Here is a 56,915-nt window from a genome sequence, read left to right as displayed (position 1 = left end):
AAGGCGCCTTAGATCATTTCTTCGCCGCCCTTCCCGCCGAGAACGATTTCTCCGGCTTCGGCCATACGGCGGGCAATGGTGAGGATTTCTTTCTGCGCGGTTTCCACGTCGCTGACGCGCACCGGGCCTTTGGCCTCCAGGTCGTCGCGCAACAGTTCCGAGGCACGCTTGGACATGTTCTTGAAGATCTTCTCTTTGACGTTTTCGTCCGAGCCCTTGAGGGCCAGCACCAGCACGTCCGAGGACACTTCGCGCAGCAACGCCTGGATGCCACGGTCGTCGACATCGGAGAGGTTGTTGAACACGAACATGAGGTCTTCGATCTGGCCGGACAGGGTGTCGTCGATCTCGCGGATCGAGTCCATCAACTGGCCTTCGACCGAGCTGTCGAGGAAGTTCATGATGTCGGCCGCGCGCTTGATACCGCCCAGGGTGGTACGCGAGGCATTCGAGTTGCCAGAGAACTGCTTCTCCAGGATCGTGTTGAGTTCTTTAAGCGCCGCCGGTTGCACGGTGTTCAGCGACGACACGCGCAGGATGATATCCAGGCGCACTTTATGGTCGAAGTGGCCGAGCACTTCACCGGCCTGGTCCGGGTCAAGGTAGGCCACCACGATCGCCTGGATCTGCGGGTGTTCGTAGCGGATCACGTCGGCAACGGCACGCGGCTCCATCCATTTCAGGCTGTCGAGGCCGCTGGTGTTGCCACCGAGCAGGATGCGGTCGATCAGGCCGTTGGCTTTGTCTTCGCCCAGGGCCGAGGTGAGCATCTTGCGGATGTAGCTGTCGGAGCCGACGCCCAGGCTGGTCTGGTCGCCGACGATCTCGACGAACTCGCTCATCACCTGCTCGACTTGCTCGCGGTGCACATTGCGCATCTGCGCCATGGCCACGCCCACCCGTTGAACCTCTTTGGGGCCCATGTGGCGCAGCACTTGGGCGGCGTCGGTTTCACCCAGGGACAGCAGCAGGACTGCGGCTTTGTCGACCTTGGTGAGCTTGGCAACAGCGGCTCGATTATCACTCATCTGCGTTGATCCACTCTTTCACGACCTGGGCCACACGGCCCGGGTCTTCTGCCACCAGACTCTTGATTGCATTCAGCTGAGCGTCATAGCCTTCGCTCGGGCTTGGCAACAGGATACTTTGCGGGCCACCGAGGCTGACGCGGTCGTTGGCCAGTTCGCCGTCCAGGCCGCCCATGCCACCCAACTCGACGTCGCCGCCTGCCAGGGCAAGCTGTTTCTTGCCGTTGCCGGTGATGTTGTTGAGCACCGGGCGCAGCACGCCGAACACCAGTACCAGGATAAACAACACACCCAGTACTTGCTTGACGATGTCCCAGAACCACGGCTGCGAGTAGAACGCCGGCTCGGCGATCACTTCGCCACGCTCGGCGGAGAACGGCATATTGATCACGCTGACACTGTCACCACGGCTCGCGTCGAAACCGACGGCGTCCTGCACCAGGCGCGTGAAGCGCGCCAATTCGTCGGCGCTCCAAGGAGCACGGGTGACGGCGCCATCCGCGGCATTGACCTTGACCTGGTCATCCACCACCACCGACACCGACAGGCGATTGACGCGGCCTTGTTGCTGCTTGGTGTGGCTGATGGAACGGTCGAGCTCGAAGTTCTTGGTGGACTGGTTACGCTTGTCCGCCGGGTACGGGGCGAGCATCGGCTGGCCGGTGGCCGGGTCCATGATCTGCTGGCCGTTGGCATCCAGCAGTGGCTGGCCTGGCTGAATCGCGCCAGCGCTGGCGGTAGCGCCACCGGTGGTCTGCGGCGCAGAGGCCGGGGCCGGTGGCTGATTGCTCAATGCGCCTGGCACACCTTGCGGCGGGCCATTGGCGGCGGTGCGTTGTTCGCTGGTGGACTGCTCGCTGCGCAAGGCAGGCTGGTCTGGGTTGAATTGCTCGGAGGTCGACTCTACGGCACTGAAGTCCACGTCTGCGGACACTTCCGCCTTGTAGCGGTCGTTGCCGAGCACCGGTTGCAGAATGTTGTGTACACGCTGGGTAAGCATGCTTTCGACGCGGCGGCTGTAGTCGAACTGCTTGCCGGCCTGGGTCAACGCGGAATTTTCCGCCTGGTCGGACAGCAGGTTGCCCTTCTGGTCCACCACGGTGATCTGCGATTTGCTCAGTTCAGGCACGCTGGTGGCGACCAGGTTGACGATCGCCAGGACCTGGCCAGGCTCCAGGGAGCGGCCCGCAAACAGTTCTACCAAGACCGAGGCACTTGGCTTGCGCTCGTCGCGCACAAACACCGAGCTTTTCGGAATGGCCAGGTGCACGCGGGCACCCTTGACGTTGTTCAGGCTGGAGATGGTGCGTGCCAGTTCGCCTTCCAGGCCACGACGGTAGCGGGTGGCTTCCATGAACTGGCTGGTACCCAGGCCCTGGTCCTTGTCGAGGATCTCAAAACCGATGTTGCTGTCGGACGGGGTTACGCCGGCGGCGGCGAGTTTCATGCGCGCACGGGCCACATCGTCGGCCTTGACCAGCAGCGCCCCGGAGTTGGGCTCTACGGTGTAGGCGATGTCGGCGGCGGCCAGGGTTTCCATGATCTGCTTGGAATCCATGCCCGCCAGGCTGCCATACAGCGGCCGGTAATCGGGTTGCTGCGACCACAGCACCACGGCAAAACCAATCGCCACGCTGGCAGCCAGGCCGACCATCAGGCCCACCTGACGCAACATGGTCATTTCGGAGAGGTTTTCCAGGAACGACAGGCCAAACAGCGGCGGTTTGCCGTCTGCCTTGGCGGGTACGTTGTCCACGACTGCTTCTGCCATGACTTAAATCTCGTCCTTAAACCGGCATCTGCATGATGTCTTGGTAAGCCTGAACCAGCTTGTTACGCACCTGGGTCAACGCCTGGAACGAAACGCTGGCCTTTTGCGAGGCGACCATCACGTCGGTGAGGTCCACGCCGCTCTTGCCGATCTCGAACGCGTTGGCCAACTGGCTGGAAGCTTGCTGGGTGTCACTGACTTTGTTGATGGCCTGGCCGAGCATGTCGGCGAAGCTGCTTTGGCCCAATTCCGGCGCTGGCGCGACGGATTTCGGTTGAGCCATGGCATCCATTTGCATGGAGCGCATATCCAACATCAACCGATTGAACTCAATACCCTGGCTCATGAACTTCTCTCTCCGACAACCCGCATTTTTTTTGACGCTACGCCGCACTTACTAGGGGAGGTAGCAACAAGGGTGCCAGCTCTGGTTCAACTCGTAAGAAAAGGCGACAAACCTTGTCGGCCTCGATACTAATCAGGTGGCGAACAGATACGCCTCGACATCCATCCCCGCGTCACGCATCTGCGCCAGCTTGTAGCGCAAGGTGCGCGGGCTGATGCCCAGGCGCTCGGCGGCCTCTTTGCGACGGCCACGCTCGGCGCGCAGGGTGTCGATGATCATCTGGAATTCGCGGCGACGCAGGTCGTCGCCCAGCGCACCGGCGGTTTCGGTGTCTGCCACCACGGGCGCCGGCGCCAAGGTTGGCAGCGGCGCGGCCCCGCTGCCCATGGCCAGGCAGAAATCCTGGGGCTGGATCAGGCCGCCCTGCTGCAGGATCAGCGCACGCTGGATGGCGTTGTCGAGCTCCCGCACATTACCCGGCCACGGGTAGGCGATCAGGCAGGCCTGGGCCTCAGCCGACAGCCGCGCCTGGGCGTGCTTCATTTTTTTGACGTGGTTGTTCAGCAGGCGCTCGGCCAGCGGGATGATGTCCGCCGGGCGTTCGCGCAACGGGCGCCAGGCCAGGGGGAATACCGACAGACGGTAGAACAGGTCTTCGCGAAAACGCCCCGCCGCCACTTCGCCCGCCAAGTCACGGTTAGTCGTAGCAACCACACGAATATCCAGCTGGATCGGCTTGCGGGCGCCGACGCGCTCCACTTCACGCTCCTGCAGCACCCGCAGCAACTTGGCTTGCAGGCCCAGGGGCATTTCCGAAATTTCATCGAGCAGAATGGTGCCGCCGTCAGCCTGCTCGAACTTGCCCGCCTGGGCCGCGATGGCGCCGGTAAAGGAGCCTTTTTCGTGACCGAACAGCGTGGCTTCGAGCATGTTGTCGGGGATCGCCGCGCAGTTGATGGCGATAAACGGCTGCTTGGCGCGGGTCGATTGCTGATGGATGTAGCGCGCCAGCACTTCCTTACCGGTGCCGGACTCGCCGGAAATCAACACAGTGGAATCGCTGCGCGCCACGCGGGCCGCCAGCTCCAGCAATTGCGCACTGGCCGGTTCGAAGGCAATCGGACCCTCGCCGTCAGTGGCCGGGATTACACCCAGGGCATGCCGTGCAACCAGCTCGATCAAGGCTTTGGGTTCGAAGGGTTTTACCAGGTAATCCGCCGCACCCTGGCGCATGGCATCGACCGCACGCTCGACGGCACCATGGGCAGTCATCAGCAATACCGGCAACTGCGGCTGACGCGCACGCAGCAGGCCGAGCAACTGGTGCCCGTCCATGCCGGGCATGTTCACATCGCTGACCACCAGGCTGAAGGACTCCTGCTCCACCGCCTCCAAGGCGTCTTCGGCAGAACCGACCGCCCGGTAGTCATGGCCCGCCAACAGCAGCGTGTCAGCCAATGCTTCACGCAGGGCGCGATCGTCTTCCACCAACAGAACCTTGATTGCCATAGCCTTCCTACTCCGCGCTTGCCGCGCATGAAAACAGCGGCAAGGTCATCAATGCACAGGTGCCCCGCCCAACCCGGGAGTGCAATTGCAATTCTCCCTGATGAGCACGTGCCACTGCCTTGACCACGGTCAGGCCCAGGCCGGTGCCGTTGGTCTTGGTGGTGAAAAAAGGTTCGCCCAGACGCTGCAACACGGCGGGCTCGATACCGCTGCCGCTGTCGCTGATGCACAGGCGCAGGTTTTGCTCGCGGTTGTACAGGTGCACCTTGAGCCGCGCCCCTGGGCCGCTGGCCTGGGTGGCGTTTTCGATCAGGTTGAGCAGCGAGCCGACGAGGGTGTCACGGTTGCACAGCAGTTCACCAAGGTGGCTGTCGCACTGCCAACGCACGTGCACGTCTTGAATATGGGTGGCGGCCGCCGCTTGCAGGGCCTGCATCAACTCGGCCGGCGTGATGCGGTCGGTCAGCGGCAATTCGCCACGGGCAAACACCAGCATGTCGCGCACCTGATGCTCCAACTCGTGCAGGCGCTCCTTGAGCCGCCCGGCAAACCGCTGGTGGGTGGCGGCAGGCAATTGTTCGTCAGTCAAATGACTGGCGTAGATCAGCGCCGCCGACAGCGGCGTGCGGATCTGATGCGCCAGAGAAGCGACCATGCGCCCCAGCGACGACAGACGCTCGTGCCGCGCCAACTGGTCTTGCAGGTGACGGGTTTCAGTCAGGTCATTGAGCAACACCAACTGGCCCGGCTCCGCGTCCAGGGAACGGGTGGCGATGGACAAACGGCGGCCGTCTTTCAGGGAAATTTCGTGACCGTCGTCTTCACGCGGCGCAAAGCAGCGGGTGATGACATGCCGCCACAGTTCGCCTTCCAGCGGCAGGCCCAGCATGTCGCAGGCCGCCGGGTTGGCTTCGCGCACGCGGCCTTCTTCGTCGATGACAATCACGCCACCGGGCAGCAGCGACAGCAGGTTTTGCAGACGGTTGGCCAGGCGTTCCTTCTCGGCCAACTCTTCCATGCGCTGGGCACTGACCACGGCCAACTCGCCTTTAAGCTCGGACACACGGGCTTCGAGCAGGCTGTAGGAGTCGGTCAATTGACTGGACATCTGGTTGAACAGCGAAAAAGCCTGTTCCAGGCCTTGGCGGCTTTGCTGTTCTACAGAGGGAACCAGCCCTGCAATGGCAGGACTGGAAGCGTGTTGGGCGGCGTGGGGCATCATGCTCTCTCGCTGGCTGACCGTCAGTTAAACGGAACGTTGCGAGGGCTGTAGCAATACCCGTGCCGAAAAAAAACCACTGAAGTTTCAGTGATTTAAAAAACAGGCGTCAATCATCCGCCTGTTCGTCACCTTCTTTGCGGCTCATGCCGTACTTGCGCATCTTCTCCACCAGGGTGGTTCGACGAATGCGCAGGCGCTCGGCGGCACGGGCGACGATGCCGTTGGCGTCGTCCAGGGCTTGTTGGATCAGACCCTGTTCGAGGTTGCCGAGGTAGTCCTTCAGGTCCAGGCCTTCGGGCGGCAGCATGGCGGTCGAACCGAAGTCCGGGGTATGGCCGTTGATGGCCACCCGCTCTTCCATGTCGCTGCGCAGGCTGTCGACCAGTTGCTCGTCTTCGTCGTCGACGTAGCGGAATTTCTTCGGCAGCTCGACCACGCCGATCACACCGTAGGGGTGCATGATCGCCATGCGCTCCACCAGGTTGGCCAGCTCGCGCACGTTGCCCGGCCAGCCGTGGCGGCACAAGGACATGATCGCGGCGGAATTGAAGCGGATCGAACCGCGCTTTTCGTGCTCCATGCGCGAGATCAGCTCGTTCATCAGCAACGGGATGTCTTCCACGCGCTCACGCAGCGGGGCCATCTCGATCGGGAATACGTTGAGGCGGTAGTACAGGTCTTCGCGGAAGCTGCCGACCTCGATCATGCTCTCGAGGTTCTTGTGGGTCGCCGCGATGATGCGCACGTCGACGCTCTGGGTCTTGTTACTGCCCACGCGCTCGAACGTACGCTCCTGCAACACGCGCAGCAGCTTGACCTGCATCGGCAGCGGCATGTCGCCGATCTCGTCGAGGAACAGGGTGCCGCCGTTGGCCAGCTCAAAACGCCCGGCACGGCTGGTGATCGCCCCGGTAAAGGCGCCCTTCTCGTGGCCGAACAATTCGCTTTCAAGCAGCTCTGCCGGAATCGCCCCGCAGTTGACCGGCACAAAGGGCCCGTCGCGGCGCTTGGAGTGATAGTGCAGGTTGCGCGCGACCACTTCCTTGCCAGTGCCGGACTCACCGAGGATCAGCACACTGGCGTCGGTATCGGCCACTTGCTGCATCATCTGGCGCACGTGCTGGATGGCACGACTGGTACCGACCAGGCTGCGGAACAGGTTGGGCTCGCGGTGACGACCGCGCTCGCGGGCCTGGTCATACATCTCGCGATAGACCTGGGCACGGTGCAGGGAATCAAGCAATTTGCTGTAGCTGGGGGGCATTTCCAGGGTGGAAAGCACTCGGCGGCGCTGGTCTTCCGGCAGGTCGACAGAAGAAATATCGCCCATTAGCAACACGGGAAGGAACTCATCCCAGGTGGACAGTGTCTTTAACAAGCCCAAAACAGCACCAGGAGCGTTCACCGTCCCGATCAGCACACAAATGACTTCACGGCTCGATGACAATGAGCTGACCGCCTGCTGCCAGTCATGGCTGCCGCAGGGCAAATTTTCTTCGCCAAGAAAATTCAAAATCACCGCTAAATCGCGGCGGCGGACGCTATCGTCATCAATCAGCAGAATTTTGGTTTCACGCCACATGCAATAGCAACTTCCCTAGTAAAACTTCCTGCCCCGATGTGAGGGCAATCGAGACGCCTGTAAGACTTTGTACCTTACTAGACGTCTGAAATCTGAAAACAGCACTAGTTAAGTCAAAAATGCTGGCACAGTCAAATATATGACGCGCCGTTCGGACTAACTGAGCCCATTCAGCCGAACAGATGGTAAACCTTTGACGCGTTTTTAGCTTGGTTGATCTGCGACATCTCTTCGAAAATCGCCTGGCGCTCGCCAGTCGTCACCTCAAGCAATTGCTGGTACACCGCCAGCAGGCTCTCAAGCTTTTCACGCAACGCATCCTCATCGACCGGCGCTTCACTGAGCACCTCGTCGATGACATGACGACAGCCCAGGTCCAGTTCGCCAATGGCGTCCCAGTTACGGTCCGCCAGCGCGCCGATCAGCGCCTCACGGGTTTCATCAATGCGTTGCAATGCTTGGCTCATGACGTGTTCCTCAAGGCCGATGGCCTTATTGTGCGGCGGTCTGTGGCGCGCCGATGGCATCCCAGCCTTCTTTCACGGTGATCAGCAAACGCGCGACTTCGTCGATCATGTCGGCGTCGTTGTGCAAATTGGCTTCCATCAAACGGTTGGTCATGTACGCGTACAGACTTTCCAGTTGCTGGACATAGGCTGGGTTTTCGCTTTTTTCGGCATCCAGTCCGTCGCGCAAGCCAATAATAATGTCCACAGCTTTGCCAAGCATCAGGCCCTTCTGCGCAACATCTCCACGAGCCAATGCACCTTTAGCCTGCGCCATGCGGTCAAGGCCGCCTTCCATCAGCATTTGCACCAGGCGATGCGGACTAGCCTCAGAGATCTGGGCATGGGAATTGACCTTCTGGTATTGGCGAAGGGCTCTCATGGGATTCATGTATCTACCTCGTGACAGGCATATCGAAAAAGTTTTCTGTTACCAATATGTCGTCCGGAGCATAAAAAGCTTTAGGTGGCTCTCTAAGCGATGCTAATGACTCCGGAGCAATATCAATTGTTCTTCTGGTTGTTCAAAGCGTTGAGCGTCCCAAGGATGTTGTTACTTTGCTGGCGAATTTGCGCAACCAGGGTGTCCATGGCGTTGTACTTGTCTTGCAAACTCTTTTGCAAAGCAGTCATCCGCTCATCCAAAGCCGACTGCTGGGTCACCAAGTCTTTCAGACTGTCGGACAAGCTCGTCGAACGAGTAGCAAGAATACCCGTTGCAGGCTTGGCGTAATCATCGGTTGCCGTCTTCAGGCGAGCGAGCAGGCCGGTCTTGCCAGTGAAGATACTGTTGATATCGGCTGCGTTATTGACCATGGCAGCGTCCCACTTTTTGTCATCCATCACCAACTGGCCAGTGGTCGAGTTGGTACTGATGCCAAATTGAGCCAGGGATTTCAACGCCCCAGTCCCTCCCAGCGAATTGAATTCATTGCGCAGCGCTGTCTGCAGGGTACGCATCGTCGAATCGCCGGTGAGTGTTGACGCCGTGGTTGTGCCATCCGGGTTTTTCGTAACTTTAGTCTCTGCCGTCATCGCCGTCAGCAAGGCATTGTAGGTGTCGACAAACCCTTTGACCCCAGACTTGAGTGTCGCAGTGTTAGTACTCACCGTGATCAGCGTAGCAATAGGTTTGCTTGTATCACCGGTTGTCGGGAACGGAGACGGCGAGAGCAATTTGATGCTTACACCACTTAACGCATCGGAGATGTCGTTGGTCTTGGACGTCGCTGGAATACCGTCGATGCTGTATTTGGCGTCTTTTGGCGTATCAACCACCGTGGAGCCGACGTCCAGGCCGGAATTACCGGACAATGTCAGGTCCGACCCAACCCCCATGGTGGTGGACGTCAAGATCAGACGCGAGCCACTGGAGTCAGTCAGGACGTTGGCACTCAAGCCTGCCGTCGCGAATTGAGTGTTGATGGAATCACGCACTTGTTGCAGGGTCGCTCCTGGCGGCACACTCACATCGAACTTCTTGCCCGACTGCGTGATCGTCAGCGTTGTCGCCTGATCACTTGCATTGACGACCGATTGAGGGCCCGCTGCAAACGTCTTGCTTGACAACTTGGAAGCCACTGCCAGGTTATCGACTACCAGCCTGAAACTACCGTTGGAGGCAGTATTACTCGCCTTCATGGTGGCGACCTTTTCATCCGAAGATGAGCCGGTAAGACCAGTAAAGCTGGCACTATTGGTCATTGTGTCTAGAGCGCCGCGGAAAGCATCCAGAGCAGCCTGAATTTTGCCGATCGAAGACAGCGTGGTGGTCGCTTTCTGCGTTTGGGTATTGATCTGAGTCTGCTTGGGTGCTCTCTCGGAGTCCACCAAGGACTTCACAATCGCTTGCGTATCGATATTCGAACCAATACCGCTAACCGTTGAACCCGCCATCATCTTTCTCCTAATCGGTGGCTGCCGTTTTCTTGACTAACAACACTTCAAGCCTCGACAGCAACAAGTTTCATGCCAGCTCAGGCTTTGTCATCAAACAACACATGGCTTGCACTGGACAAGCTCTGAGCCAGTTTCAATGCTGTTTCCGAGGGTATCTGGCGGATCACTTCACCGCTTTCAGTGGCAATGACCTTGACCACAACCCGATGGGTGGAATCATCAATGGTAAAATCCAGTTTACGCTGGGCCGCTTGTACGAATTCGCGTATGTCGGTCACCGCTTTTTCCAGATCGGCTCGCTCAGGCTCGCCTCCAGATGGTGCTACCGCCCCTACTTTTGCCTTCTCTTTGTCAGCCGCAATGACATGTGCCACTGCACTCTGAGGTGCAACCGGTGGATAAGACTGGTTCAACTTCACACTCATGTCCATGTCCAATCTCCTCTACAACTGAAAAGACGAAAGGGCACGTAAACGCGCCCTTCCGTCAGTTACCAAGCGCGCTGATTACTGAAGCAGTTTCAGTACAGCGGATGGCAGTTGGTTAGCCTGCGACAGGATCGCAGTGGAAGCCGACTGCAGAGTTTGTTGCTTAGTCAGTTCGGCGGTTTCAGCAGCGAAGTCGACGTCCTGAACAGTGGAACGTGCAGCGGTGGAGTTCTTCTGAATGTTCTGCAGGTTATCTACAGTAGTGGTCAGACGGTTCTGGGTAGCACCCAGACCGGAACGCACGCCGTCGATGGTGCCGATGGCTTTGTCGATAACAGCCAGGGCATTCTGAGCGTTGGTAGAGCTGGTGACGTCAGTCTGAGCAACGCTGGTTTTGGTCGATGCGGTAACGGCACCGAACACACCGGCGGCGCTTGTGCCGGTCAGCGAATAGCCGCTGGCCGAATCCAGGTTGACAGCACCAGTAGCGATCACGGCGTTGGCAACCGCCACGTCGGCACCGAACTTGCCCGAACCATCTTTGGTAGCGACAGTCACCGAAGCACCAGCAGTCACAGCGCTGAACGCGATGTTCTCACCCGAGTCGGATTTTACAGTCAGTACATCTTTGGACTGATCGTAGCTAACGCTGATGCCAAGCTTGGCAGCGTTGGACTTCAGTTGGTCAGCCAGGTTGGCGTTGCTGGTAACACCGATGAAGTCGACCTTCTGGCCACCCACATCCATGGTGAAAGTAGCAGGAGCAGCAGTAGCGGCAGTCTTGTCGACCTTGAACTGAGCTTCAGTGCTGGCAGTAGCGGTCAGGCCACCGATCGCGCCGTTCATGCCTTTGGCGATGTCTTTAGCCGAAGCGTTGGCAGCAACGTCAACGTCTGCGGTTTGACCGTTACCGGTCACGGTGATTTTGCCAGCTACAGCCAGGATGGTGCCGGACTTGATTTGCTGCGAACCGATGTTGTTCGCTGCAACGTTGTCCAGGCTCAGGTTGATGGTTTCGTTAGCGTTGGCGCCAACCTGAATAGCTTTGGTACCGTACGAACCGTCCAGCAGCTTCTGGCCACCGAAAGTAGTGGTCTGGGCGATACGGGTCAGTTCCGAAGTCAGGGCCTGGTATTCGTCGTTGTTCGACTTACGGTCGTCAGGGCTCAGGGAGCCGGTTGCCGAGGACAGAGCCAGGGTACGCATTTTTTGCAGAATGTCGGTCGAAGCCTGCATTGCGCCTTCAGCGGTCTGCGCGATGGAGATACCATCGTTGGCGTTTTTAACTGCTTGACCCAGACCGTTGATTTGGCTGGTCAGGCGGTTGGAGATCTGCAGGCCGGCAGCATCATCTTTGGCGCTGTTGATACGCAGACCGGAAGACAGGCGCTGCATGGAAGTGGCCAGGGAGCCGCCAGCTTTGTTCAGGTTGCCCTGAGTAGTGATCGAAGCAATGTTGGTGTTTACTGTTAAAGCCATGACGAAATCCTCGTTGGATGGATACTGCGGCTTCCGGCCCTGGCAACCGCCGGGTGTGGCCTGAGAACCTACGTAATAGTTATCGTCGTGGTAGCCGGTTGCTTGAGGATTTTTTTTGTTTTTTTTGCTGGCGTCGTGCCACCCCTTGCAATTCAAGGGTTTACGCGAGCTCCAAAGCCCGATTTCATTGGGTTTTTTGGCGCCAAATAAAAAACGCCGATGATCTTTCGATCATCGGCGTTTTTTGTGGACGCTATCAAGGCATCAAGGGCGATAGAGAATTGCCGAGCCCCACGACAGGCCCACACCAAAACCGCTGATAGCCACCCGCTTCCAGGTGGCGTCCATCACGTGCTTTTCCAGCAGCAACGGAATGCTCGACGACACGGTGTTGCCGGTCTCGACCATGTCCTTGATGAACTTGTCCACCGGCGCATCTTCAAAACGTCGCGCCACGGCATCGACAATCGCCGCACTGCCCTGGTGAATGCAGAAGGCATCGATCTCGTCCGCCTTGAGCTGCGACTCATCGAGCAACTCGTGCAAGTGCGCCGGCACCTTGAGCAAGGCGAAGTTGAAGACCTGGCGACCGTTCATGAAGAACACGCCGTCGCTGACCTTCAGGTGCGGCGCACCGGAACCGTCGGTGCCAAATTTGGATTTGCCCAGCAACCAAGACGCGTCTTCGCCCATCCAGGTGGCGGTGGCGGCATCGCCGAACAGCATGGTGGTGTTGCGATCTTCCGGGTCGACGATCTTCGAATACGGGTCGGCAGTGATCAGCAGGCCGTTTTTCAGGCCGGCAGCTTCCATGAAGCCCTTCATTGCGTAGATCCCGTAGACGTAGCCGGAGCAGCCCAGGGAAATATCAAAGGCCGCGACGTGGGTCGGCAAGCCGAGCTTGTCCTGGACGATGGCGGCCGTGTGCGGCAGCCCTTCTTCATCACCGTTCTGGGTGACGACGATCAGCGCATCGATGGACTCGCGCTTCAAATCCGGGTTATTGGCAAACAAAGCGTTGACCGCCTCGACACACAGATCGGAGGTTTCCTGCGCGGCATCCTTGCGCGGCAGGAACGCCGAGCCGATCTTGCCAATGATGAATTCTTCATCCTTGGCGAATTTGGCACCCTGGGCGTAGTTATCGATCCCGTCTGCCGGCACGTAACTGGCGATGCTTTTTATGCCAATCATTGTGGCTTCCCAATACTAAATAGCTGGAGAACACCCCTGGGCCACGCCCGGAGTGCTGACAATAAAGGGGATAACCCCATAAAAATCTCGCTGAAAGCCGCCTCGCAAGGACCCTGTGACGACTTATCCTTTTCACACGATACAGTGAAGATGCGCTTTATGACTCACAGGTCACTCAATTTTGTGTGCTTTATGCAAAACCTTCAAACAATTAAATCCCAGAAACGACAACGGCCCGCCCTGTTTCCAGGGCGGGCCGCTTGATGTAGTGCCACTTACATCTTGTTGAAGAGGCTCAACTGGGCGATTTTCACAAAAGCCAGCTGAGAGGCTTGGAGCATGGTTTGCTGCAATGCCAGGTTGATCGCTGCTTCGCCCATGTCGATGTTGGCCAGGTCGCTCATGGTGCTCTTGTTGGCCGTGCCAATACTGGTGTTTTCCGCAGATTGGATATCCAGTGCGTTCATGCGCGCACCGATGGAGCCGCGCACGTTATCCAATTGTGTGCGGGAGTTGGCAAGGTTGCTCAAAGAAGCATCCAGAGTGTCCTTGAGCTTGACTTGTGCAGCCGGGTTACCGTCCGCCGGCTCTTCCAGGGCCTGGCGCAATTGGCTGAGGGTATCCAAGGCACTCTGTGTTTTTTTGGTGCTGGCCCCCACAGCGAACTGATCGCCGGCAGACGGCGTTCCTAGAGGAGTGCCGCCACTTATATCAAACGTGATGCCGGCTGCAGTAACGGTGGTCGCCCCTCCGGTGTCACCGCTGGCAATCGCCTTGCTGTTGGTTGTGTAGGGCTGGGCATACACTTCATAGGCGGTGGAACTGGTGAATTTGATCACCGCACCGCTATTAGGGAAAGTGCTGGCATAGTCTGCCTGACTACTGACTCGGGCACCTGTCAACTGGACGGTTGAGAGGTTGCTCGGGGTTCGTGAAACACTGAAGGTATCCGGCTTGGTCTCCAGGGTAAAGGCACGATCCTTGACCAACGCATCAGATTCCGCACCAGGCGTGACACCTTTGAGGTTCAAGGAGATTTCAAACTTCACACCACGCAGCGCAACAGTGGAACTGCCCTCTTTGGTGGAGTCGAATGTGCCGTTGCCGGGAATTTCAGATGTGACATCGTTGCCATCTTTGTCCGACACCTTGTACTGGGTACTGCTGGTAAAGGTCAGCTTGTAGGGTTGGCCATCAGCAAATTTGCGGGTGTAGTCAGTGCCCGAGGTGACCAACCCAGCGGACAGCGAAACCTTGTTGTCATTGACCGCTGGCGGAGCCGGCGGGACAGTAGCCGGCTGAATCCACTTGGCTTGCGTACGCCCAGAGTTGACCGCACCTTCCAGGACATTTTTACCGGTGTCACCTGCAGCGACGTTCAGGGTGTCAGACACTTGCAGGCTCAAGGGCGTTTCGTCGCCTTGATAACTGTAAGTACCATCGCTGTTACGAGAATACGGCGGTGTCTGAGTCGTTGACCCGGAAAATATATAGTTGCCAGACGAGTCCTTGCTGTTGAGCAGACCTAATACCTGATCCTCGATGGCACCGACTTCACTGGCAATGGACTTGCGATCGGCGTCACTGACTGAACCGCCCGCACGGAGCGCCAACTCACTGGCGCGCTGCATGGCGTCGTTGATTGCATCAAGCACACTTTGCTCGTTTGTCAGCGAGTTTTTCAAGCTGGTGATGTTGCCATTGAACTGACCCAGCATGTCCTTCTGCTGCTGCAACATCAGCAGGCGCGCCGCTGCAACCGGATCATCCGCAGCAGTTTGCACGCGTACGCCGGAACTCGCCTGATCCTGAGCCTTAACCACACCGGAGTAGTTCTCCGTGTACTTGGCGGAGCTGGTTTCAAAATACTGCTGTGTAGAAATACGCATCGTCCCAGACTCCTTTAAAGGGCATTGATCAGTGTGCTGAAGGTTTCTTGCGCAGCTTTGATAATCTGCGACGACGCGGTGTAGTACTGCTGAAACTTGATCATGTCGCCCGCCTCTTCATCCAGGTTGACCTGGGAGACCGAGTTGCGCGCATTCTTGTTGGCGGTCAGCAGCGCCCCGGTGGCCGTGCTGTCGGTACCGGCCGAAGCGGCCTTGGCGCCGACCGTCGAGACCAACTTGCTGTTGGCCCCCACCAGGCTGGTGCCGCCGCTGCCATCGGCCGCCGTGCCTACAGTCGCCTTGGTCTGCAGGTTGATCAGTTGCTGAGCGTTGCGATTGTCGGACTTGCCGGAGGCATTGAACGAGAACGTCGTGCTGTCGCCGTTGGCCGGCGAACCGCCCACCGTGGTGTCGAAACTGAAGCTCTTGGCCGGCACCACCAGGGCACCGTTGGCATCGCGCATCGGCACGTTGATCGTGACCTTGTTGCCCTGCCCCGGAACAATGCTGCCGGTGCCGATCGGGTTGCCCTGGGCATCATTGAGTGTGTACGGCTGGGTGCCGTCGGCTGCCGGCTTGCCGAATACCATCTTCACCGGCATCGAATGTTCAATCCCCGTGCGCAACTGGGCAGTGGCGGCGCCGCCCTGGATATCCAAAGGCACCGTCAGGGTCGGCGGGGTAAACGTGCCGGTACCTTCGTTGGTCTTACTGGCCTGCCCGGATAGTGGCGCGGCAAAAGCGATCTTGTTCGGATCCGTCATCACGGTGCCAATGTCCTTGGCACCATTGGCGGTCGGGCTGACCTTGAAGCTGTCCCCGGTAGCCATCGGCCCCTTGCCGTCGAGCGCCAACGTGAAACCATCGATCACGGCCGGTGGCGTGGCGGTGACGTCAAACGTCCCCATGGCCTTGCCATCGGAACGCACCACGGTGACGTTGTTCGGGTTGGCGCTGTCGTTGAAGGTGACCTTGTAATCGAAATTGGTCAGCTTGCTGCTGTCCTTGATCGACACGTTCAGGTTGCCGGAACCCGCGCTGTTGCCACCCGAAGCCTGGCTGCGCTGGGCAATGGCCGCGGCGCTGTTGATGTCCTTGAACAGCGAGCTGCCGAACTGGCCGTTGAGGTCCAGGCCCTGGCCCAACTGGTTGTTGATGGTGTCTGCGGTGGCGATGGCGATGCGCCCCAGGTCATTGATGGCAGGCATCAGGACATCGCTGCGATAACGCAACAGACCACCGATGCTACCGCCGCTGAGCACGTTGCCCAGATCGAGCGACTCACCGCCGCCCACGTTGAGCTGGATGGTGAACTGGCTGGTGTCGTTCTTGCTCGGTACGGCGGAGATGGTGTTGAACTGGTCACCCAATACCAGCGACTGGCCGGAACCGGTGCTGACGCTGAAGATGCCATTCTTCTCGGTGGCGGTCACGCCGACCAATTCGTTCAGCGAACGCACGGCTTCGGCACGCGCGTCCAGCAGGTTGGCCGGGGCCGTGTTCGACGAACCCTGCACCTGGGCGATCTGCTTGTTGAGCGAGGCAATGGACGACGTCAGCTTGTTGACCTGGTCACTCATCGACGACAGCTGGCTGTTGATGGTTTCTTTCTGCTGGCCCAACTGTGTAGAGATCGAGTTGAAGCGATTGCTCAGCGCCTGCGCCTTGGTGATCAACACCTGGCGGGCCGAGACATCGCTCGGGTTGGCCGAGGCAGTCTGCACGGCCGAGAAGAACTCACTGAGCACAGCCGACATACCGGTGGTCTTGTCCGACAGGGTCTTGTCGACAGCGCTGACCTGGTCGAGGTAAGCCTTGGCATCGCTGTTGAGCGAGGTGCTGTTCTGGTAGGCCGCGTCGAGGAACTCGTTATACACCCGGCGCACATCGGCCAGGGTGGTACCGCTGCCGATGTACACACCACCGTACTGGTTGGCCGCACTGGCGTTCTGGGTGGTCTGCTGACGCGAATAACCCGGAGTATTGGCGTTGGCAATGTTATTACTCAAGACCGACAGCGATCCTTGAGAGGCATTGAGCCCTGACATCCCGATACTGAGCAAACTCATGGTTCAGACCTTATAAATGTGTGGTTGCGCCAGCGGCAGCGTAATTCTGGTAACTGTCCATCGTTTTGGCGATCTGCGAAATCTTGCTGGCATAGGCCGGGTCGGTGGCGTAACCGGCTTTCTGCAACTCGCGTACAAACTGTTCCGGGTTGTCGGCCGATTTGATGACTTCTTTATAGCGATCATTGCTTTGCAGCAAGGTCACCAGGTCGTGGAAGCTGTCCTGGTATGAGGCGTAGGAACGGAACTGCGCCGTTTCCTTGACCATCGCCCCATCCCGGAACTCGCTGGTGATCGCACGTGCCTGGCCGCCCTGCCAACTCTGGCCGGCCTTGATGCCGAACAGGTTGTGGCTGCTGCTGCCGTCTTCGGCGCGCATCACCGATTTACCCCAACCGGTTTCCAGGGCGGCCTGGGCCACCAGGTACTTCGGATCGACACCGATGCGCGCGGCGGCCGCCTTGGCCATCGGCAACATGGTGGCGACAAATTCATCCTGTGAGCTGAAGGCCTTCTTCGCCGGCGCCAAGGGTGGCTGGGCCACGGCGCGACCGTAGACCTGCATGCGCCCGCTCGGCACGGCGAAGGTGCGCGCGCTGCTGTTGATCACGTTGTCATCGGCCACGCTGTTACGCAGCGGCGCGCTTTTGGCATCGATAGCAACGGGCGCGTTCGGCACGATGCCGGCCAGCAGGCGATCGGTCAGCTTGCTCGGCAAGGCGATGCGACGCTGGTTCATCAGCTCCATGTCGTTGCTGTGGGACGCCGCGGCGCCGGCCTGCGGCTCAGCCACTCGGTACGCCCACAACGGACGCTGGCCATTGGAGCGGCCCAGCGGCCCTTCGGCCTGGGTGCCGGCCGCAATCTCGGTCGGCACATCGACTTTCTTCTCAGGCGTGGTACCTGCCGGGCCCTGCAAGGTGGCGGCCTGGGCCTCCACCGGCTTGTTCTTCTGCATCTGGCGCATCAGCACGTCGGCCAGGCCGATACCACCGCCCTCGCGGGACATCGAGACGGCCAGCTGCTGGTCGTACATTTCCTGGTATTGCTTGGCGGCCGGCGTGTTCATCGGGTTGTCTTTACCCAGCGCCTCGGTAGCCGAACGCATGGACTTGAGCATCTCGCTCAAGAACAGCGATTCGAACTCCTGCGCGACCTTGCGCATGTTGCCTTCGCTGTTCTTGTCGGCACCGACCTTGAGCTGGTTAAGCCGGTTCAGGTCGGAGTAAGACCCCGAATCCGCCGTGCTGCTGATCCCGCTCTTGCGCATATCCATGACCATGGCCTCAGATCACGATCAGGTCGGCTTGCAAGGCGCCGGCCTGTTTCAATGCTTCGAGGATCGCCATCAAGTCGCCAGGCGCTGCGCCCACCTGGTTCACCGCGCGGACAATCTCGTCCAGGGTAGTGCCAGGGCCGAACTTGAACATCGGCTTGGCTTCTTGCTGGGCATTCACCCGCGAACGCGGCACCACCGCCGTCTGGCCGTTGGACAACGGGCCAGGCTGGCTGACGATCGGGTCTTCGGTGATGGTCACGGTCAGGCTGCCGTGGGTCACGGCCGCAGGCGAGACCTTGACGTTCTGGCCGATCACGATGGTGCCGGTGCGCGAGTTGATGATGACTTTGGCCACGGCCTGGCCAGGGTCGACTTCAAGGTTTTCCAGGATCGACAGGTAATCGACGCGCTGGCTCGGGTCCAGCGGCGCCGTCACACGGATCGAGCCGCCGTCGATGGCCTGGGCCACGCCCGGGCCGAGCATGTCGTTGATCTTGTCGACCACGCGCTTGGCGGTGGTGAAGTCGGAGCGGTTGAGGTTCAGGGTCAGGCTGTTGCCCTGGTTGAAACCACTTGGCACGGTACGTTCAACCGTGGCGCCGCCCGGGATACGCCCGGCCGACGGCACGTTGACGGTGATCTTCGAACCGTCGCGACCTTCGGCGTCGAACCCGCCGACCACCAGGTTGCCCTGGGCGATGGCGTAGACGTTGCCGTCGATACCCTTGAGCGGCGTCATCAGCAAGGTGCCGCCGCGCAGGCTTTTCGAGTTACCAATGGACGACACGGTGATGTCCACCATCTGACCCGGTTTGGAGAACGCCGGCAGGTCGGCGCTGATCGACACTGCCGCGACGTTTTTCAGCTGCACGTTGCCCGACCCCGCCGGCACCTTGATGCCGAACTGCGAGAGCATGTTGTTGAAGGTCTGCAGGGTGAACGGGGTCTGGGTGGTCTGGTCACCCGTACCGTTGAGCCCCACCACCAGGCCATAGCCGATCAACTGGTTGGAACGCACGCCGGAAATGCTGGCGATGTCCTTCAGGCGTTCGGCCTGGGCGACAGCGCTCAAGGAAAGCAGGAGTGCGGCCGCCATCAGCTGTTTGAAGTTCAAAGTGGCCACCTAGAAAGGGAACAGCGGGCTAAGGAAGAAACGGTCGAACCAGCCCGGCTGACTCGCATCAGCAAACGAACCCGTACCCGAGTAGGTAATGCGCGCATCGGCAATCCGTGTGGACGGCACGGTGTTGTCGGTGGAGATGTCATCGGCGCGGACCATGCCGGCAATGCGCACCAGCTCATCGCCGGTGTTAAGGGTCATCCACTTTTCACCGCGCACGGCGATGATGCCGTTGGGCAATACGTCGGCCACGGTCACCGTGATCGAACCGGTCAGGCTGTTGCCCTGCCCTGCCGCGCTCTTGCCGTTGGTGGCACGATCGCCGCTGTAGCCGGCGCTGAGGCTGAGGTCGCCGTCACCCAATGGATTATTGGTGTTGGGCACCGCGCCGAACAACGAGGTCAGGCCGAGGTTGGCCTTGCTGGTCTTGCCGATCTGCGAGTTAGCGTTCTTGCTGGCCTGGGTGCGCTCGTTCAGGGTGATGGTGATGATGTCACCGACCCGGAACGCCTTACGGTCGCTGTACAGGTTCTGTTCGAAACCGGCCTGGTAGATCGAGCCATTATTGGCAGCCGCCGGCAACGGCGTGCGTGGCAACACCGGCGCGTAGTACGGGTCATTGGGTTTTGGCGTCGGGGCGACACAGCCCGCGAGCACGGCAATCCCACTCAATGCCAGAACAGAAACATAGCGATTCATGACCCTTACCTCACGGTGTTGCAGGCGCCCTCAAGAGCGCCTCATAGACTTGATTACAGATTCTGCGTTACGAACGAAAGCATCTGGTCGGCGGTGGAAATCACCTTGGAGTTCATCTCGTAGGCGCGCTGGGTGGTGATCATGTTGACCATCTCCTCAACGGTGCTCACGTTGGAAGTTTCCAGGGTGCTTTGCAGCGTGGTGCCGAAACCATTCAGGCCAGGGGTGCCGATCTGCGGCGCGCCGCTGGAGGCGGTTTCCAGGAACAGGTTGTTGCCCATCGCCTGCAGGCCGGCCGGGTTGATGAAGTCGGCGGTTTGCAGGTTGCCGATCACTTGCGACGCCGGGCTGCCGGCCACGGTGATGGACACGGTGCCGTCGTTGCCGACGGTGAAGGTCTTGGCGTCGGCGGGGACGACCACGGCCGGTTCCAGGGCAAACCCGTTGGCGGTGACGATCTGGCCATTGGAGTCCAAGTGGAACGTACCGTCACGGGTGTAGGAAGTGGTGCCATCCGGTTGCAGGATCTGGAAGAAGCCACGGCCGTTGATGGCCATGTCCAGCGGCTGGCCGGTCTGCTGCAGGTTACCGGCGCTGAAGTTCTTCTGGGTGCCGACGATCTGCACACCGGTACCCAATTGCAGGCCCGACGGCAGTTCGCTGTCCTGGGTCGACTGGGCGCCCGGCTGCTTCTTGATCTGATAGAGCAAGTCCTGGAACTCGGCACGGTCACGTTTGAAGCCCGTGGTCGACACGTTGGCCAAGTTGTTGGAAATGGTGGTCAGGTTGGTGTCCTGGGCGGACAGGCCTGTTTTGGCAACCCATAGAGCCGGAAGCATGCTGTTCTCCTTCGTGCGCCTGTTTGTTGGCGCTGCGCTGCAAAATTAGTAGTGGGTCAGTGACGCGGCGATCAGCTCATCTGCATGACGCGCGTCATGGCCTGGTCGTCTTCCTTGGCGCTGTTCATCATCTTGATGTGCAGCTCGAACTGCTTGGAAAGCGCCAGCACCGCGGTCATTTCTTCCACGGCATTGACGTTGCTCGCCTGCAGGAAACCCGAGGTCAGCGTAACGTTCGCGTCAGCCTGGGCTGGCTGGCCATCCTTGGTGTGGATGGTGCCGTCCAAGCCTTTGTTCATGTTCTTCAGGTCCGGCTGGACCAGCTTGATGCGGTCCACTTCAGCCATCACCCGCGGGCCTTCGCCCATGGCGCGGATGCTGATGGTGCCGTCGGAACCCACTTCGATTTTCTGCTGTGGCGGCACGGCAATCGGACCACCGTTGCCCATGATCGGCATGCCGTTGCCGGCACGCAGCACGCCCAATGCGTCGACGTTCATGCTCGCGCTGCGCACGTAGGCTTCGCTGCCATCCGGGGTCTGCACGGCCATCCAGCCATTGCCGTTGATGGCCACGTCCAGGTCCCGACCGGTTTCGATCATGGCGCCAGGGGTGAAGTCGGTGGCTGGGCGCTCGGTCATGGCAAACGCCCGCGCCGGAAAGCTGTCACCGAACACCGGCATCGAACGCGCCTGTTCCAGGTCACGTTGAAAACCGTTGGTGGAAATGTTCGCCAGGTTGTTGGCATGGGCCTTCTGCGCCAGAGCATTCTGGCTGGCGCCGGTCATTGCCACATAAAGGTACTTGTCCACGCTCTTTCCTCTTTCTGACGGACGCTTGCCGCCCACCGCTGTACTGATGAGGCTTAAGCAATTTGCGAACCAACTTTTGAAAAGAACGAGAAGTGCAGGCGGGGCGGGGGTTTGCGGCGAGGCGTGAGGAATGCCGGGTTGAGCGCGAGTCGAAAAAACGGCGGACTACTGCCGCCTGCGGCAAACGCCGTCCTTGAAAACGACAAAGATCAAATGTGGGAGGGGGCTTGCCCCCTCCCACCTTGGGTTATTTATCGCTCTTCAGGATTTCGTAATCGCGCAGTTTATTGGCGATGGTGGTGTGGGATACCCCCAGTCGCTTACCCAACTGCCGGCTGCTGGAATGCTCGGCGTACAAGGCTTCCAACACCGCTTTCTCAAACCGCCCGACGATGTCTTCCAGGCCACCTTCCAGGGAGAAGTCGCCAAGCGGCTGACGCACGCCATAATCGGGCAAGCGGATATGCTCAACCTTGACCATACCGCCGTCGCACAACGACACCGCCTGGAACAGCACGTTTTCCAGCTGCCGCACGTTGCCTGGCCAGTGGTAGTGACTCAGGCGATCCATCGCGGCGGGAGCCAGCTTCGGCAGCGGGCAGCCGATTTGCCGGCTGGCCTGGTCGAGAAAGTGCTCGACCAAAGGCCCCAGGCCGTCAAGGCATTCGCGCAGCGGCGGGATATGCAGGGACAACACATTGAGGCGGTGGTAGAGGTCCTGGCGGAATTCGCCACGGGCACACAGCTCGGACAAGTCCACCTGGGTCGCGCAGATCACGCGCACGTCCAGGTACACCTCTTCATCACTGCCTACACGTCGGAAGCATCCATCCTGCAAAAAACGCAGCAACTTCACCTGTAGCCGCGCGCTCATCTCCCCGACACCATCGAGAAACAGCGTACCGCCCGCCGTCAGTTCCAATAGCCCCAACTTGCCTTCGGCCCGTGCGCCTTCGAACGCGCCGGGACCGTAGCCGAACAGCTCGGTCTCGGCCATCGACTCTGGCAAGCCCGCGCAATTAAGCGCCATCAACGGCGATTGCCCACGCGGGCTGGCCAAGTGACAGGCGCGCGCCAGCAGTTCCTTGCCGGTGCCGGTTTCGCCTTCTATTAATAGAGGCGCATCCAGCGGCGCCATGCGCCGGGCTTCGCGCACCACGGCGGCCATGACTTTGGAGCTTTGGAAGATGCTGTCAAAGCCACGCAACTCCTGCTTACGCACGTTGTAGATGCGCTCACCCACGCGGTCGGCGCGGTGCAGGGTCAACACGGCGCCGGCCATGGCCTCGCTGTCATCATGCTCGGACGATTGCAGCGGCGCGATGTCCGCCAGGAACACGTCGCCCTTGACCTTGACCCGCAGCCCGTTGATCCGCGATTTACTGGCGCGCACCAGCTCCGGCAAGTCGAAGTCCTCGGCGTAGCGCGACAACGGAATCCCCGGCACCTCATCCACCCGCACCCCGAGCAACTGCGCCGCCGCGCGGTTGGCGGCGACGATAGAGCCGCCCATATCGATGGACAGTACCGGGAACTCCAGCGCGCCGAGCAGTGCATTGAGCTCCATATGCCGACGCTCACTGGGCATCAGCCCTACCCTTTTGACCCCGAACACCCCGGCAATCGCCTCGAACTGCGGGCGCAGCGCCTGGAACTGCATGTTCACCAGATTCGGGCAAAACAGGTAGATGGCATTGCCATGCTCACCGCCGACCTCGCCCTTGGCGACGTTGACGCCGTATTCCACCAACAGGTTGAGGATGTCCCGCAGGATGCCGATGCGGTTCTGGCAGTGCACTTTGATACGCATGAAGAGGCCCGAAAATTGGGGAGGCGCCGCGTCTTTTTTTCGCTGGGCGCAGATAGTCGTCAAGATTATGTGACAGCTTTCAGGCTTTTCCCAGCCCAATGCAGCGGCCAGCCTCACAAGCGTAACGAATACTTTACGGAAAATGGTAAATTTTCCTACGCAACACCGTTTTAAACGGGTGGAATCCGGCCGCGCACGGGTTATCAATAAGCTCATCGCAGGACATAACAAGAACGAATGCCTAGCAGGAGAGCCGTATGAAGCAGACGCAGTACGTGGCCCGCGAGCCCGACGCGCAAGGTTTTATCCACTACCCGCCAGAAGAACACGCGGTGTGGAATACCCTGATTACTCGCCAGTTGAAAGTGATCGAGGGTCGCGCCTGCCAGGAATACCTGGACGGCATCGATAAGCTCGGCCTGCCCATGGACCGGATTCCGCAACTGGGCGAAATCAACAAAGTGCTGGCCGAGACCACGGGATGGCAAGTCGCCCGCGTGCCAGCACTGATCCCCTTCCAGACCTTCTTCGAATTGCTCGCCAACAAGCAATTTCCGGTGGCAACGTTTATCCGTACCCGCGAAGAATTGGACTACCTGCAAGAGCCGGACATTTTCCACGAGATCTTTGGCCACTGCCCGCTGCTGACCAACCCATGGTTCGCCGAATTTACCCACACCTACGGCAAGCTCGGCCTGGCGGCCAGCAAGGAGCAGCGGGTGTACCTGGCGCGCCTGTATTGGATGACCATCGAGTTCGGCCTGGTGGACACCCCCGAAGGTCGGCGCATCTACGGTGGCGGCATTTTGTCGTCGCCCAAGGAGACGGTGTACAGCCTGTCGTCCGAGCCTGAACATCAGCTGTTCGACCCGCTGGAGGCGATGCGCACGCCCTATCGCATCGACATTCTGCAACCTTTGTACTTCGTGCTGCCCAACCTCAAGCGGCTGTTCGAAGTGGCCCAGGAAGACATCATGGGCATGGTCGAGCGCGGCATGCAGCTGGGTCTTCACGCTCCAAAGTTTCCACCCAAACCCAAAGCGGCTTGAACCTTACATCTTGAGGCCAGGTGAGTCTGTTCCCTGGCCCCGCGTTGCTTTAGGGTGACGCTACTGACCTTCAACATTCGAATTCAGGACACCCCCATGACCACCTTGAACCAAGCCCACTGCGAAGCCTGCCGTGCCGATGCCCCTCAAGTCAGCGACGAAGAACTGCCGGTACTGCTCAAGCAGATCCCCGACTGGAACATCGAAGTCCGTGACGGTGTGATGCAATTGGAAAAGGTCTTCCTGTTCAAGAACTTCAAATTTGCCCTGGCCTTCACCAACGCCATGGGTGAAATCTCCGAGGCCGAAGGCCATCACCCAGGCCTGCTCACCGAGTGGGGCAAAGTCACCGTGACCTGGTGGAGCCACTCCATCAAGGGCCTGCACCGCAACGACTTCATCATGGCCGCGCGCACCGACGAAGTGGCCAAGGACGCCGAGGGCCGCAAGTAATGCATTTCGATGCCATTGGCCGCGTACCCGGCGACCCGATCCTCGGGCTGATGGACCTGTATGCCCAGGACACCAACCCGAACAAATTCGATCTGGGTGTTGGCGTCTACAAGGATGACCAAGGCCTGACGCCCATTCCGCACTCGGTCAAGCTGGCCGAGCAGCGCCTGGTCGATACCCAGGCCACCAAGACCTACATCGGCGGCCACGGCAACGCCGCGTTCGGCAAGCTGATCAGCGAGCTGGTACTCGGCGCGGACTCCGCGCTGATCCGCGAACGCCGTGCCGGCGCCACCCAGACCCCAGGCGGCACCGGCGCCCTGCGCCTGAGCGCCGACTTCATCGCGCAAAACCTGCCTGGTCGCGGCGTATGGCTGAGCAACCCGACCTGGCCGATCCACGAAACCATCTTCGCCAAGGCCGGCATTCCGGTCAGCCATTATCCTTACGTGGGCGCTGATAACCGCCTGGACGTGGCGGCGATGCTCGCCACCCTGTCCACTGTGCCCAAGGGCGACGTCGTGCTATTGCACGCCTGCTGCCACAACCCGACCGGTTTCGACCTGTCACAGGATGACTGGCGCCAAGTGCTGCAGATCGTGCGCGAACGCCAGTTGCTGCCGCTGATCGACTTTGCCTACCAGGGCTTTGGCGACGGCCTGGAGCAGGACGCCTGGGCGGTGCGGCTGTTTGCGGCCGAGTTGCCGGAAGTGCTGGTCACCAGTTCCTGCTCGAAGAACTTCGGCCTGTACAGCGACCGTGTCGGCGCATTGATCGTGTGCGCGGCGGATGCCGAGAAACTGACGGATGTGCGCAGCCAGTTGGCTAACACGGCGCGTAACCTGTGGTCGACGCCACCGGATCATGGCGCCGCAGTGGTGGCGACCATCCTGGGCGACGCCGAGCTGAAAACGCTATGGAGCGACGAGGTCGAAGCCATGCGCTCGCGCATTGCACACCTGCGCTCCGGACTGGTGGAAGCGTTGGCACCCCATGGCCTGTCGGAGCGATTTGCACACATCGGGGCGCAGCGTGGGATGTTCTCCTACACCGGCTTGAGTGCCGAGCAGGTTAAGCAACTGCGGGAGAAGCACAGCGTGTACATGGTGAGTTCGGGGCGGGCCAACGTGGCGGGGATAGATGCGACGCGATTGGCGTTGCTGGCTCAAGCCATCGCCGACGTCTCCAACTGAAGAAACCGAGTCAAAACTGTGGGAGCTGGCTTGCCTGCTCCCACAGTTTGACCTTGTGAATCCTTTAACCTGCGACCATTTCTGCTTTCAGCAGAGCCTCTTTGGCCTGCGCATCCGCCAACCGATACAACTCGATACTCCCATCCCAGTGCTCGATCAATGCCGTGCACGACTCCACCCAATCCCCGCAGTTGAGGTAATCCACCTCGCCCACCTTGCGAATCTCCGCATGGTGGATATGCCCGCACACCACGCCGTGCAACTCGCGCTTGGTCACTTCGTGGGCGATGGCTTCTTCGAAATCACTGATGAAGTTCACCGCTGTCTTGACCTTGTGCTTGAGGTACGCCGACAGCGACCAATAGCCATAGCCATAGCGCGCACGCCAATGGTTCAGCCAACGGTTCAGCGTGAGGGTGAACTCGTAGGCTGAGTCGCCAAGGAACGCCAGCCAGCGGTGGTAGCGGGTGATCACATCAAACTGATCGCCGTGGATCACCAACAAATGCCGGCCATCGGCAGTCACGTGCACGGCCTCGTCCACCAACTGGATATTGCCCAGGATCAGCTTGGAATAGCGGCGCAGGAACTCGTCGTGGTTGCCGGTGACGTAGATCACCTCGGTGCCGCGCTTGGCCATGGTCAGCAGGCGACGGATCACGTTGGTGTGGGCTTGGGGCCAATACATCCCGCCGCGCAGCTTCCAGCCATCAATGATGTCGCCGACCAGGTAGACCTTGTCCGCGTGGTATCCCTTGAGGAACTGCGACAAATGTTCGGCCTGGCAATCCCGGGTGCCCAGGTGCACATCGGAAATCCACAGGGTACGAACCCGTTGCTTGCGGCTGGGCTTGGTGAATTCGGCACTGGTCATGGGCGTCCCTCGACGGTGTTTTCGCGAGCTTGCGCCCTGGCGATTAATAGCCCATGACAGAAGTGCGTCAGTCTGATGACAGCGCCCGCAGACCGCGAAGCGTTGTAGACTGGCGCCAGCACCCAAGGAGACCGCGATGAGCCCCACTCTCACGCTGCGCCACTACACCGAAGCGCCGCTCGCCCACAGCCATGACCATGCGCAGTTGGTGTTCGGCCTGTCCGGGCATTTGGACCTGGAAGTCGATGGGCGTGGCAGCCAAGTGCGCGAAAGCAGCGTGATGGTGCTGCCCTTCTCCGCCCACCATGCGTGCGGCAGTCGCGATGGCAGCCGCTGCCTGGTGCTGGACGTGCCCACCGAGCACTGGGTGCTGCAATCCTTGGGCGAACATGCCGAGGCCAGTCGCCGCCTGCTCGACCAACCCACGCGGTTGGCCCTGGACACGCGGCAAAGCCAGTTGGTGCACTGGCTGGCGCAGAGCCCGGTGGATGACCCGCTGATCGTCCAGCAGGGCGCGGTGCTGTTACTGGCCAGCCTCAATCATCCGCTGGCTCAACCACTGCCGGGGCGACGCCTGCCGTATGCGGCGTTCAATGCGCACATCGAGCGTCATGTTGCGCACCCGTTGCAGGTGGCAGACCTGGCGCGTATCGCCGACCTGTCGGTGGCGCGTTTACACGCACGCTTCGTGACCGAATGCGGGCAAACGCCCATGGACTATATCCGCAGTCGCCGCCTGCAAATGGCCCTGGACCTGCTGCGCAAAACCCCTTTGCCCATTGGTGAAATCGCCGACCGCGTCGGCTACACCTCGCAAAGTGCCTTTGCTGCCGCGATGCTGCGTGAGTTTGGCGCCTCGCCAGGCGCATTGCGGCGCAACGCGCAGTAAGAGCCTTGCGATAAAAATCGCGAGCCGGACGACAGACGCCTGCACGACGGAGCCACTAGACTGCGCTTCTGTCACCCGCCTGACTCAAGGACCGCAATGACTCCCCGCTCAGCCCTCGGCGCCCTGCATATCGGCGCATTGATGTTTGGCCTCACCGGCGTGTTCGGCAAACTGGCGGCCGCCTCGCCAGCCATCATCGTGTTTGGTCGCGCGGTGTTTGCCGTGGTGGCCCTGGCTGTCTTTGCCCGGTTCGCCAGCAACACGGCGTGGAAAAAGCTGGAACTGCGCGACTGGCGCCGGCTGCTGCTCAGCGGTGTCTTGCTGGCGGCACACTGGGTCACCTTCTTTATTGCGGTAAAAGTTGCCGGCGTGGCCGTCGCAACCCTGGGCTTTACCGCATTCCCGGCCTTTACCGTGATCCTCGAAGGGCTGATATTCCGCGAGCGCATCCGCGCCAACGAAGTGCTGCTGGTGGTGCTGGTCAGCATCGGCCTGGTGTTGGTGACCCCGGACTTCAACCTCGCCAGCGAAGCCACCGGTGGGTTGCTCTGGGGGATCGCCTCGGGGCTGCTGTTTTCGCTGTTGTCGCTGAACAACCGTGCCAGTTCCGGACGCATCCCGGCGGTGCAAGCGGCGTTGTGCCAGAACGTGGTGGTCGCCTTGTGCCTGCTGCCCGTGGCGGCACCAGGGCTGACCGAGGTGCGCGCAATCGACTGGCTGTGGATCGGCTTGCTCGGTGTGTTCTGCACCGGCCTGGCCCACAGCCTGTTTGTCGCCAGCCTCGCGGTGATCAAGGCGCGCACCGCCTCGGTGGTGTTTGCCATGGAGCCGGTCTACGGCATCACCGCGGCCTGGCTGCTGTTCGCCGAAACCCCGACACTGCGCATGCTGTTGGGCGGCGTGCTGATCATCGTCGCAATCGTGCTTTCCGGGTTGATGGGCGGTGCCAGCCAGGCCAAACAACCCGCTGCAACGGCTTGATCTACACTTTGAACATCCGCAACAGTTTGTCGTCGTTCAACGGATACAGACTCCTCGACGACAGCCATGCCAGTTGAAGTTGCTGCAAGCGAGTGGTCACTCCATTAACGCATGCAGGGGTTTCACTATGGAAATGCTCATAAACTTGTTGGTGCAGATCATCAGCGGTGCCGTCGGCGGCAATCTGGCCGGCATGACCAAACAAAGCCTGGGTACCGGTCTCAATACGTTTATCGGTGGTATTGGCGGGCTGATCCTGGGCCAAATCCTGGCGCTATTCACTGGCACCTCCGGTGGTGAAGCGCTGGATGTGGCGGCGGTCGGCAGCAACATTGTCGGCGGTGGTGTCGGCGGGCTGGTACTGACTTGGCTGGTTGGTTTCATCAAGCAAAAGATGGCCGCCAAATAATTCCACCCTGCAGGGTCACCGCCCTCACACGGCGGTGACGCCTACTGCGTACGGTCGTTGTGTCCCAGGTCACGCTGCGGGTCGATCTGGTCACGTACGCGCTGCTTGAGCACCTTGGCTTCCGGGAAGCCACCGTCGGCCTTGCGCTCCCAAATCTGCACGCCATCACAAGTGATACGAAACGTGCCACCGGTGGCCGGCGCCAGCGACACCTTGCCCAGGTCATCGGCAAACGTACTCAGCAGTTCCTGCGCCAGCCACGCCGCGCGCAGCAGCCACTGGCACTGGGTGCAATAGGTGATGACGATCTCGGGTTTAATCGACGACATAATTAGAGAGGCTCCTGGCATAACGGGCTCGGTGGATCGAGTGGCTATAATACCGGCCTTTATCGCCCAGCCTCGAGATTCATGATGCGCCGTCTGCTGTCCTGCCTGTTTCTGTGCCTACTTCCTTTTGTTGCCGACGCCGTCGAACCGCCACGCCCGAAAGTCGGCCTGGTGCTGTCCGGCGGCGCCGCCCGTGGGCTGGCCCATATCGGCGTGCTCAAGGCGCTGGAAGAGCAAGGCATCCAGATCGATGCGATTGCCGGCACCAGCATGGGCGCGGTGATCGGTGGGCTGTACGCGTCGGGGTACAAGATCGACGAGCTGGAAAAACTGGCGCTCAATATTGATTGGCAACAGGCCCTGTCCGACGCGCCGCCTCGGGAAGATGTGCCGTTCCGGCGCAAGCAGGATGACCGGGATTTCCTGGTCAAACAGAAACTCAGCTTCCGCGACGACGGCAGCCTGGGCCTGCCACTGGGGGTGATCCAGGGTCAGAACCTGGCGCTGCTGCTGGAAAGCATGTTCGCCCACAGCAGCGACACGCGTAACTTCGACAAGCTGCCTATCCCCTTCCGCGCGGTGGCAACCGACATCACCACCGGCGAGAAGGTGGTGTTCCGCAAGGGCCACCTGCCCCAGGTAATCCGCGCCAGCATGTCGATCCCGGCGGTATTTGCCCCGGTAGAACTGGATGGCCGGCTGCTGGTGGACGGCGGCATGACCGACAACATCCCGCTGGATGTGGCGCGGGAAATGGGCGTGGATATCGCCATCGTCGTCGACATCGGCACCCCACTGCGCTCGCGCAAGCAACTGGCGACGGTGGTGGACGTGCTCAACCAGTCCATCACCTTGATGACCCGGCGCAACTCCGAGGAACAGCTCAAGGATCTGCACCCCAAGGACGTGCTGATCCAGCCGCCCCTCGCCGCCTATGGCGTGACCGACTTCGGCCGCGCCAAGGACATGATCGACGCCGGCTACCGCGCCACCCGCGCCCTTGATGCACGCCTGGCCCACCTGCGCCCCACCGAACCGATCGACCCGCAACTGGTGGCGGCCCGCACTCCGGGCGAGCGCACGCCAGTGATCACCGCCATCAACGTGGAAAACGATTCGAAAGTCAGCGACGACGTGATTCGCTACCACATCCGCCAACCCCTGGGCGAGCCGTTGAACCTGGGCCGCCTGCAGTCAGACATGGGCACCTTGTACGGCCTGGACTACTTCGAGCAGGTGCAGTACCGCGTGGTCAAGAAAGGCCAGGACAACACCCTGGTGATCAGCGCGCGCGGCAAACGCAGCGGCACCGATTACCTGCGCCTGGGCCTGAACCTGTCGGATGACATGCGCGGCGACAGCGCCTTCAACCTCGGCGCCAGCTACCGCATGAACGGCATCAACCGCCTGGGCGCCGAATGGCTGACGCGGGTGCAGATCGGTGATCGGCAAGAGCTGTACAGCGAGTTCTACCAGCCGATGGACACCGGCTCGCGCTACTTTGTCGCCCCCTACATCAGTGCCCAGGCACAGAACGTCGAGCTGATCCTGGACAACGACCCCATCTCCGAATACCGCCTGGAACGCTACGGTTTCGGCTTGAACGTCGGCCGCCAGATTGGCAACAGCGGCGAGATCCGCTTTGGCGTCGGTGAAGCCTGGGGCAAGGCGGATGTGCGCATCGGCGACCGCGACCTGCCCAGCGTGAGTTTCAGCGAAGGCTTCTACGAACTGAAGTACTCCTTCGATTCTCTGGACAACGTGTACTTCCCCCATACCGGCGAAGACATCGGCCTGGCCTACCGCGAATTCGAACCGGGGCTGGGCTCGGACCAACGCTACCGCCAATGGGAGTTCAAGCTGGACAAGGCCATGAGCCATGGCCCGGACACCCTGGTGCTGGGTGGACGCTACGGGCGCACCCTGGATGATTCGGACGTGGTGATTTCCAGCTTCCTGCTGGGCGGTGCGCGGCAGCTGTCGGGCTTTCGCCAGGATGCAATCTCGGGCCAGAACATCAGCCTGATGCGGGCCGTGTACTACCGCCGGCTCACACCACGTTCGTACCTGCCGCTGGACTTCCCGCTGTACCTGGGTGCGTCACTGGAACGCGGCCGGGCGTGGAACAACGACAATGAATTCGACAGCGGCTACATCAACGCGGCGAGTATTTTCCTGGGCTTTGATACACCGTTGGGGCCGCTGAATTTCAGTTATGGGTTCAACGATGACAATCAGAAGGCGGTGTACCTGAACCTGGGGCAGACGTTCTAAAAAGGGCGTTCGCAAAACTAATGTGGGAGCTGGCTTGCCTGCGATGCAGGCACCTCGATTTTTTCAGTTGCTTCGAGGTGATGCTATCGCAGGCAAGCCAGTTCCCACATTTTCGACCTGCGGCATATGCAAGGTCAGGATTTTTCCAAGTTAGCCAGGATGTGCCCATGCACGCGCATGCACACGCTCAAGTCGGCTTCGTCCACGCCTACGAACAGCTCATGGCGCAGGGCGGTGGCGATGGTTTCGATTTGTTCGATCAGCGGCCGGGCGGTATCGCACAGCAGGATGCGCTTGGCACGGCGGTCTTCCACCACGGCTTGGCGTTGCACCAGGCCCTGGCCTTCAAGGCTGTCCAGCAGACGGGCCAGGGTTGGCCCTTCGACGCCGACGCTTTGCGCCAGCTCACGCTGGGTGGGTGCTTCTTCAAAACGAGCGAGGTGCAGCAGCACCAGCCAGCGCGCCTGGGACAGGCCTAGCCCGGCCAGGCGACGGTCCAGTTCGGCACGCCAACCTCGGGACATTTGCGCCAGTTGCATGCCAAATCGGTGTTGATCGGTTAACGGCATAAAAAACTCATGTTTTAGACTGAAAATAAAGTGTGGCTAATTATTAGTCAGCTAAGCATGAGCTTTGCCCATAGGCAAGAGTTGCTATGTACTGATTCGTTACATTGTCCTAATTGACGCACTAAATTTCGAATTCGGACTGCAAAGCCGCCCTTACGCAGTACAAAACACCCTCCGGAACGCGACCCGTAAACAGCGGCGCAATCTCCGCCACCGGTGGCAATTCGCCTTCTCCGTCGAGGAACGCGTCCTGGATTTCGCCGAGTAAATCCTCCGGCAAATCAAGCGCCTGCTCCAACGAGAGTTGCTGCTTGCCGATGGATTCGGCGAGCAAGGTGTAGACGTTTTTCTCCGAGCATTGCAGTTGACCCGCGATCTGGATCGGGGTCATGCCGGCACGTGCCAGGCTGATCAGTTCGTGGCGGATATCGGCGACTTCCTTCGGCGCTTCGGCCTGGCCGCCGAGCACTTCGAGGAAGGCCTGGCCGTAACGCTCCAGCTTGCGCGCACCCACACCGCTGACGCGCGCCATCTCGGCCATGGTGGTGGGTTGCTCGCGCAGCATTTCCAGCAGGGTGGAGTCGGGGAAAATAACGTACGGCGGCACGCTGTGTTCCTGCGCCAGTTTGCGTCGCAGGGTGCGCAAGGCTTCCCACTGCTCGCGCTCTTCGCCACGCACCAGTTGGCTGGCTTGGCTGGTGCTGCTCTTGGCGGTGGTCTGCGGCTTGAGGTCGCGGCGCAGTTCCAGGCTGACTTCGCCCTTGAGCAACGGCCGGCAACTGTCATTCAAGCGCAACCCGCCGTAGCCCTCGATGTCGATGTCCACCAGGCCGCGCGCAACCATCTGCCGGAACAGCGAGCGCCACTCGCCTTCAGCGCGGGCCTTGCCGACGCCGTAGACCGAGAGTTTCTCGTGGCCGAAGCTGCGGACTTTCTCGTTGTCCTTGCCCAGCAGTACATCCACCAGGTGACCGACACCATAGCGCTGGCCGGTGCGGTAGATGGCGGACAAGCCCTGACGCGCCGGCTCGGTGGCATCCCAGGTCTGCACACCGTCGACGCAGTTATCGCAATGACCACAAGGTTCAGGCATGTCTTCGTCGAAGTAGGCCAGCAAGGTCTGGCGGCGGCAACGGGTTTCCTCGCACAGCGAGAGCATCGCGTCGAGCTTGTGCTGCTCAAGGCGCTTGTGACGCTCGTCGCCTTCGGAGTTCTGCAACATCTGCTTGAGCATCACTACATCCTGCAGGCCGTAGACCATCCAGGCATCCGCAGGCAGGCCATCCCGGCCGGCGCGACCGGTTTCCTGGTAGTACGCCTCCAGGGATTTGGGCAAATCCATGTGCGCCACGAAACGCACGTTGGATTTGTCGATGCCCATGCCGAACGCGATGGTGGCCACCATGATCAGGCCTTCCTCGTTGAGGAAGCGCTTCTGGTGAGCCGACCGCGTTTCGTTGGGCAGGCCGGCGTGGTACGGCAGCGCCGGGTAGCCCTGCTCGCAGAGGAACGCAGCCACTTCATCGACCTTCTTGCGCGACAGGCAATAGACAATGCCCGCATCGCTGCGCCGCTCGGAGAGGAACGCCAGCAATTGCTTGCGCGGCTGCTCCTTGGGCACGATGCGGTAGAAGATATTTGGCCGGTCAAAACTCGACAGGAAGCGCTCGGCGTTCTGCAGATGCAGGCGCTCGACGATTTCTTCGCGGGTGCGCTTGTCGGCGGTGGCGGTCAGGGCAATGCGCGGCACATCGGGAAACAGCTCCGCCAGTTGGCCGAGCTGCAGGTATTCGCGGCGAAAATCGTGTCCCCATTGCGACACGCAGTGGGCTTCGTCGATGGCGAACAGGGCAATTTCCAGGCTCTGCAAAAAGGCCAGCATGCGCGGCTGCACCAAGCGCTCGGGGGCCAGGTAGAGCATCTTCACTTCACCGCGCTTGATCCGCGCGGCCAGGTCGCGTTGCTGCTCGGCGCTGAGGGTGGAGTTCAAGGACGCCGCGGCAACGCCCAGCTCTTCGAGGGTGGCGACCTGATCGTCCATCAGCGCGATCAGCGGCGACACCACCACAGCCAAGCCATTGCGCAACAGCGCCGGCACCTGGAAGCACAACGACTTGCCGCCACCGGTAGGCATCAGTACCAGTGCGTCACCGCCACTGGCCACGCGCTCAATGATCGCACCCTGGCGGCCACGAAAACTGTCGTAGCCGAAGATGTCCTTGAGGACGCGTTGTGCCTGCTCGAGCATGTAAAACTCCAAAATAGTGCCGAAATCCCTCTGTACAGGCTGGCCGAAAAAATGCGCGTTCACGGGAAATAATCCGTAAGCGAAGTTTTCTCGGACTGGCGCTTGGCCTGCAAGGGCATCACAAAACGCGGCAGTATACCCGAGCGATACGCGGCAAAGGGCGCCACTGACGAACAGCGAACGCTATCTAAAACCTGGCAAATATGCAGTGTGGCTGGCCTGGGCGCTCAAGAAGGCCTAGAATTCAGCATCGTTTATTCCCAAGGTAGTCCTTCAATGTCCTTCGCTGAGCAACTAACCCGCCTGCAAGCCTTCCTCGACGCCGATGAGCTGCATGACGAGGCGCTGGACTACGTGGCCGCCCACGGCTACCTGACCGCCCTGTCGATCTGCTCCGAGGTCGTGCCCGACCGTGAATGGATCGACGCACTGTTCGCCGAGGAGCCGCACTACGCCGACGCCGCCCAACGCGAAGAAATCGAATCCACCCTGCTGGCCCTCAAGGCCCACATCGGTCGCCAACTGGCCTCCGACGAAGAATTCGAGCTGCCATGCGAGCTGGACCTGGGTGAAGAGCCGGATGACTCCGACCTGCGCGGCTGGTGCATCGGCTTCATGGAAGGCGTGTTCCTGCGCGAAGCCGCCTGGTTCGAAACCGCCGAGGAAGAAGTCAGCGAAATGCTGCTGCCGATCATGGTCGGTTCGGGCCTGTTCGACGACCAGCCGGAGTTCTCCGACATCGCCGCCGACGCCAACCTGATGGACGACATGATCGTACAGATCCCGGAAGCCCTCACCGCCCTGTACCTGCTGTGCAACGCCCCTGACGAAAAACCGGCGATCCTCAAGCCACGTCACCACTGAGTCGCTTGCCCGTGACACCCATGGGCAATCGTTCGCTGCTCCTGCGCTACGTGCTGCTGGCCATCGGCTGGTTGAGCGTAGCGCTGGGGGTGATCGGCATTTTCCTACCGGTATTGCCGACCACGCCCTTCCTGCTGCTCGCCGCCGCCTGCTTCGCTCGAAGCTCCCCGCGCTTCTACCACTGGCTGGTGCAACACCCGCGCCTGGGCCCGTGGATCCGCGATTACCTGGACGGCAACGGTATCCCCCTCAAAGGCAAGGTCTACGCCATCGGTTTAATGTGGCTGAGCATCAGCGTGTCCTGCTATCTAGTACCGCTGCCCTGGGCGCGCGGCTTCATGCTGACCAGTGCCGTGCTGGTGACGATCTACATCCTGCGCCAGAAAACCCTGCCACCGCGCTGAACGCCCCTGCGACATTCGATCCCACACGACCTTGGTCGACACTGACTAACCCCAGGCATCATGCGAGACTGTCCAACCGGGCCTGGAATGCCCGGGTGTTCCCATGCTCGGAGTTACCATGACGCTGTCCAGCGGGCTGATCGCCGCCGTTGCCCTGGCCTATATGGCCATTATGTTTGCCATCGCCTTCTACGGTGACCGTCGCCGAGCGCCGTTGCCGCCGCGCGTGCGTGCCTGGGTGTATAGCCTGTCGCTGGCGGTTTATTGCACCAGCTGGACCTTCTTCGGCGCCGTGGGCCAAGCCGCTGAACAGCTGTGGGCATTTTTACCGATCTACCTAGGCCCCGTGCTGCTGCTGGTGCTGGCACCCTGGGTGCTGCAGAAGATGATTCTGATCAGCAAGCAGGAAAACATAACCTCCATCGCCGACTTTATCGCGGCGCGCTACGGCAAATCCCAGTCCCTGGCCGTGGTGGTCGCGCTGATCTGCCTGGTCGGCGTGCTCCCCTATATCGCCCTGCAACTCAAAGGCATCGTGCTGGGGGTCAACCTGCTGATCGGCGCAGGCGCCGACACCACCGGTACCCGCGCCCAGGACACCGCGCTGATCGTGTCGCTGGTGCTGGCGCTGTTCACCATTGTGTTCGGTACGCGCAACCTCGACGCCACGGAACACCACCGTGGCATGGTGCTGGCGATTGCGTTCGAATCCCTGGTCAAGCTGTTCGCGTTTCTGGCTGTCGGCGCATTCGTGACCTTCGGCCTGTACGACGGTTTCGGCGACCTGTTCAGCCAAGCCATGCTGGCGCCAAGGTTGGAGGAGTACTGGAAGGAGACCGTCAACTGGCCGTCGATGGTGGTGCAGACCGGCGTGGCCATGATGGCGATTATCTGCCTGCCTCGGCAGTTCCATGTCACGGTGGTCGAGAACATCGACCCGCAGGACCTGCGCCTGGCCAAATGGGTGTTTCCCGCTTACCTGATTCTTGCCGCACTGTTTGTCGTCCCGATCGCCCTGGGCGGCAAGATGATGCTGCCTGGCTCGGTACTGCCGGACTCCTACGTGATCAGCCTGCCCATGGCTGAAGCCCACCCGGCGCTGGCCGTACTGGCGTTTATCGGCGGTGCTTCAGCGGCCACCGGCATGGTGATCGTGGCAAGCATCGCGCTGTCGACCATGGTCTCCAACGACATGCTGCTGCCGTGGTTGTTGCGTCGTTCCAGTGCCGAGCGGCCGTTCGAAGTGTTCCGCCACTGGATGCTGTCGGTACGCCGGGTCAGCATCGTGATTATCCTGCTGCTGGCCTACGTCAGTTACCGCCTGCTGGGCTCGTCTGCGAGCCTGGCGACCATTGGCCAGATCGCCTTTGCCGCCGTGACCCAATTGGCACCGGCGATGCTGGGTGCGCTGTATTGGAAACAGGCAAACCGACGCGGCGTATTTGCCGGGCTGGCGGCGGGTACCTTCCTGTGGTTCTACACCTTGGTCTTACCGGTGACGGCGAAAAGCCTGGGTTGGTCGCTCAGCCTTTTCCCAGGGCTGACGTGGATGCATTCCCACCCACTGGGGCTGTCCGTCACCTCGTTGACCTTGGGCACCGTGGTCTCACTGGCGGGTAACTTCACATTGTTTGTGTGGGTGTCGATGCTCTCGCGCACGCGGGTGTCCGAGCACTGGCAAGCCGGGCGCTTTATCGGCCAGGAAATCAGCCAGCGCGCCAGTGCCCGCTCGATGTTGTCGGTGCAGATCAGCGACTTGCTCAGCCTGGCTGCGCGCTTTGTGGGCGAGGAACGGGCCCAGCAAAGCTTTATCCGCTTCGCCTATCGCCAAGGCAAGGGCTTCAACCCCAACCAGAATGCCGACAACGATTGGATCGCTCACACGGAGCGCTTGCTGGCCGGTGTACTCGGGGCTTCCTCGACCCGTGCGGTGGTGAAAGCCGCCATCGAAGGGCGGGAAATGCAGCTGGAGGATGTAGTACGCATCGCCGACGAAGCGTCGGAAGTGCTGCAGTTCAACCGCGCGCTGCTGCAAGGCGCGATCGAGAACATTACCCAGGGCATCAGCGTGGTCGACCAGTCGCTCAAGCTGGTGGCCTGGAACCGGCGCTACCTGGAACTGTTCAACTACCCGGACGGGCTGATCAGCGTGGGCCGGCCGATTGCCGACATCATCCGCTACAACGCCGAGCGCGGGCTGTGCGGGCCGGGCGAGGCCGAAGTGCATGTGGCGCGCCGCCTGCACTGGATGCGCCAGGGTCGTGCACACACCTCCGAACGTTTATTCCCCAATGGCCGCGTGATCGAACTGATCGGCAACCCGATGCCCGGTGGCGGTTTCGTCATGAGCTTCACCGACATTACCGCGTTCCGCGAAGCTGAACAGGCACTCACCGAAGCCAACGAAGGCCTGGAGCAGCGGGTCACCGAGCGCACCCACGAGCTGTCCCAGCTTAACGTAGCGCTCACCGACGCCAAGGGTGTGGCCGAGTCCGCCAGCCAGTCGAAGACACGCTTCCTGGCAGCCGTCAGCCATGACTTGATGCAACCGCTGAACGCGGCACGCCTGTTCTCGGCCGCCCTCTCCCACCAGAACGACGGCCTGTCCAGCGAAGCCCGGCAATTGGTGCAGCACCTGGACAGCTCGCTGCGTTCTGCCGAAGACCTGATCAGCGATTTGCTGGACATCTCGCGCCTGGAAAACGGCAAGATCACTCCACAGCGCCAGCCCTTTGTGCTCAATGAGCTGTTCGACACCTTGGGCGCGGAGTTCAAGGCGCTGGCCCAGGAGCAAGGCCTGCGCTTTCGCCTGCGCGGCAGCCATTTACGCGTGGACAGTGACATCAAGTTGCTCCGCCGGATTCTGCAGAACTTTCTCACCAACGCCTTCCGTTATGCCGACGGCCCGGTGCTGCTCGGCGTACGTCGCCGCAAGGGCGAGTTGTGCCTGGAAGTGTGGGACCGTGGCCCGGGGATACCGCAGGATAAACAAAAGGTGATCTTTGAAGAATTCAAGCGCCTGGACAGCCACCAGACCCGCGCGGAGAAAGGCCTGGGGCTAGGCCTGGCGATCGCCGACGGCCTGTGCCGCGTGCTGGGCCACCGCCTGAGCGTGCGCTCGTGGCCGGGCAAGGGCAGCGTATTCAGCGTGCGCGTGCCGCTGGCACGCAACCAGGCCAGCCCGCAGGTCAAGACACCCCAGGAAACCGGCCTGCCGTTGAGCGGCGCGCAGGTGCTGTGCGTGGATAACGAAGAAAGCATCCTGATCGGCATGCGCAGCCTGTTGACGCGCTGGGGCTGCGAAGTGTGGACCGCCACCGACCAGGCGCAGTGCGCGGCGTTGCTGGCCGGGGGCGTGCGCCCGCAGCTGGCCCTGGTGGACTACCACCTGGACCACGGTGAAACCGGTACTGAATTGATGGGGTGGCTGCGCGCGCAATTGGCCGAGCCGATTCCCGGCGTGGTGATCAGCGCCGACGGCCGCCCGGAGATGGTGGCCGAGGTGCATGCGGCCGGGTTGGATTACTTGGCCAAGCCGGTGAAGCCGGCGGCGTTGCGGGCGTTGCTGAGCCGGCACCTACCGCTGTAGGTCATCTGTAGGAGCCTGCTTGCCGGCGATGAGGGCCTTGGGAATGGCGCCGATTGTACCGACGCCATCGCCGGCAAGCCGGCTCCTACAATGGCCGCGTTTATTCGGGCAGGTGCGCTACACCATCGGAGTCGGTCATCGCCCGCTCCAGCAAATCCGTCGGCAAGCTTTTACTGGCGCGCGCACCGAGCAACTTCAATTGCTCGGTGCGGCTGACCAGATTTCCGCGTCCATCTGTCAGCTTGTTCCGTGCTGCGCTGTAAGCCTTATCCAACTGCTGCAAACGGTTGCCCACTTCATCAAGGTCCTGAATAAACAGCACGAACTTGTCGTACAGCCAGCCCGCACGCTCGGCGATTTCGCGGGCGTTCTGGCTCTGGCGCTCCTGCTTCCACAGGCTGTCGATCACCCGCAGGGTGGCGAGCAAGGTGGTGGGGCTGACGATAACGATATGGCGGTCGAACGCTTCCTGGAACAGGTTAGGTTCGGCTTGCAGCGCGGCGGAAAACGCCGCCTCGATAGGCACGAACAGCAACACGAAATCCAGGCTGTGCAGGCCCTCCAGGCGCTTGTAATCCTTGCCGGCCAAGCCTTTGACGTGATTACGCAGCGACAGCACGTGTTGCTTCAACGCCGCCTGGCCGATCACGTCGTCCTCTGCGGCCACGTACTGTTGATAAGCGGTGAGGCTGACCTTGGAGTCCACCACCACCTGCTTGTCGCCGGGCAGCATGATCAGCACGTCCGGCTGGAACCGCTCGCCGTCCGGGCCTTTGAGGCTCACTTGGGTCTGGTACTCGCGCCCCTTCTCCAGGCCCGCATGCTCAAGTACCCGCTCAAGGATCAGTTCACCCCAGTTGCCTTGGGTTTTCTGGCCCTTGAGCGCACGGGTGAGGTTGGTGGCCTCGTCTGACAGACGCAGGTTCAGTTGCTGCAGGCGTTCAAGCTCCTTGGCCAGGGAAAACCGCTCACGCGCCTCGTTCTGGTAGCTTTCTTCCACGCGTTTTTCGAACGATTGAATGCGCTCTTTCAGCGGGTCGAGCAACTGGCCCAGGCGTTCCTGGCTGGTCTCGGCGAAACGCTGTTCACGCTCATCGAAAATCTTGCCGGCCAGCTCGGCAAATTGCGCGCGCAGCTCATCGCGCGAGCCTTGCAGGTCGGTGAGGCGCTGTTGATGGCTGTCCTGTTGCTCGCGCAGTTCGGCACGCAAGGCCGCCGCCAACGCATCAAGCCGGCGCAGTTCGGCCTCCTTGGCGCTGCGGTCGAGGTTCCAGGCGTGGGCTGCGTCGCGGGCATTGTCGCGGTCGATCTGCAGCAATTCGACTTCACGGCGCACGGCAGCGAGGTCGGCCTGCTTGGCGGCATTGGCTTGGCTCAGGTCGCTGATTTCATCACGACTGGCATCCAACTGGGCGGCGAGGCCCTCCTGGGCCAATTGTGCAGTGGCCAGGCGCTCTTCGAGCAGCTCCCAGCCGGTCATGCGCGCGGTCAAGCGGCGCTGAAGCTGCCAGCACACAGCCAATAAAGGCACGGCAGCGCCAGCGAGGCCCAGGGCAATGCTGGTCCAGTCAAAAGCCATAGACATGTCTGCCATCACCGAAAAAAAACAAGGTTAGCGGAGCGCAGGGCCTGAGGACAGCTCAGTCTTCGACCTGGCCCAGTTCACGTTGGGCGCGGCGGTCACCGGCGCGGGCCGCGAGGCGCAGCAGGTCGTGGCCGATGCGGCGGTCGCGGGCATTGCCGCATTCACGACACATCAGTTGGCCCAGGCGGCTTTGGGCAGCGACCACGCCTTCACGGGCCGGCTGCTTGAGCAAACGCCCAGCGAAGTGTTTGACGTTGGTGTTGTGACCCAGGCGCGGACTGTCGAGCAACCACAAGGCAACTTTCAAGGAGAAGCGCTTGGGGGCGGTAACAGTTTGAGGGGCGTCGGTAACAGATGGTGATACTGAGCGAAACTTCATAAAGCACTGTGGGACAGATCGGAAGGCGCGCCACTCTACTCTTTTTTTCGTACAGGTAAAGCTGAAAAAACTCTGCACGCCCGTTCTAGAGCAAGCGCTCGGGACAATCCACAGAAGCTGTGGATAACTCAGTGGACAACCCCCCTTTAACTCGCTCAAAGCCGCATGGAATGGGGGCCGCAGTCAAACTGACGATTTTTTCACCAATAAAAAAAAGCCAGATTTTTCATTGACTTAAATTTCCATTGCAGGCAAATGGCAACCCCGCAGGGCAGATGACAGCGCGGTTACACACCCCGCAACTAATGTGCACAAGTACCCATCTGATGGTTATATCAGCGGCTTTTTTTGAAGCGACACGCGTCATAAATGTTACCGCCGGGGCAAACCTGGGACTTTTCAAATCTTTCCTGGCTCGCCACACTCCCGGACCTACAGCGCGATGGTAGTAGGGTCGATGAAAGGAATTCTGTTGTTCGCCGTGTTGCTACTGGCCATCTGCGCCATTTCCCTGGGAATCAATGCCGCACTGCCGTCACCGGATGGGGCGTTGTTTGCCATCGCTATCTTGCTGTCGGCAGCGTTTACGGCGGTCAGCCTGTGCATTGAGCTGGGTGAAGGTCGAATCAATGACATGGGCGATGTGATGAAGGTGGTGGAGACTGGCCAGTCCCTGCGACTGACGCTCGCCGCCTACGCGCTGGGCTGCTCGCTGGCAGCCGCGATGACAGTATTGGTCTATCGCGGCCTGCTGGGCGGCTGATTGAAGTTTTTTTGCTATCACACTTCCCTTACCCGATTCAATCCGTTACTATCCGCGGCGTTAGTACCAAGCTGAAAGTCAATTCTGGTCGAACAACTCCCCTGTCCAACACGGGATCGACCACCTCGATGGTTTCCAGGTATCGCTTGTGACGACACTGCCTTTGAACACGCAAAGGGTGTCGCGAAGTTTCAATACTCTGACCGAACCAGCCTGCAAATTGATCAGGATCTTCACCCTGGGCCCAGAACCTTTGCCCTTGTTGTGTTGCCTGCCCTCCTAAGTACCTACCTGCCAGCCCAAGCGCGCCTAACTTATTAGCGCTTCAAACTGGCTGCTTTGTTCCAGTCGGGTTCTTCGTTTGATCAATGGTGATCAACGTTACTGGAACGTTTTAACGTTGCACGGTTCTTAATCCGTGTCATTTGTAGGAACACCAATAATATGAACGCTCAAATCCACACTCAGGATGCCATTCGCACCCTCACTAACGCTTTTGCCCCAATGAACTGCCTGATCATGGCCGCTCGCAAAGGCTGCTTCAGCTTCACCCTGGTCAACGAACACGGCATCGCTCGTCACAGCGAACGCCTGTACCCCGATCAATACTCCAGCGCAGAACCGCTGCAGGCCGTGATCGAGCGTACCCGTCAGGCACTGACTGCCTGATCGACCCGAGTCGCTGAAACACAAAAACCCTGTTTAAAAAGCAGGGTTTTTTATTGCCTGGCTTTTATGCACAGGCGATGGCACTCAGTTCAAATAGATATAAACGTTATAACTAAATGAAGAAGATGTTTTAAAAACAGTCCTTTACATCACAAATATGACACTACACTTCAACTCAAGCGGCATGATCCGCTTCCGGCGAGCCTGAGATCCGATTCACTGCTGCCAAGCCCCCACCTTCTCAGGCCTCGTCGACCACTTTCACGGATTGAGGCTTGTATGGGTATCGCCGCCAGCGAATTGTGTCGTTATGTGATCCGGCCGACCTTGATGTATCTCGGCCGCCATAACCCGACGGCCGAGTCCCTGCTGCTGGGCATTGCCGCCAGCCAGTCGGAACTCGGCTCCGCGTTGCACGATCGCCGTGGGCATGGCTTGTACAGCATCACCGAACCGCGCCACCGCGCCTTGTGGGACGACTACCTGGCACTCGATCCCGAACGTGCCAGCCTGGTACGCGGGTTGGCCAGCCAGCACGCGTTCCTTAGCGCACCACAACTGGAGCTGACGGTAAACCTGCGTTACGCCACCGCAATCGCCTGGCTTTTGGTCGAACAACACACCCCCGCACTGCCACCGCCTGGAGATGTACTGGCCATGGCGCGTATCTGGAAAGAAATTTTTCACCCACACGGACGACTGCGCGATTTCACTCAAGCCTGGCAAACCTGTGTTTCACCCATGAATCACGTGGTTTGCTGACCGGGCAATTTGCAAGATTCGGCAAAAACCCTGAATTTTGGTCGGATTGTCCTACAAAACCGCTCTATCTCCTGCATTACAGCCTATAGCGCGATCTTAAATTTATTGTTACTTTCCGCAGCGGTGATCACCACGGAGTTCTAATAATGAAAAAAGTAATGCTCAAGACCACACTTAGCCTCGCCGTTGCCATGGCATCCTCCCAACTGTTTGCAAGCGGTTTCGCACTGAACGAACAGAGCGTCAGCGGGATGGGTACGGGTTTCGCAGGCCGCTCTTCTTCTGCCGATGATGCAAGCACTGTTTACGGTAACCCTGCCGGTATGGCTCGCCTGAATGGCCAGCAGATCACGGGCGGCGTTGCGGCAATCGATGCCTCGACTGATCTCAGCGATACTGGCGGTAACTCGCGCGGCTCCAACAAAGGTGACATGGTTCCATTCACCGCGGTGCCATTTGGTTTCTACACCAACAAACTTAACGACCAGTGGGCTATCGGCTTCGGTGTGTACGCACCGTTTGGCTTGGTAACCGACTATGAAAGCGGCTTCCAGGGCAAAGGTTTCGGCAGCAAGAGCGAAGTGAAGGTCATCACCTTCCAGCCAACTGTCAGCTATGCCTTCAATGATCGGGTATCCGTTGGCTTTGGTCCGACCATCAACCGGATCTCTGGTGTGCTGGAGTCAGACAAGACCCTCAACCCTGCCGTCAGCGATACCAACGTCAAAATCAAGGGTGATGACACTGCACTGGGCTTCAACGTCGGTGTATTGGTCCAGGCGACCGATACCACACGTGTGGGCCTGACCTACCACTCCAAGGTCAAGTACAAGCTGGACGGCCATACCACCGTCAGCGGCCCCGCAGCCACTCAACCTTTCCTGCGTAACAACCGTTACGACGCGTCGCTGAAAATCGATACCCCTGAGTCCTACGACCTGTCGGTCACACAAGACCTGACTGACGCCTGGAAACTGTATGGCGGTGCTACCTGGACGCGCTGGAGTCGCCTGAAAGAGATCACCGTCAACAACAAAGGTGTGACCGCGGCAGGCGGTGCATTGGCACCCAGCCAACTCAGCGCTATCACTGAAGAGCAAAACTGGCACGATACCTGGGCCTACGCCGTGGGTACTTCTTACCAGTTGACTAAACAAGTGGTGCTGCGCACCGGCTTGACCTTCGACCAGTCGCCCACTAACAACACCAACCGCTCGCCGCGTATCCCTACGGGCGACCGCACGATCTTCAGCCTGGGCCTGGGCTACAAAGTCATGGATAACATGACCATCGACCTGGCTTACTCGTACTTGAAGGAAGAGGACGTCAAGGTCAACCAGACCGCTGCCGCTCCTTCTACCGCCAGCTACCGTGCCAAATACGAAAACAGTGCCAACGGTTTCGGCCTGGGCATGACCTACACCTTCTGATTCAGACGGGTGTGAAAAAGCCCCGCTCTCCTGCAAAGGAGGCGGGGCTTTTTAATGGCTGACTCTCAAGGCTTGGACGCTATCGCCGCCTCCACGGCCTTGATCAATTCCGGACTGTCCGGCTTGGTCAGGCTGGAGAAATTGGCGATTACCTTGCCTTGGCGGTCGACCACATATTTATAGAAATTCCACTTCGGCGGCGCGTCAGTCTGCTGCGCCAACACCTTGAACAGGTGCACCGCATCCGGCCCCTTGACCTTCTGCGGCTCGGTCATGGTGAACGTCACGCCGTAGTTCACGTAACAGACCTTGGCGGTCTCTTCGCCAGTCTTGGCTTCCTGCTTGAAGTCATCGGACGGCACGCCGATCACTTCCAACCCTTCGCCCTTGTAGCGCTGATACAAAGCTTCCAGGCCTTTGAACTGTGGAGCGAACCCGCAGAAGCTCGCGGTGTTGACAATCACCAAGGGCTTGCCAGCAAAACGTTGGCACAGGTCGATGGATTCCTTGGCGCGCAGCTTGGGTAATTGGCCTTCCAACAACGGCGGGCAACTGGCGGCCAGGGCGGCACCGCCAATGGCCATCAGGACGGGTACAGCGAGCCAGCGCATCTGCATGTCGTGTGTCCTTGAAAATATTCAGGCTACGAACTTAACAGATCGACATACCCAGTTGCATCAACGCCAGCCCACCGTGTTGCCAGCCCCACCAGGCCAGTAGCACCAGGACCAACCCTGCCGCAAGTATCACACCGCGTACCGCCAGACTCATGCTGCCTCCATCTGCGCCTGCAATCGCGCCACTGGCCGCTCACGCACCGGCCAGTTCAGGGCCGCGGCGAGCAGGCTCAACAGAATTGCCACCTGCCAGATCAAATCGTAGTTGCCCGTTCGATCATAGACCACCCCACCCAACCAGCCGCCCAGGAACGAACCGAGTTGGTGGAACAGGAACACGATCCCACCGAGCATGGAGAGATTTCGCACACCAAACAGTGTCGCGACGGTGCCGTTGGTCAGCGGCACGGTGGACAGCCACAAAAAGCCCATGGCCATGCCAAACAGGTAGGCCGTGACTTCGGTGACCGGTGCCCACAGAAACAGCACGATCACCACAGCGCGCAGCAGGTACAAGCCGGTCAGCAAACGTGGCTTGGACATGCGCCCGCCTAGCCACCCGGCAGTGTAGGTCCCGAAGATATTGAACAAGCCAATCAGCGCCAACACTGTGGTGCCGACGGTGGCCGGCAAGTGCTGGTCCACCAGGTAGGCCGGCAAATGCACACCGATGAACACCACTTGGAAACCGCAGACAAAAAAGCCAAAGGCCAACAGCCAGAAACCGGAATGGGAGCAGGCTTCCTTCAAGGCTTCACGCAGAGTTTGCTGGCCGGCCATCACCGGCAGTGGCTTATCCTTGAGCATCGCGACCAGCGGCAATATCAGCGCCACCATCGAGCCCAATGCCAGCAGTGCGGCAGACCAGCCGAGCCAACTGATCAGGCCCAAGGTGCCCGGCACCATCGCAAACTGGCCAAATGAACCTGCGGCACTGGCAATCCCCATCGCCATGCTGCGTTTTTCCGGGGCCACCGCACGGCCGACCACGCCGAGGATCACCGAGAACGACGTACCGGACAGACCGATACCGATCAGCAGGCCCGCACTGAGGGACAGCGACCATGCCGAATCGGACATGCCCATCAACACCAGGCCTGCGGCGTACAGGACGCCACCGACGAAGACCGCTTTGGTGGCGCCAAACCGGTCGGCCAGCGCGCCGGTAAACGGCTGCGCCAGGCCCCAGATCAGGTTTTGCAAAGCGATGGCAAAGGCGAAGGTCTCACGGCCCCAGCCGAACTCGCTGCTCATCGGTGCGAGGAATAAGCCGAAGCCGTGCCGCACGCCCAACGACAGCGCCAGAATCAGCGCACTCCCCACAAGAATCCAGCCACTGGTGCGCCACATCGAGTTCATTTCTTATTCTCCGCTCGCGGGTATATACCCGCTTATAGTCGGACAAACCCGCACTCAGGCGAGTTCGTCTAGCAAGGCCAACAAGGTTTCGCGTTTTTCCGCGCCGAGTTGATCGATCAGTTTCTGCTGTGCCGCTTCCCAGGCGGGTAATGCGGCGGCAAGTCGCGCTTCACCGTCCTCGGTCAACTTCACCAGGCGGTTACGCAGGTCGTCACCCTCAACCAACTGCACCAAGCCCTCGCCTTCCAGCACCCGCAGGTTGCGCCCCAAGGTGCTGCGATCCAGGCCCATCGCTTCCGCCAGGCTGGAAATGCTTGGCTGGTCGAGGCGCTGCAGGTTGCACAGCAGAGAATACTGGGCGACGTTGATCCCGAAGCCATCAAGGGCGCCGTCGTAATGCCTGCTGACGCCACGGGCGGCACGTCGCAGGTTGGTACACAAACATTGGGAGGCAAGCATGGAACGTGTATATACCCGCGATTAAGGAAATGCAAGAAAGTGTTACAGCGCCAGACCGACCACGACCGCGACTTCCAGCAGTTCAAGCATGGCGCCTGCGGTATCCCCCGTGGTACCGCCCAGGCGATTGACCATCAATTGGCGCAGGCCCACGAAGCAGATCGCCGCAAGCAATACGGCCATCCCGCCGCTGACACCGCCGATCAGCACGCAGGCCAGGCCACTGAGGATCAGTACCTGTTGGCCGACAATCCTCGGTAAATGGTCCGACAATGCCTGTCCCAATCCTCCGGCACGCACATAGCGTGTGCAGAGGAACAACGCCAGCATCGACGCGCGTCCAATCAGCGGTGCCAGGATCAGCGCTGCGCCGTTATGTTGCTCGATCAAGGCCACCAGCGCGGTGAATTTGAGCAGCAGCACCAACCCCAGCGTAACCACGGCAATCGGCCCGCTACGCGGGTCTTTCATAATCGTGAGCGTACGCTCGCGGTCGCCGAAGCCACCCAGCCAGGCATCGGCGCTGTCCGCCAGGCCGTCCAGGTGCAGACCGCCACTGAGCAACACCCAGGCCGTCAGCAACAGTGCGGCGTGCAGCAACAACGGTGCCCCCATCAAGACGGTGTTCAGGGCCCACAACAGCACACCGAACAATAGCCCGACGACGGGATAGAACAGCAACGAGCGTCCCAATTCCTGAGGCTGAGGCATGCCCGGCAAGTGAATCGGCAGGCTGCTGAGGAACTGCAGGGCAATCCAGAATGGCAGCATGTCTACACCCTTTCCTTCAGGACACCGTCCGCCGCGACCTGCACACTGAACAGCCCGCCGTGGCCCACTTCGACATTCAACAGTTGCTCCCGGGGCAAGCCACGCGCTTGTGCCAGCAGAAGACGCATCACGCCACCGTGACTGATCAGCAACACACGCTTACCGGCGTAGGCCTGGTGCAAGCGTGCGACTGCGCCCAGAACGCGGTCGGAAAAAGCGCTAACAGGCTCGCCGTCGGGTGGTGTAAAGCTGTAGGGATCGGCCCAGAACAACCCCAGGCTCTCAGCGTCAGTCTCCATCAAGGCTGCCGCACTCTGGCCTTCCCAAGCGCCGAAGTGCAGCTCTTGCAGGTCCTTCTCCAGTGTCACCGGCAGATTGAGCTGAGCGCCCAATGCCTCGGCAAACCGCGCACAACGCTGCAGTGGCGAACTGACCAAACGGTCCCACGGCCCCTGCTCCACCACCGCCGCGCGCATCTGCGCCCAGCCCTTGGCGGTGAGTGCGTCGTCCAGGCTGCCACGCAAGCCACCCCCCAATTCGGTTTCGCCGTGGCGCAGCAGGTCAAGGCGCAAGGTCATGCCGGGCGGTCTGCCACGGCGGCTTCGGCGAAGGTCGCCATCTGCCCGTGCAGCGCGCAGGCCAGGCGCAACAACGGCACCGCCAGCGCAGCACCGCTGCCCTCACCCAGGCGCAGGCCCAGTTCCAGCAACGGCTGCGCGTCGAGGCGCTGCAGCACATGGCGATGACCAGGCTCGGCGCCGCGATGGCCGAACACCAGCCACTCACGGCACGCCGGGTTCAAACGTGTAGCAACCAGCGCCGCGACCGTGCAGATGAACCCATCCACCAGCACCACGATGCCTTCCTGGGCACACGCCAGATACGCGCCCACCAGGGCGGCAATCTCAAAGCCGCCCAAATTAAACAGGGTCTGCAACGCATCCCCACGCTGACCGGCATGCCACGCCAGTGCACGCTCGATCACGGCCACCTTGTGGCTGACACCCTGGGCATTCAACCCAGTGCCCGGCCCCGTGAGGTCGCTGACCTGGCAATCGAGCAAGGCACACGCCAGCGCACTGGCGGCGGTGGTGTTGCCGATGCCCATCTCACCGCCGATGAACAGTTGCGCACCGTTCGCCAATGCACGTCGCGCACTGTCGCGACCGGCCTGCAAGGCGAGTTGCCCCTGGGCCTCGGTCATCGCCGGAGCGTTGACGAAGTTGGCGGTGCCGGCGCCGATATTCAGGTGACGCACACCCGGCAGGTTCAAGGACGGCGTTACTGTCCCCAGGTCGACCACTTCCAGCTGCGCGTCCAGTTGCCGCGCCAATACGCTGATGGCCGCGCCGCCGGAGACAAAGTTTTGCAGCATCTGCCCGGTGACTTCCTGGGGAAACGCCGACACGCCTTCGGCGACCACGCCATGGTCACCGGCGAAGATGGCGATCCACAGTGAATCCACCGACGGTTTGACCTGGCCCTGCAAGCCAGCCAATTGCACCGCCAGCGCCTCCAACTGACCGAGCGAGCCGGCCGGCTTGGTCAATTGCTGCTGGCGCGCCAGGGCTTGTTCGTACGCTTGAGCGTCGATCGCCTTACAAGGGTTGAGCCACCAGGTGTCAGTCATAACGCAGTACCTTTCAGAGTCAGGGGCAGGCCGGCAACGGTCAGGACAACACGCTGACAACGCTCGGCCAAGGCTTGATGGAGCCAACCGGCTTCATCCACATAGCGGCGAGTCAATTCGCCCAGCGGCACGACACCCAGACCGGTCTCGTTGCTGACAAAAATGATTTCACCCGGCAACGACGCCAGGGCGTCCAGCAGTTGATCGCGCTCGGACGCCAAGCGCCCGGCGTCTTCGAGCATCAGCAGATTGGTCAGCCACAGGGTCAGGCAGTCCACCAGCAGACACTGCCCGGGGGCCGCGTTGTCCCGCAGCACGCGAGCCAGTTCAATCGGCTCTTCGATCAGGCCCCAATGGTCCGGGCGACGTTGGCGATGCAGCGCGACACGCTCGTTCATTTCGCCATCCAGCGGTTGGCTGGTGGCGATGTAAGTGACTGGCAAGGCGCTGTCGCTGGCGAGCGTCTCCGCCAGGCGACTTTTACCGGAGCGCGCGCCGCCGAGGATCAGTTGAAGCATGGGATGGCACCTTGGATTGGCTGAAATGGGTTGACCGTAAGGCCGCGTTCGCGAGCAAGCCCGCTCCCACATTTTGGGCGTGGTGCGTCAGTTGAATAGTGGTCGGCTGTATGGCCGCCTTCGCTGGCAAGCCCGCGCCAACACGAGGACCGCGTACCCCCGCTCAAACCCCACATAGATTGCGCAACAACTCAGTATCCAAATGATTCTCCACCAGGTCCGCCAGGCGCTCGATATCGCGCTCGCGCAAGGCGTGGTAGTCAACCTCCTGCACATCCTGCAACCCAGCCCAGCGCAATAAGGCACTGCACGCCGCCGGTGTTTCGAACACGCCGTGAAGGTAGGTGCCGAGAATCTGCCCATCAGCACTCTGGGCGCCATCGCTGCGACCGTCGTCCAGCAAAACAGCGGCGTTCGCCAAGGCAGCACCGGTCGTCACGCCCGCATGAATTTCATAACCATTGACGTGCACATCCTCCAGTAACAACCGCCCGCGCACATTGCGCAGTTGCTTCTCTTCCTCCAGCGTGGTGCTGAACGCCAGCAACCCCAGCCCATCACTGGAGCCGGCAGGCCCTTCCAGGCCCAACGGGTCATGCACCTGCTCGCCAAGCATCTGCAAGCCGCCACAGATACCGAGCACCTTGCCGCCATAGCGCAAGTGCCGCGCCACGGCGCTTTCCCAACCGTTGGCGCGCAGATAGGCCAAGTCGCTGCGCACGCTTTTCGAGCCTGGGAGGATGATCAGGTCGGCAGCCGGGATCGGCTGGCCAGGACCAACGAACTGCAAATCCACCTGGGGATGCAGGCGCAGTGGGTCGAAATCCGTGTGGTTGCTGATACGCGGCAACACCGGCACCACCACCTCGAGCACCTGCGCCGCCTTGTCGATCTGGCGCTGGTCGATGCCGTCCTCGGCTTCCAGGTGCAGGTCCATCACGTAGGGCAGAACGCCCACCACCGGTTTGCCGGTGCGCGCTTCCAGCCAGTCCAGGCCTGGCTGCAATAAGGCGATGTCACCGCGAAAACGGTTGATGATAAAGCCTTTGACCCGCGCCTGTTCCGTGGGCGAGAGCAATTCCAGGGTGCCGACCAAGTGAGCAAAAACGCCGCCACGATTGATGTCGGCGATCAACAGCACCGGGCAGTCCACCGCCTCGGCGAAGCCCATGTTGGCGATGTCGTTGGCGCGCAGGTTGATCTCCGCCGGGGAGCCCGCGCCTTCGACCATCACCACCGGGTAGGCCTGGCTCAAGCGTGCATGGGAAGCCAGCACCGCCTGCATCGCGATGGCTTTGTAGTCGTGATAGGCCACCGCGTTCATGCTGGTCACGGCGCGGCCGTGGATGATCACTTGAGAGCCGGTATCGCTGTTGGGTTTGAGCAGCACCGGGTTCATATCGGTGTGCGGCGCCAGGTTGGCGGCCTGGGCCTGCACCGCCTGGGCGCGGCCGATCTCGCCGCCTTCGGCCGTCACCGCGCTGTTGAGCGCCATGTTCTGTGGCTTGAACGGCGCCACCGCAACGCCCTGGCGTACCAGCCAGCGGCACAGTGCCGTCACCAGCGTGCTCTTGCCGGCGTCGGAGGTGGTGCCTTGCACCATCAGCGTACTCATGTCGCTTCCTTATAGGCGACCAGGGCTGCGTCGAGACGCTGCCAGTCGGCCTCGGTATCGGGCAAGCCAAAGCGCAGGCTGCTGTCGTGGACAAACAGGCGCAGCAGGATGCCGCGCTGGGCCATGAATTCGTGCATGCGTTCGGCGTGGGGCGTGATCAGCCATTGGAACAGGGCACAGCCGCCCTGGGGTTGAAAGCCATGGCGCTCAAGCGAAGCGAACAGACGCTGGCCCGCCTCGATGCATCGTGCGCGTTGCCGCGCTTGCCCGGCGGTGTCGCGCAGGCACACTTGGCCCAGCACCCGCGTCGGCCCGCTGACCGCCCATGGCCCGACCTGTTCGGCGAGCAATTTGAGCAACTTGCGCTCGGCCAACACAAAGCCCAGCCGCACACCGGCGAGGCCGAAAAACTTGCCAAACGAGCGCAACACGATCAGGCCGACCTGATGCGCGTGACCCGCCAGGCTCAGTTGGGGCGTCACGTCCATGAACGCTTCGTCCACCACCAGCCAGCCGCCGCGCTGGGCCAGCCGCGAGTGCCAGTCCAGCAAGCGCCGTGGGCTGAGGCTCAAGCCAGTGGGGTTGTTGGGGTTGACCACCACCAGCACGTCGAGGCCATCAAGGAAGAAGTCGACTTCCTGTTCCTGCACTTCGCGCACCACGTAACCGGCGCGGCGCCAGGCTTCGGCGTGTTCGGCATAGCACGGCGACAGCACGCCGACCTTGCCGGCACGGCGCAGGCGCGGCAGCAACTGGATGGCCGCCTGGGAGCCGGGCACCGGCAACAGGTGCGCAGCGCCGTAATACTCGCTGGCGGCCTGCTCCAGGCCGTCGTCGGTTTCCGGCAGGCGTGCCCAGGCGCGCAGGGGAACCTCGGGGATCGGCCAAGGCCAAGGCGCGAGGCCGCTGGACAGGTCGAGCCAGTCGGCCTCGGCTATCCCGTACTGAATCGCTGCCTTGCGCAGCCGGCCACCGTGTTCAAGCATAGAATTGCGCCCCCGCACATAGGATCAGCAGCCACAACCATACGCCGCGCTGCACCAGTTGCCAGCCCCGCTCGATGGAATCGGCATCCGCCGCCGGGCCTTCGCCCAATTGCGGACGCTGGTGCACTTCACCGTGATAGATCGCCGCACCACCCAGCTCCACGCCCAGGGCACCTGCACCGGCAGCCATCACAGGGCCGGCGTTGGGGCTGTCCCAAGTCGGGCCCTGGGTGCGCCAGCATTTAAGCGCCAGCCGCGTCTTGCCCAGCAGCGCGTAGGTCAATGCCACAAGACGTGCAGGAATGTAGTTCAGCACATCGTCGATTTTTGCCGCAGCCCAGCCGAAACGCTCGAAGCGTTCGTTGCGATACCCCCACATGGCGTCAAGGGTGTTGCTCAGGCGGTAAAGCACCACGCCCGGCACACCGGCGACCACAAACCAGAAAATCGCGGCGAATACCGCATCGCTGCCGTTTTCCAGCACCGATTCGGTGGCGGCGCGGGCGACTTCGGTGCGGTCCAGCTCGCTGGTCTGGCGGCTGACCAGGTAGCTCACGCGCGTGCGCGCTTCCTCCAGGTCATCGCTGCGCAGGGCCTGGGCCACCGGCATCACATGCTCGCCGAGGCTGCGCATGCCGAGGGCGCAGTACAACGCCAGGATCTCCAGGACCCAGCCGATATACGGCGCCCACGACAAGGCCGTGGCCAGCAGGGTCAACGGCACCACGGCGATAACCCACGCGGTCACACCATGGCTGCGCCAGCCGCGACCACCGCTGTTGAAACGTTGCTCGATGCGCCCGGCAAAATTGCCGAACGCCACCAGCGGATGCCAGCGCCTGGGCTCGCCCAGCAGCGCATCCAGCGCCACGGCAGCGACACACAGCAAGGCCACACTCATTGACTCACTCCCCACACATTCTCATACAACATGTCACTTAATGGCCGAGGCTCGGTCCAGCCTTCGAGCTGCAACATCGGTGCCGGATAGAACTCGTCCACCGGCCCCAGGCACAGTACGGCCAGGGGTTTGGCACCCGGCGGCAAACCCAGCAGGTCGGCCAGCGCCTGGGGCTCGAACAGCGAGACCCAGCCCATGCCCAGGCCTTCGACGCGGGCTGCCAGCCACAGGTTCTGGATCGCGCAGGACAGCGACGCCATGTCCATTTCCGGCAAGGTGCGCCGGCCGAAAATGTGCCGCTCACGGTCATCCATCAACGCCGCCACCAGCACTTCGGCGCAGTCGTGGATGCCTTCGACCTTGAGCTTCATGAACTCATCGGAGCGCTCGCCCAGGGCTTCGGCAGTGCGTATGCGCTCTTGCTCCACCAGTTGTTGAATCTGGCCACGCAAGGCACGGTCGCTGATACGGATAAAACGCCACGGTTGCATCAAGCCAACACTCGGCGCCTGGTGCGCGGCCTGGAGCAGACGGTGCAGCAATTCGGGGGCGACAGTGCCGCCGCTGAAGTGGCGCATGTCGCGGCGTTCAGCAATGGCGCGGTAGACGGCTTGGCGGTCGGCCTCGGGGAAGGCGTTGTCGGTCATGGCCTCTTCGCGGGCAAGTCGAATCGTCGCACCGCCCCTCCCACCGGCTGGTCTGTTAACACTGTCGATGTGGGAGCTGGCTTGCCTGCGATGCCGGCCTCCCGGTGCGGCGCAAACAACGCGGCCACCGCAGCCGGATTCGACGGAAAATAAAAATGCACATAGGACGCGGTCATCCGCCCCTGTCGATACACCGCCTCGGCACCGCGCCCGCCATTGGGGCTCAGGCCACGGGCAATCGGTTGCCACTCGGTGCTGGTCAGGGAGTGATGATAGGTGTGGCCGCGCAGCGTACCTTCAGGCAATTCGACGCTTTGCAGGGCCAGGGCCGCGAGTTTCTTTTGCATCACGGCATCGCCCTGCAACAGGCCAACCAGTTTGGCGCGGGTGCCGTCGACATCGGTCAGCGAGTCGAGCAGGTAGAGCATGCCACCGCACTCGGCGAGCAAGGGTTTGCCGGCCGCGTGGTGGGCACGGATAGCGTCGAGCATCGAGGTGTTTTGCGACAGCGCCTGGTGGTGCAATTCAGGGTAGCCACCAGGCAGATAAAGACTGTCGGCGTCAGGCAATTCGCGGTCATGGATCGGCGAGAAGAAGCTCAATTCGGCGCCCATTGCCCGCAGCAGGTCGAGGCTCGCGCCGTAGGTAAAGGCGAAGGCTTCGTCACGCGCCACGGCGATGCGCACGCCCTTGAGCAATGGCTCGGCGTCGATCACTTGCGGCGCGGCAAAGGTCACCGGTGGCGGCAACGCCACTTCGCAACTGCTGCCCAACGCTTGGGCAGCCGCGTCCAGGCGCGCATCGAGGTCATTCAGTTCGCTGGCCTGCACCAGGCCGAGGTGACGACTGGGTAATTCGATACCGGTCTCGCGGGACAAGGCGCCGTACCAGCGCAGGCCTTCGGTGAGGCTGCCTTCCAGCAATTGCGCATGGCGCAGGGTGCCGACGCGATTGCCCAGTACGCCAGCGAATGGCAAATCCGGCTGATAACGCGCCAAGCCCAACGCCAAGGCGCCGAACGTCTGCGCCATGGCCGTGCCGTCGATCACACCCAGCACCGGCACGCCGAAGTGTCGGGCCAGGTCGGCGCTGGACGGTGTACCGTCGAACAGGCCCATCACGCCTTCGATCAGGATCAGGTCCGCCTCCCCCGCCGCTTCCCACAGCAGGCGGCGACTTTCCTGTTCGCCGACCATCCACATGTCCAATTGGTAAACCGGCGCACCGCTGGCACGCTCGTGGATCATCGGATCAAGGAAGTCCGGGCCGCATTTGAACACGCGCACCTTGCGCCCCAGGTTGCGGTGCAGCCGCGCCAGTGCGGCGGTGACGGTGGTTTTGCCCTGGCCGGACGCCGGTGCGGCAATCAGGACAGCCGGGCAATGACGGGGCTGATTCAAAGTTCGACGCCCTTCTGTGCCTTGATGCCAGCCTGAAACGCGTGCTTGAGCATGCCCATTTCGGTGACGGTGTCGCCCATTTCGATCAATTCAGGCTTGGCACCCCGACCGGTGACTACCACATGTTGCATCGGCGGGCGGGCTTGCAGGTCGCTGAGAACCTGGTCCAAATCGAGGTAGCCGTGCTTGAGGGCGATGTTCAGCTCGTCGAGTACCACCAGGCCGATGGCCGGGTCTTGCAGCAATTCACGGGAAACTGCCCAGGCGGCTTCGGCGGCCGCGATATCGCGCTGGCGGTCCTGGGTCTCCCAAGTGAAACCTTCGCCCATCACATGGAAGCGCACTTGCTCGGGGAAGCGGCGGAAGAACAACTCTTCGCCAGTGCTGTTGCGCCCCTTGATGAATTGCACCACGCCGCACTGCATGCCGTGGCCCATGGCCCGGGCCAGCATGCCGAACGCGGAGCTGCTCTTGCCTTTGCCGTTGCCGGTCAACACCAGCAGCAAGCCACATTCGTTGGGGGAGTTGGCGATGCGCTCGTCGATCACGGCTTTTTTGCGCAGCATGCGCGCCAGGTGGCGTTCGTCGCGGTCGGGGGAATCGGTCATGGCAGCTCTCCGTTGGGGCTGAACAAAAACGGCGGGCAGGAAAAAAGATAAAAGACAGCCAAGCATCGCCCACCGTGATGCTGTTGGATGTTTCAGGCCGGTCTCCGGGCTCATGAGTGACGCTTGCTCTTGTCGAGCAGGCAGGCCGACGGCGCGCCTTCCCATATCGCTCGCGATACAGTGGCAAAAGGCGCCGTCTTGACTCATTTA

General features: G+C 60.9%; 53 protein-coding genes and 1 riboswitch (1 of these 54 cut by a window edge). Of the genes, 14 read left to right on the top strand and 39 right to left on the bottom strand.

Features of this window, described 5'->3' with window-relative positions; translation table 11 throughout:
- Positions 1 to 8 precede the first annotated feature (8 nt).
- The 20 genes from fliG to CWC48_RS19110 form a co-directional block, all read right to left on the bottom strand.
- Entirely contained in the window at positions 9 to 1,028 is a 1,020-nt protein-coding gene (fliG, locus tag CWC48_RS19205) for a flagellar motor switch protein FliG (RefSeq protein WP_010208743.1), read from the bottom strand.
- Positions 1,021 to 2,799 (bottom strand): flagellar basal-body MS-ring/collar protein FliF, encoded by a 1,779-nt coding sequence (fliF, locus tag CWC48_RS19200; RefSeq protein WP_078049621.1) that lies wholly within the window; start codon positions 2,797 to 2,799, stop codon positions 1,021 to 1,023. The genes fliG and fliF overlap by 8 nt, the downstream gene beginning before the upstream one ends.
- Before the next feature lie 16 nt (positions 2,800 to 2,815).
- Positions 2,816 to 3,145: a flagellar hook-basal body complex protein FliE gene (gene fliE, locus CWC48_RS19195; RefSeq protein WP_015885194.1), complete on the bottom strand. Its 330-nt coding sequence runs from the start codon at positions 3,143 to 3,145 to the stop codon at positions 2,816 to 2,818.
- Positions 3,146 to 3,277: 132 nt separating this feature from the next.
- Complete coding sequence (locus tag CWC48_RS19190; RefSeq protein WP_100492399.1) at positions 3,278 to 4,654, bottom strand: sigma-54 dependent transcriptional regulator; 1,377 nt, start codon at positions 4,652 to 4,654, stop codon at positions 3,278 to 3,280.
- A 7-nt stretch (positions 4,655 to 4,661) separates the two neighbouring features.
- A complete protein-coding gene (locus CWC48_RS19185; RefSeq protein WP_100492398.1) occupies positions 4,662 to 5,873 on the bottom strand; it encodes a PAS domain-containing sensor histidine kinase in 1,212 nt (403 codons plus the stop codon).
- A gap of 109 nt (positions 5,874 to 5,982) precedes the next feature.
- The gene (locus tag CWC48_RS19180) at positions 5,983 to 7,458 is read right to left on the bottom strand and encodes a sigma-54 dependent transcriptional regulator (protein WP_033900748.1); all 1,476 of its coding nucleotides are present in this window, start codon (positions 7,456 to 7,458) and stop codon (positions 5,983 to 5,985) included.
- A 170-nt stretch (positions 7,459 to 7,628) separates the two neighbouring features.
- Positions 7,629 to 7,925, bottom strand: coding sequence for a flagellar protein FliT (locus CWC48_RS19175; RefSeq protein ID WP_078049623.1), 297 nt, complete (start codon positions 7,923 to 7,925; stop codon positions 7,629 to 7,631).
- A 25-nt stretch (positions 7,926 to 7,950) separates the two neighbouring features.
- On the bottom strand, positions 7,951 to 8,355 hold the full coding sequence (gene fliS / locus CWC48_RS19170) for a flagellar export chaperone FliS (protein ID WP_100492397.1): 405 nt from the start codon (positions 8,353 to 8,355) through the stop codon (positions 7,951 to 7,953).
- A gap of 113 nt (positions 8,356 to 8,468) precedes the next feature.
- Positions 8,469 to 9,860, bottom strand: a complete 1,392-nt coding sequence (fliD, locus tag CWC48_RS19165; protein ID WP_033900746.1) for a flagellar filament capping protein FliD — start codon at positions 9,858 to 9,860, stop codon at positions 8,469 to 8,471.
- A gap of 80 nt (positions 9,861 to 9,940) precedes the next feature.
- Positions 9,941 to 10,294, bottom strand: coding sequence for a flagellar protein FlaG (locus CWC48_RS19160; RefSeq protein WP_100492396.1), 354 nt, complete (start codon positions 10,292 to 10,294; stop codon positions 9,941 to 9,943).
- Between the two features lie 75 nt (positions 10,295 to 10,369).
- On the bottom strand, positions 10,370 to 11,770 hold the full coding sequence (locus CWC48_RS19155) for a flagellin (protein WP_100492395.1): 1,401 nt from the start codon (positions 11,768 to 11,770) through the stop codon (positions 10,370 to 10,372).
- Between the two features lie 264 nt (positions 11,771 to 12,034).
- Entirely contained in the window at positions 12,035 to 12,964 is a 930-nt protein-coding gene (locus CWC48_RS19150; protein ID WP_078049628.1) for a ketoacyl-ACP synthase III, read from the bottom strand.
- 275 nt (positions 12,965 to 13,239) lie between these two features.
- Entirely contained in the window at positions 13,240 to 14,853 is a 1,614-nt protein-coding gene (locus CWC48_RS19145; protein ID WP_100492394.1) for a flagellar hook-associated protein 3, read from the bottom strand.
- A gap of 14 nt (positions 14,854 to 14,867) precedes the next feature.
- Positions 14,868 to 16,922, bottom strand: coding sequence for a flagellar hook-associated protein FlgK (flgK, locus tag CWC48_RS19140; RefSeq protein ID WP_100492393.1), 2,055 nt, complete (start codon positions 16,920 to 16,922; stop codon positions 14,868 to 14,870).
- Between the two features lie 10 nt (positions 16,923 to 16,932).
- Positions 16,933 to 18,204, bottom strand: a complete 1,272-nt coding sequence (gene flgJ, locus CWC48_RS19135; protein WP_100492392.1) for a flagellar assembly peptidoglycan hydrolase FlgJ — start codon at positions 18,202 to 18,204, stop codon at positions 16,933 to 16,935.
- A gap of 4 nt (positions 18,205 to 18,208) precedes the next feature.
- The gene (locus CWC48_RS19130; RefSeq protein WP_177409549.1) at positions 18,209 to 19,297 is read right to left on the bottom strand and encodes a flagellar basal body P-ring protein FlgI; all 1,089 of its coding nucleotides are present in this window, start codon (positions 19,295 to 19,297) and stop codon (positions 18,209 to 18,211) included.
- A gap of 27 nt (positions 19,298 to 19,324) precedes the next feature.
- A complete protein-coding gene (gene flgH, locus CWC48_RS19125; protein WP_028617341.1) occupies positions 19,325 to 20,020 on the bottom strand; it encodes a flagellar basal body L-ring protein FlgH in 696 nt (231 codons plus the stop codon).
- 53 nt (positions 20,021 to 20,073) lie between these two features.
- On the bottom strand, positions 20,074 to 20,859 hold the full coding sequence (flgG, locus tag CWC48_RS19120) for a flagellar basal-body rod protein FlgG (RefSeq protein WP_094951600.1): 786 nt from the start codon (positions 20,857 to 20,859) through the stop codon (positions 20,074 to 20,076).
- A gap of 71 nt (positions 20,860 to 20,930) precedes the next feature.
- Entirely contained in the window at positions 20,931 to 21,671 is a 741-nt protein-coding gene (locus CWC48_RS19115) for a flagellar basal body rod protein FlgF (protein WP_078049631.1), read from the bottom strand.
- Between the two features lie 247 nt (positions 21,672 to 21,918).
- Positions 21,919 to 23,481, bottom strand: coding sequence for a sigma-54-dependent transcriptional regulator (locus CWC48_RS19110; RefSeq protein WP_078049632.1), 1,563 nt, complete (start codon positions 23,479 to 23,481; stop codon positions 21,919 to 21,921).
- Positions 23,482 to 23,738: 257 nt separating this feature from the next.
- On the opposite strand from CWC48_RS19110, the gene phhA reads away from it, so the two are divergent.
- From phhA to CWC48_RS19095, 3 genes are all read left to right on the top strand, one after another.
- Positions 23,739 to 24,530: a phenylalanine 4-monooxygenase gene (gene phhA / locus CWC48_RS19105; protein WP_078049633.1), complete on the top strand. Its 792-nt coding sequence runs from the start codon at positions 23,739 to 23,741 to the stop codon at positions 24,528 to 24,530.
- Between the two features lie 96 nt (positions 24,531 to 24,626).
- The gene (locus CWC48_RS19100; protein ID WP_010208721.1) at positions 24,627 to 24,983 is read left to right on the top strand and encodes a 4a-hydroxytetrahydrobiopterin dehydratase; all 357 of its coding nucleotides are present in this window, start codon (positions 24,627 to 24,629) and stop codon (positions 24,981 to 24,983) included.
- Positions 24,983 to 26,176 (top strand): amino acid aminotransferase, encoded by a 1,194-nt coding sequence (locus CWC48_RS19095; RefSeq protein ID WP_100492390.1) that lies wholly within the window; start codon positions 24,983 to 24,985, stop codon positions 26,174 to 26,176. The genes CWC48_RS19100 and CWC48_RS19095 overlap by 1 nt, the downstream gene beginning before the upstream one ends.
- Before the next feature lie 64 nt (positions 26,177 to 26,240).
- On the opposite strand, the gene CWC48_RS19090 is transcribed toward CWC48_RS19095, so the two are convergent.
- Complete coding sequence (locus tag CWC48_RS19090) at positions 26,241 to 27,050, bottom strand: UDP-2,3-diacylglucosamine diphosphatase (RefSeq protein WP_069077942.1); 810 nt, start codon at positions 27,048 to 27,050, stop codon at positions 26,241 to 26,243.
- A gap of 136 nt (positions 27,051 to 27,186) precedes the next feature.
- Between CWC48_RS19090 and CWC48_RS19085 the strand changes: the two genes are divergently transcribed.
- The 3 genes from CWC48_RS19085 (at position 27,187) to CWC48_RS19075 (ending at position 29,329) form a co-directional block, all read left to right on the top strand.
- Positions 27,187 to 27,939, top strand: a complete 753-nt coding sequence (locus CWC48_RS19085) for a helix-turn-helix domain-containing protein (protein ID WP_078049636.1) — start codon at positions 27,187 to 27,189, stop codon at positions 27,937 to 27,939.
- Between the two features lie 96 nt (positions 27,940 to 28,035).
- Positions 28,036 to 28,920, top strand: coding sequence for a DMT family transporter (locus CWC48_RS19080; RefSeq protein WP_078049637.1), 885 nt, complete (start codon positions 28,036 to 28,038; stop codon positions 28,918 to 28,920).
- 127 nt (positions 28,921 to 29,047) lie between these two features.
- Positions 29,048 to 29,329, top strand: coding sequence for a hypothetical protein (locus CWC48_RS19075; protein WP_078049638.1), 282 nt, complete (start codon positions 29,048 to 29,050; stop codon positions 29,327 to 29,329).
- Positions 29,330 to 29,370: 41 nt separating this feature from the next.
- On the opposite strand, the gene CWC48_RS19070 is transcribed toward CWC48_RS19075, so the two are convergent.
- On the bottom strand, positions 29,371 to 29,658 hold the full coding sequence (locus tag CWC48_RS19070; protein WP_078049639.1) for a SelT/SelW/SelH family protein: 288 nt from the start codon (positions 29,656 to 29,658) through the stop codon (positions 29,371 to 29,373).
- Between the two features lie 84 nt (positions 29,659 to 29,742).
- Between CWC48_RS19070 and CWC48_RS19065 the strand changes: the two genes are divergently transcribed.
- Positions 29,743 to 31,932: a patatin-like phospholipase family protein gene (locus tag CWC48_RS19065; protein WP_100492389.1), complete on the top strand. Its 2,190-nt coding sequence runs from the start codon at positions 29,743 to 29,745 to the stop codon at positions 31,930 to 31,932.
- A gap of 134 nt (positions 31,933 to 32,066) precedes the next feature.
- Here the strand turns inward: CWC48_RS19065 and CWC48_RS19060 are convergent, their stop codons facing one another.
- Together CWC48_RS19060 and recQ are read right to left on the bottom strand one after the other, a co-directional pair.
- Positions 32,067 to 32,501, bottom strand: coding sequence for a MarR family transcriptional regulator (locus CWC48_RS19060; RefSeq protein ID WP_028617350.1), 435 nt, complete (start codon positions 32,499 to 32,501; stop codon positions 32,067 to 32,069).
- A gap of 121 nt (positions 32,502 to 32,622) precedes the next feature.
- Positions 32,623 to 34,749 (bottom strand): DNA helicase RecQ, encoded by a 2,127-nt coding sequence (gene recQ / locus CWC48_RS19055; protein ID WP_078049641.1) that lies wholly within the window; start codon positions 34,747 to 34,749, stop codon positions 32,623 to 32,625.
- A 276-nt stretch (positions 34,750 to 35,025) separates the two neighbouring features.
- Between recQ and CWC48_RS19050 the strand changes: the two genes are divergently transcribed.
- The 3 genes from CWC48_RS19050 (at position 35,026) to CWC48_RS19040 (ending at position 39,606) form a co-directional block, all read left to right on the top strand.
- A complete protein-coding gene (locus CWC48_RS19050; RefSeq protein WP_015885221.1) occupies positions 35,026 to 35,613 on the top strand; it encodes a YecA family protein in 588 nt (195 codons plus the stop codon).
- A gap of 20 nt (positions 35,614 to 35,633) precedes the next feature.
- The gene (locus tag CWC48_RS19045) at positions 35,634 to 36,017 is read left to right on the top strand and encodes a YbaN family protein (RefSeq protein WP_065873769.1); all 384 of its coding nucleotides are present in this window, start codon (positions 35,634 to 35,636) and stop codon (positions 36,015 to 36,017) included.
- Positions 36,018 to 36,135: 118 nt separating this feature from the next.
- Positions 36,136 to 39,606 (top strand): PAS domain-containing hybrid sensor histidine kinase/response regulator, encoded by a 3,471-nt coding sequence (locus CWC48_RS19040; protein WP_100492388.1) that lies wholly within the window; start codon positions 36,136 to 36,138, stop codon positions 39,604 to 39,606.
- Between the two features lie 100 nt (positions 39,607 to 39,706).
- On the opposite strand, the gene rmuC is transcribed toward CWC48_RS19040, so the two are convergent.
- Both rmuC and CWC48_RS19030 read right to left on the bottom strand, forming a co-directional pair.
- Positions 39,707 to 41,071: a DNA recombination protein RmuC gene (gene rmuC, locus CWC48_RS19035; protein WP_177409548.1), complete on the bottom strand. Its 1,365-nt coding sequence runs from the start codon at positions 41,069 to 41,071 to the stop codon at positions 39,707 to 39,709.
- A gap of 175 nt (positions 41,072 to 41,246) precedes the next feature.
- Positions 41,247 to 41,570 (bottom strand): hypothetical protein, encoded by a 324-nt coding sequence (locus CWC48_RS19030; RefSeq protein ID WP_078049644.1) that lies wholly within the window; start codon positions 41,568 to 41,570, stop codon positions 41,247 to 41,249.
- Positions 41,571 to 42,027: 457 nt separating this feature from the next.
- On the opposite strand from CWC48_RS19030, the gene CWC48_RS19025 reads away from it, so the two are divergent.
- The 4 genes from CWC48_RS19025 (at position 42,028) to CWC48_RS19005 (ending at position 45,194) form a co-directional block, all read left to right on the top strand.
- Complete coding sequence (locus CWC48_RS19025) at positions 42,028 to 42,333, top strand: hypothetical protein (protein WP_078049645.1); 306 nt, start codon at positions 42,028 to 42,030, stop codon at positions 42,331 to 42,333.
- 444 nt (positions 42,334 to 42,777) lie between these two features.
- Positions 42,778 to 43,002, top strand: coding sequence for a hypothetical protein (locus CWC48_RS19015; protein WP_005790139.1), 225 nt, complete (start codon positions 42,778 to 42,780; stop codon positions 43,000 to 43,002).
- Between the two features lie 279 nt (positions 43,003 to 43,281).
- Positions 43,282 to 43,764: a hypothetical protein gene (locus tag CWC48_RS19010; RefSeq protein WP_078049646.1), complete on the top strand. Its 483-nt coding sequence runs from the start codon at positions 43,282 to 43,284 to the stop codon at positions 43,762 to 43,764.
- Positions 43,765 to 43,910: 146 nt separating this feature from the next.
- On the top strand, positions 43,911 to 45,194 hold the full coding sequence (locus tag CWC48_RS19005; protein WP_100492387.1) for an OmpP1/FadL family transporter: 1,284 nt from the start codon (positions 43,911 to 43,913) through the stop codon (positions 45,192 to 45,194).
- A 65-nt stretch (positions 45,195 to 45,259) separates the two neighbouring features.
- Here the strand turns inward: CWC48_RS19005 and CWC48_RS19000 are convergent, their stop codons facing one another.
- The 13 genes from CWC48_RS19000 to cobO all read right to left on the bottom strand — a co-directional run bounded on the left by CWC48_RS19000 (position 45,260) and on the right by cobO (position 56,705).
- The gene (locus CWC48_RS19000) at positions 45,260 to 45,811 is read right to left on the bottom strand and encodes a glutathione peroxidase (protein ID WP_078049648.1); all 552 of its coding nucleotides are present in this window, start codon (positions 45,809 to 45,811) and stop codon (positions 45,260 to 45,262) included.
- Positions 45,812 to 45,961: 150 nt separating this feature from the next.
- The gene (locus CWC48_RS18995; protein WP_177409547.1) at positions 45,962 to 47,161 is read right to left on the bottom strand and encodes an MFS transporter; all 1,200 of its coding nucleotides are present in this window, start codon (positions 47,159 to 47,161) and stop codon (positions 45,962 to 45,964) included.
- A gap of 63 nt (positions 47,162 to 47,224) precedes the next feature.
- Complete coding sequence (locus CWC48_RS18990) at positions 47,225 to 47,629, bottom strand: MarR family winged helix-turn-helix transcriptional regulator (RefSeq protein ID WP_034108018.1); 405 nt, start codon at positions 47,627 to 47,629, stop codon at positions 47,225 to 47,227.
- Between the two features lie 42 nt (positions 47,630 to 47,671).
- On the bottom strand, positions 47,672 to 48,400 hold the full coding sequence (locus tag CWC48_RS18985; RefSeq protein ID WP_100492385.1) for an adenosylcobinamide-GDP ribazoletransferase: 729 nt from the start codon (positions 48,398 to 48,400) through the stop codon (positions 47,672 to 47,674).
- A gap of 2 nt (positions 48,401 to 48,402) precedes the next feature.
- The gene (cobC, locus tag CWC48_RS18980; protein WP_100492384.1) at positions 48,403 to 48,978 is read right to left on the bottom strand and encodes an alpha-ribazole phosphatase family protein; all 576 of its coding nucleotides are present in this window, start codon (positions 48,976 to 48,978) and stop codon (positions 48,403 to 48,405) included.
- A complete protein-coding gene (cobT, locus tag CWC48_RS18975; RefSeq protein ID WP_100492383.1) occupies positions 48,975 to 50,030 on the bottom strand; it encodes a nicotinate-nucleotide--dimethylbenzimidazole phosphoribosyltransferase in 1,056 nt (351 codons plus the stop codon). Before cobT ends, cobC begins: the two co-directional genes overlap by 4 nt.
- The gene (gene cobU / locus CWC48_RS18970; RefSeq protein WP_100492382.1) at positions 50,027 to 50,548 is read right to left on the bottom strand and encodes a bifunctional adenosylcobinamide kinase/adenosylcobinamide-phosphate guanylyltransferase; all 522 of its coding nucleotides are present in this window, start codon (positions 50,546 to 50,548) and stop codon (positions 50,027 to 50,029) included. Before cobU ends, cobT begins: the two co-directional genes overlap by 4 nt.
- Positions 50,549 to 50,711: 163 nt before the next feature.
- Positions 50,712 to 52,163, bottom strand: coding sequence for a cobyric acid synthase (locus tag CWC48_RS18965; protein WP_100492381.1), 1,452 nt, complete (start codon positions 52,161 to 52,163; stop codon positions 50,712 to 50,714).
- Entirely contained in the window at positions 52,160 to 53,149 is a 990-nt protein-coding gene (gene cobD, locus CWC48_RS18960; protein WP_100492380.1) for a threonine-phosphate decarboxylase CobD, read from the bottom strand. The genes CWC48_RS18965 and cobD overlap by 4 nt, the downstream gene beginning before the upstream one ends.
- Positions 53,142 to 54,050, bottom strand: a complete 909-nt coding sequence (gene cbiB, locus CWC48_RS18955; protein WP_099493550.1) for an adenosylcobinamide-phosphate synthase CbiB — start codon at positions 54,048 to 54,050, stop codon at positions 53,142 to 53,144. The genes cobD and cbiB overlap by 8 nt, the downstream gene beginning before the upstream one ends.
- The gene (gene bluB, locus CWC48_RS18950; protein ID WP_099493551.1) at positions 54,047 to 54,697 is read right to left on the bottom strand and encodes a 5,6-dimethylbenzimidazole synthase; all 651 of its coding nucleotides are present in this window, start codon (positions 54,695 to 54,697) and stop codon (positions 54,047 to 54,049) included. The genes cbiB and bluB overlap by 4 nt, the downstream gene beginning before the upstream one ends.
- The gene (locus tag CWC48_RS18945) at positions 54,694 to 56,097 is read right to left on the bottom strand and encodes a cobyrinate a,c-diamide synthase (RefSeq protein ID WP_100492379.1); all 1,404 of its coding nucleotides are present in this window, start codon (positions 56,095 to 56,097) and stop codon (positions 54,694 to 54,696) included. Before CWC48_RS18945 ends, bluB begins: the two co-directional genes overlap by 4 nt.
- Entirely contained in the window at positions 56,094 to 56,705 is a 612-nt protein-coding gene (gene cobO / locus CWC48_RS18940) for a cob(I)yrinic acid a,c-diamide adenosyltransferase (RefSeq protein WP_025855821.1), read from the bottom strand. Before cobO ends, CWC48_RS18945 begins: the two co-directional genes overlap by 4 nt.
- A 77-nt stretch (positions 56,706 to 56,782) precedes the next feature.
- Positions 56,783 to 56,915, bottom strand: a riboswitch (cobalamin riboswitch); it runs 121 nt beyond the window's last position.

This window comes from Pseudomonas sp. S10E 269, assembly GCF_002798465.1.
Classification (GTDB): Bacteria; Pseudomonadota; Gammaproteobacteria; order Pseudomonadales; family Pseudomonadaceae; genus Aquipseudomonas; species Aquipseudomonas pergaminensis.
Note: the sequence above shows the minus strand (reverse complement) of the source record. Positions and strands in the feature narration are given on the sequence as shown.

Coding starts and splice junctions, on each gene's coding strand:
- CWC48_RS19090 (WP_069077942.1), bottom strand. CDS start 27,050: ATGACCAGTGCCGAATTCACCAAGCCCAGCCGCAAGCAACGGGTTCGT.
- CWC48_RS19190 (WP_100492399.1), bottom strand. CDS start 4,654: ATGGCAATCAAGGTTCTGTTGGTGGAAGACGATCGCGCCCTGCGTGAA.
- cbiB (WP_099493550.1), bottom strand. CDS start 54,050: ATGAGTGTGGCCTTGCTGTGTGTCGCTGCCGTGGCGCTGGATGCGCTG.
- CWC48_RS19100 (WP_010208721.1), top strand. CDS start 24,627: ATGACCACCTTGAACCAAGCCCACTGCGAAGCCTGCCGTGCCGATGCC.
- fliF (WP_078049621.1), bottom strand. CDS start 2,799: ATGGCAGAAGCAGTCGTGGACAACGTACCCGCCAAGGCAGACGGCAAA.
- CWC48_RS19110 (WP_078049632.1), bottom strand. CDS start 23,481: ATGCGTATCAAAGTGCACTGCCAGAACCGCATCGGCATCCTGCGGGAC.
- CWC48_RS19155 (WP_100492395.1), bottom strand. CDS start 11,770: ATGGCTTTAACAGTAAACACCAACATTGCTTCGATCACTACTCAGGGC.
- CWC48_RS19050 (WP_015885221.1), top strand. CDS start 35,026: ATGTCCTTCGCTGAGCAACTAACCCGCCTGCAAGCCTTCCTCGACGCC.
- CWC48_RS18965 (WP_100492381.1), bottom strand. CDS start 52,163: ATGAGTACGCTGATGGTGCAAGGCACCACCTCCGACGCCGGCAAGAGC.
- cobU (WP_100492382.1), bottom strand. CDS start 50,548: ATGCTTCAACTGATCCTCGGCGGCGCGCGCTCCGGTAAAAGTCGCCTG.
- CWC48_RS18985 (WP_100492385.1), bottom strand. CDS start 48,400: ATGCTGCCATTCTGGATTGCCCTGCAGTTCCTCAGCAGCCTGCCGATT.
- CWC48_RS19040 (WP_100492388.1), top strand. CDS start 36,136: ATGACGCTGTCCAGCGGGCTGATCGCCGCCGTTGCCCTGGCCTATATG.
- CWC48_RS19185 (WP_100492398.1), bottom strand. CDS start 5,873: ATGCCCCACGCCGCCCAACACGCTTCCAGTCCTGCCATTGCAGGGCTG.
- flgH (WP_028617341.1), bottom strand. CDS start 20,020: ATGAATCGCTATGTTTCTGTTCTGGCATTGAGTGGGATTGCCGTGCTC.
- CWC48_RS19045 (WP_065873769.1), top strand. CDS start 35,634: ATGGGCAATCGTTCGCTGCTCCTGCGCTACGTGCTGCTGGCCATCGGC.
- flgJ (WP_100492392.1), bottom strand. CDS start 18,204: ATGGTCATGGATATGCGCAAGAGCGGGATCAGCAGCACGGCGGATTCG.
- cobT (WP_100492383.1), bottom strand. CDS start 50,030: ATGACTGACACCTGGTGGCTCAACCCTTGTAAGGCGATCGACGCTCAA.
- CWC48_RS19085 (WP_078049636.1), top strand. CDS start 27,187: ATGAGCCCCACTCTCACGCTGCGCCACTACACCGAAGCGCCGCTCGCC.
- cobO (WP_025855821.1), bottom strand. CDS start 56,705: ATGACCGATTCCCCCGACCGCGACGAACGCCACCTGGCGCGCATGCTG.
- CWC48_RS19175 (WP_078049623.1), bottom strand. CDS start 7,925: ATGAGCCAAGCATTGCAACGCATTGATGAAACCCGTGAGGCGCTGATC.
- CWC48_RS19070 (WP_078049639.1), bottom strand. CDS start 29,658: ATGTCGTCGATTAAACCCGAGATCGTCATCACCTATTGCACCCAGTGC.
- CWC48_RS19080 (WP_078049637.1), top strand. CDS start 28,036: ATGACTCCCCGCTCAGCCCTCGGCGCCCTGCATATCGGCGCATTGATG.
- flgG (WP_094951600.1), bottom strand. CDS start 20,859: ATGCTTCCGGCTCTATGGGTTGCCAAAACAGGCCTGTCCGCCCAGGAC.
- bluB (WP_099493551.1), bottom strand. CDS start 54,697: ATGACCGACAACGCCTTCCCCGAGGCCGACCGCCAAGCCGTCTACCGC.
- CWC48_RS19180 (WP_033900748.1), bottom strand. CDS start 7,458: ATGTGGCGTGAAACCAAAATTCTGCTGATTGATGACGATAGCGTCCGC.
- CWC48_RS19095 (WP_100492390.1), top strand. CDS start 24,983: ATGCATTTCGATGCCATTGGCCGCGTACCCGGCGACCCGATCCTCGGG.
- fliS (WP_100492397.1), bottom strand. CDS start 8,355: ATGAATCCCATGAGAGCCCTTCGCCAATACCAGAAGGTCAATTCCCAT.
- CWC48_RS18995 (WP_177409547.1), bottom strand. CDS start 47,161: ATGTGGCGCACCAGTGGCTGGATTCTTGTGGGGAGTGCGCTGATTCTG.
- CWC48_RS19150 (WP_078049628.1), bottom strand. CDS start 12,964: ATGATTGGCATAAAAAGCATCGCCAGTTACGTGCCGGCAGACGGGATC.
- fliE (WP_015885194.1), bottom strand. CDS start 3,145: ATGAGCCAGGGTATTGAGTTCAATCGGTTGATGTTGGATATGCGCTCC.
- CWC48_RS18990 (WP_034108018.1), bottom strand. CDS start 47,629: ATGCTTGCCTCCCAATGTTTGTGTACCAACCTGCGACGTGCCGCCCGT.
- CWC48_RS19145 (WP_100492394.1), bottom strand. CDS start 14,853: ATGCGTATTTCTACACAGCAGTATTTTGAAACCAGCTCCGCCAAGTAC.
- cobD (WP_100492380.1), bottom strand. CDS start 53,149: ATGCTTGAACACGGTGGCCGGCTGCGCAAGGCAGCGATTCAGTACGGG.
- CWC48_RS19060 (WP_028617350.1), bottom strand. CDS start 32,501: ATGCCGTTAACCGATCAACACCGATTTGGCATGCAACTGGCGCAAATG.
- fliG (WP_010208743.1), bottom strand. CDS start 1,028: ATGAGTGATAATCGAGCCGCTGTTGCCAAGCTCACCAAGGTCGACAAA.
- CWC48_RS19015 (WP_005790139.1), top strand. CDS start 42,778: ATGAACGCTCAAATCCACACTCAGGATGCCATTCGCACCCTCACTAAC.
- phhA (WP_078049633.1), top strand. CDS start 23,739: ATGAAGCAGACGCAGTACGTGGCCCGCGAGCCCGACGCGCAAGGTTTT.
- flgK (WP_100492393.1), bottom strand. CDS start 16,922: ATGAGTTTGCTCAGTATCGGGATGTCAGGGCTCAATGCCTCTCAAGGA.
- CWC48_RS19065 (WP_100492389.1), top strand. CDS start 29,743: ATGCGCCGTCTGCTGTCCTGCCTGTTTCTGTGCCTACTTCCTTTTGTT.
- CWC48_RS19025 (WP_078049645.1), top strand. CDS start 42,028: ATGAAAGGAATTCTGTTGTTCGCCGTGTTGCTACTGGCCATCTGCGCC.
- CWC48_RS19005 (WP_100492387.1), top strand. CDS start 43,911: ATGAAAAAAGTAATGCTCAAGACCACACTTAGCCTCGCCGTTGCCATG.
- CWC48_RS19000 (WP_078049648.1), bottom strand. CDS start 45,811: ATGCAGATGCGCTGGCTCGCTGTACCCGTCCTGATGGCCATTGGCGGT.
- fliD (WP_033900746.1), bottom strand. CDS start 9,860: ATGGCGGGTTCAACGGTTAGCGGTATTGGTTCGAATATCGATACGCAA.
- CWC48_RS19010 (WP_078049646.1), top strand. CDS start 43,282: ATGGGTATCGCCGCCAGCGAATTGTGTCGTTATGTGATCCGGCCGACC.
- CWC48_RS19030 (WP_078049644.1), bottom strand. CDS start 41,570: ATGAAGTTTCGCTCAGTATCACCATCTGTTACCGACGCCCCTCAAACT.
- recQ (WP_078049641.1), bottom strand. CDS start 34,749: ATGCTCGAGCAGGCACAACGCGTCCTCAAGGACATCTTCGGCTACGAC.
- CWC48_RS19075 (WP_078049638.1), top strand. CDS start 29,048: ATGGAAATGCTCATAAACTTGTTGGTGCAGATCATCAGCGGTGCCGTC.
- CWC48_RS19160 (WP_100492396.1), bottom strand. CDS start 10,294: ATGGACATGAGTGTGAAGTTGAACCAGTCTTATCCACCGGTTGCACCT.
- CWC48_RS19130 (WP_177409549.1), bottom strand. CDS start 19,297: ATGGCGGCCGCACTCCTGCTTTCCTTGAGCGCTGTCGCCCAGGCCGAA.
- cobC (WP_100492384.1), bottom strand. CDS start 48,978: ATGACCTTGCGCCTTGACCTGCTGCGCCACGGCGAAACCGAATTGGGG.